Genomic DNA, 43,551 nt, shown 5'->3' with positions numbered 1-43,551 from the left:
GTAATTGTCGCTCGACGGTTGCTCCTCGCAACAGCAAATGGTAGCCAGAATTCACCAACCGGCGCGGCCACCTATCGGCCATCAAAATTGACGCCGACCGGACACCGTAATCGTCGCGCTACATCCAGGGCAGTTATTGACCTCCTCAATAAGATTCGAACTGACATCCAGCAAGAACCTGCTGGCGCAAACCTGCCCGGTGCAGCTGCTTATGTCAGCATGGTCGGCGTTGATCCTGACGCGGACCTGTCATCCGTGGCTGTGCAGAGAGCGCAAGATGCCTTCGGCTGGAGCGTGGAAGGCGAGGTAAAGGTGCTTTTCCTCACGCACCGTCTAATCGCGCGCAAAGCAGGCTATGCCGAACTCTGGGCTGCTTACAACAGCCGAGGTGGATTCACCCAAGATAGGTTTCAGAGCGGCGAAGACCCGATTGCGGCATTCTTTGTGAATAAGGTCGAGCCAGTTATTCAAGCATGGCGAGAAGGGAAGGTTGGAAGAACGCTCGGCTACCTAAATGATCGCGCTATTCCGATAGCAGGTGCAGCTGAAAAAGCTCGCGTGAAGGCAGCGCTAGATACCTTGATCACGCTCATTGACGGCGGGGCAACAATTGAATCTGTGGTCAAGCACCTTCAAGAGGCACAACTGGTCACGATTTACGAGGATCTTGAAATCGCGATCAATGGGCCGATTCCTCCCTCTGAGCCTGGTACGCCGGAAGCGGAGCACAAAGCATTCATGACGAAGCTTTTGGCAGTGCCATATGCAGAAGTCAGTCGCTATCGCGCTGTCCTTGAAAACAGTCTCCCATTCTCAACGAAGCACGGCGTTAAGGGGGACGAGTTTCAGAACGTGGTGGTCGTTCTCGATGATGCTGGCGCAAACTGGAATCAGTATTCTTTTGGAAAGCTGCTTGCGGGAACCGACACCAGTGAAAGCCGCCAAAAGCGCACTCGGAACCTGTTTTACGTTTGTTGCTCCAGAGCCAAAGACAAACTGATCGTCGCCGACTTGGGGGCAGGATCGCAGGCAAAGATAGAGGCGCTTTTTGGGGCCAGTGCGGTAGCAATCTAATCAACGTCGGCGAGTGATTGTGCCGGATGATTTAAGGGACGAATTTCGTTCAGCGCTTTATTGTTTGAACATGGCCATTTGATCGCCATCTGCCGTTTTCAAAGTGCCATTGCATTCATCATAGTCCCCTTAGAGATAGAATTCAGGCGCCAATCGGGCTATAAAATCATCCGGAAAGCGCCGCTCTATGCCCCGCGTTCCAAGACAAGAACCAACATTGAATCCACATACCGGAGCGCGAAAATGGAAGCACACCCTACACGGCATTCCGTGGGTGTGGTTGGCGGGCAAGCTGTTGAGATTGCTGTGTAAACATTGTGCTACGGGCTGTCTGGCGTTGTAATACAAGGCGATGCGGCGGGAGATAACCAAGCCAGATCAAGGGGTTGTCTGTATTACAATGTAAGACGCGGTCGGGCAGGCTGTCCCTTGGCTGCGACTGTCCGATTCCCACCAGAACCAGCCATCAGCCCGGCTGGTTCTTGCCGATGAAGTGGCTCATCGGGTTGGGGCCCCGGAAGGTGGCGCGATCCGGGTTCATCGCTTCATAGACCACGGCGTTTTCCAGCACGCGCTGCACATAGTTGCGCGTTTCCGACAGCGGGATGCGTTCCAGCCAATCGACCCATTCAACGCTGCCGGTGCGCGGATCGCCATTGGCGCGCAGCCACTTGTTCACGTTGCCCGCGCCGGCGTTGTAGGCGGCGATCGCCAGCGGCCATGATCCGCCATAGTAAGCGAGCAGGCGCTGGATATAGCCGCCGCCCAGCTGCAGGTTGTAGCCCGCATCGTCGAGCAGGGCCTGGCTGGAATAGGACAGCCCCAGCTTGCCCGCCTGTTCGTTGGCGGTGCCGGGCATCAGCTGCATCAGCCCGCGCGCACCGGCGTGGCTGATCGCGTTCTGGGCGAACTGGCTTTCCTGCCGGGTGATGGCGTGGATCATCGTCCAGGCGTGGTCATAGCCCTGCGGCACGGGGATGGTGGGGAAGGCGATGTGCTGGAAATCGAGGTAGCCGCGCGCCGCCGCCGCCTGCCCGACGATGACGCCGAGATCACGCCGGCCCAGCGTGCGGGCAAGTTCGGCCACCAGCATGTGCTGGCCCTCGCTCTGCTGCTGTTCGCTGATTTCCTTGAAGAAGCGCACCGTGGTCCGCCAGTCGCCCTCGCGCGCCACTTCGCGCACCGCCGCCGTGATCGCGGCCGAGGTGAAGCGGGCGCGCTCGTCGGGCGTGGGCTGCGCGGTGGAATCGGCGGCGAAGCGCGGCACCGGGCGGCCGAGCCGTTCGAGCGCGAGCAGGCCATAGAACTGGTCGGCATAGCGGGCGGCGGCTTCGTAATACTTGGCTGCTTCCTGCGGGCGGCCGGCGCGAGTCATGGCGAGGCCCGCCCAGTAATAGCCCTTGGCCTTGGTGCCGGGCGTGCGCGCCGCCGCGCCATAGCGCCAGAACAGCGGCGCGGCGTCGCTGCCGTTGCCCAGGCTCCACAGCGCCTTGGTGCCGCCGAGCCACATCAGCGAGGTGTAATCGTCGCGCAGGTCGTAATCGAGCTGGCTGATGTCTTCCAGCGGGTCGAAGGCGTCATCGATCCCTGCCGCGATGCGCACGGCGGAGCGGGGATCACCCGCGCCAGCCGCGCCGCGCGCGTTGAGCAGCAGTTCTTCCACCCACTTGCCCCGGTCGAGCGGCTTGCGCGCAAGGATCGGGCGGTTGGCGAGCAGGCCCTGCGCCGCCGCGCCCTGGCCCGATTTGCGCAAGGAGCGCGCGCGCTGGAACACGAAGCCGGGGTCGCTGTTGAGCGTCTGGCCCGGGATGCCGGCCGCGGCGGCATAGGGATCGAGCCCCTGCAGCGTGGCAAGTCGGGCAGCGTCGATGCCCTTGCGCGCGGGGGAAACCCACGGCAGCTCGCGCTGGGCCTGCGCGGTGGCGCCCGCCCACAGCAGCGCGTCCATGCGCGCGTCGTGATCGTCGAGCGTGAAGGTGGAGCCCCAGTTGCCAAGGATCGCCGCCTCGGCCGCATCGCTCATCGGCCCGCCGCGCCATGCGGCCTTCGCCACGGCGGCGGCTTCGGGCCGGCCCATCGCCTGCAGCGCCAGCGCATACTGCGCGCGGCCGGGATTGGTCAGCGGCGGGGCGCGGTCGAAATAGGCGACGAGCTGGCGCGAATCCGCCGAATCACGTTCCAGCGCGCCTTCGGCATAGCGGCGCAGCTTCTGCTCGTCGGGGAAACCCGGATAGGACACGACGAAGCCGGCATAGTCCGAAAAGCCGAAGCGGTTGGAGCTGGTCAGCAGCTTCCACCGGTCGATCGCCTGCGCCACCGGCCCGGATCCTTGCGCCACCAGCTGCGATCGCGCGCGGTCCCACGCGGTGGCGTCCACATCGGCATCGCTGGCGTGGCAGGCCGCCGGAATGCCCAATGCGGGCAGGGCCAGCGCCACGGGAGCCAGTTTCCGGGCAAACTTTCGTGCAGGCGAGGTGATGTCCATGCTGGACATTGTGGGCAACCGCTCCTTATCAGGCGCTGAACGCGGGGGCGGGCGCGGCTGCCCAATCCCCCATATGCCCACTGTGCCGCAACTTGAGGAACAAAGTCCATGTTTTCCGGCTCGATCCCGGCTCTCGTGACTCCTTTTCGCGATGGAGCGTTTGACGAGAAAGCCTTTCGCAAGCTGGTGGACTGGCAGATCGAGAACGGATCGAGCGCGCTGGTGCCCTGCGGCACCACGGGCGAGAACTCCACGCTGTCGAACGCGGAGCACCACCGCGTGATCGAGGTCTGCGTGGAACAGGCGGCGGGCCGGGTGCCGGTGATCGCCGGCTGCGGCAGCAACGACACCATGAATGCGCTGCTCCACATGAACTTTTCCAAGAAGTGCGGAGCGCAGGCCGCGCTTTGCGTGGCGCCATACTACAACCGGCCCAGCCAGGCCGGCATCATCGCGCACTTCAGCTATCTGGCCGAGCATAACGACCTGCCGATCGTGCTCTACAACGTGCCCGGTCGCACGGTGACCGATATCCTGCCCGAAACGGTGTGCGAACTGGCGCGCCGCTATCCAGACCGGATCGTCGCGATCAAGGACGCCAGCGGCGACCTTTCGCGCGTGACCGACCACCGGATGGGCATCGGCAAGCATTTCTGCCAGCTTTCCGGCGATGACGAGCTGGCGCTGCCGGCCAACGCGGCGGGTGCGGTCGGCTGCATCTCGGTGACGGCCAACGTCGCGCCCCGGCTCTGCGCCGATTTCCAGCAGGCCTGTGCCGACAACGACCTGGTCCGTGCGCGCGAGCTGAATGACCTGCTCTATCCGCTGCACTACGCCATGTTCGAAGACGCTTCGCCCGGGCCGCTGAAGTACGCGCTGACGCGGGTGCATCCGTGGCTGACCGAGGAACTGCGCCTGCCGCTGGTGCCGTGCAACGATGCGGCCCGTGCTGCGGTGGATGCCGCGCTGGTCCACGCCGGGCTGGTCTGATCCTGCGGCGGGCCGCCTTGGCTCGCGCGGGCGGAAAGGCCCTGCGGATGGTGTGGCTGGCCGCCGCACTCGTCCTCGCCTTCGTTCTCGGCATCCTGTTCGTTGAACTGACGCCCTTGGGCGTGGCGCTGCCGCATGATTACAACGGTGCCTCGCTGCTGATGATGCGGCTGCAGACCTATGCCTTCGCGCTATCGGGCGTGACCGGGGTGGGTACGCTGCTGACCGCCGTGGCCGCCGCGCGCTTTGCCAACCACGCCGCCCGCGAATCCCGCCGCAGCGCCGATATCGCGCGCGAAGCGATGATTTCCAGCGAGCGCGCTTGGATTCATGTCGACCTGACGCTGGACGACAGGCTGGTGTGGGACGACAGCGGCAACGTGCAGGTGAAAGTGCGGATCAAGGTAAGCAATATCGGCAATTCGCCCGCGATCAACGTGCACACCGCAGTGCGCGTGGTGCCGGACTGCGACGATACGCGCCCATGGCTTGACCGGATTGCGCGCAAGGCGCGCGTGGCGGACCAGTCACGCAGCCGCATGGTGCTGCCGCATGACAGCTTTGAACGGCAGCAGGTGGCGCGCGCGCTGGCTGCGGACTTCAAGGGGATCAACGGCTTTCCACGTCTGCGCCCGGCCATCGTCGGCTGCGTGACCTATCAGCTGGCGCAGGACATGAGCCTGCACCAGACGGCATTCTGCTACACGCTTTCGCGCATCGATACCGCAGGGAAACCGGGTTCGCGGATCTATGCCGGCAAGACGCTGGACGTGGAGAAGGCGCATCTTGACTGGGGCATCGGCGGTTTTGCCGACTGAGCGGACGGCCAGAAGGCGCGACCATTAAATCGCTGTGACATACGTATGATTTGGCTGGCTGTGAACTAACGTTGGATATAGCCCAAACCCACTTGGCCGGTTCCGGTCAGGAGGAGTGGGGACTCTTTCTTCGATGGCCATCATCGTGACGCCAGCCATGCGTCAGATTGAACAGCAGTGGGCGGTTTGCCCGGTGTGCAGCAAGCATACGGCGGGCAAGTGGGCCCGCGACGCCGAAGGCCGCCCGGAACGCCGCGCGCGTTCGCACAAGGGGGCGGACGGGCAGCCGTGCCCCGGCAACGACATGCCCGCCATCCTCGCCTGACTGTCTGAGGATCAGGTCATCGACCAGCCGTGGCTGGCGGTCAGCGACTGGCCGGTCAGCGCGTTGGTGGGGAATGCGGCGAAGAACAGGGCCAGTTCGGCAATGTCTTCCACGCTGGTGAATTCGCCGTCCACGGTCTGGCCCAGCATCACCTTCTTCACCACTTCATCTTCGCTGATGCCCAGTTCCTTGGCCTGTTCCGGGATCTGCTTGTCCACCAGCGGGGTGCGCACGAAGCCGGGGCAGATCACGTTGGAACGCACGCCCTTGGGCCCGCCTTCCTTGGCGATCACGCGCGCCAGCCCCATCAGGCCGTGCTTGGCGGTGACATAGGCGCTCTTCAGCGGGCTCGCCTCCTTGGAATGGACCGACCCCATCAGGATGATCGAACCCGCGCCCTTGGCATACATGTGCGGCAGCACCGCCTTTGTGGTGAGGAACGCACCGTCGAGGTGGATCGCCAGCATCTTCTTCCAGTCGGCATAGGCGAACTGTTCCACCGGGTTCACGATCTGGATGCCGGCGTTGGAAACCAGAACGTCAACCGTCCCCCATGCCTCGACCACTGCGGCCACGCCGGCGTTGACCTGCTCCTCGCTGGTCACGTCCATCGCCACGGCCATGGCTGCGCCCGGGTGATCGGCATTGATGGCATCAGCGGCTGCCTGCGCGGCCTCCAGCTTCAAGTCGGCAATCGCTACCTTGCCGCCGGCTTGGGCATAGCGTCTGGCGATGCCGAGGCCGATGCCGCTGGCCGCGCCGGTGACGATCGAGACCTTGTTGTCGAGATTCATGGGGAAGGCTCCGTGTGCAAGATGGGGTTCAGGCGAGATCGAGCGTGACAACGCCCGAGGCGGGAATGCGGCGCCGCTTCCAGCGCGGACTGGCCAGCGAGCGGGTGACATCGCCCTGTCCGCTGCGCCAATGGTCCTGCACCGTGCTGCGCGAGAACTCGTAATCCTTGCCGTGCGATTCGTAGTCTTCGGGCCGGTTGATCAGGTGCATGATGGTGACCGGCCCTTCGCAGGCATGCGCGGTCAGCAGGGCAAGGTCGGGATCGTCCTCGAACCCGGCTGGCAGGCGCGCGGCAAGGCGCTTGGCGGCGGCCTGCAATCCCTCGATCCGCTTCTGCATGTCCGTATTCAGCCGGGTACGGCTGGAAAAGCGGATGTCCTTCTCGCGCTCGGCCGCTTCGGCCAGGCTGCGTGGCATCGTTCCGCGCGCGCTGAACAGGTCCACCTGAAACACCAGCAGCGGCTTTGCGCCTGTCTCTCCGGCGCGCTCGTCCAGCACCCATTGCAGCGGCGTGTTGGAAACGAGGCCGCCATCCCAATAGGGTTCCCCATCCACCAGCACGGGCGGAAAGCCGGGCGGCAGCGCGCCGCTCGCCATCACATGCTCGGGCCCGATCCAGCGGTCGCGGTTGTCGAAATACACGAAGTTGCCGGTCAGCACGTTCACCGCGCCCACGCTGAAGCGCATCGGTCCGGTGTTGAGCAGGTTCCAGTCCACCAGTTCCAGCAGCGATTCGCGCAAGGGGGCCGTGTCATAGAGGCTGATCGATTCCGGCGATCCGGGCAGCGCGGCCCATGGCGGGCACAGGCGCGGGGTGAAGAAGCCGGGAATGCCGGTCATCGCCACGGTCGCCGCGCTCGCCTCGTTGAACAGGCGGCGGCCCCAGCCGTCGGCAAAGGGGGAGGGCAGGGGGATGCGCGATGAGGCGCGGTTCCAGAACGTGCGCAGCGCCTCCACCCGGCGTTCGGGCGGATTGCCCGCGATCAGCGCAGCGTTGATCGCGCCGATGGATATGCCCGCCACCCATTGCGGCTGATGGTGCGCCGCGGCAAGCGCTTCATAGACGCCGGCCTGATACGCGCCCAGCGCGCCGCCGCCCTGCAGCACCAGCACGCAGCATTCCTCAGCTCCGTCGGCCATGGCCATGCCCTCCAGCGAATCCGGGTTTGTTGTGCACTGCAACGTGTAAAGCGCAAGCGGCGTTTGGGTTGAACTTCGTCCATATCGCGCCCGTCGCGGCCAAGCCTTCCATTTCCGTGCCCGCGCGCCTACATGGCGGCAACCATGGCCCGTCCGACCCCAGCAGCCTTCGACAAGAAGAAGATCGTCGCAGAGAACCGCCGCGCGCGCTTCGAATACTTTATCGAAGACGTCTATGAAGCGGGCATCGCACTCACCGGCACCGAAGTGAAATCGCTGCGCTTCGGCGAAGGCTCGATTGCCGAGAGCTATGCCGAAGTGAAGGACGGCGAGGTCTGGCTGGTCAATTCCAACGTGCCCGAATTCAGCCACGGCAACCGCTTCAACCACGTGCCCAAGCGCCCGCGCAAGCTGCTGCTGAAAGAGCGGGAGATCGCCCGCTTCCACGGCGCGGTGGAGCGCAAGGGCATGACTCTGGTGCCGCTGTCGATCTACTTCAACGGGCGCGGCCGCGCGAAGGTGGAACTGGCGCTGGCCAAGGGCAAGAACAACGCCGACAAGCGCGCGACGATGAAGGAGCGCGACTGGAAGCGCGACAAGGCGCGGATCATGCGTGAACACGGCAAGGACAGCTGACCCCCAGCGCAAACTGCAGGCGGGCTCTTCACCCGCCTGAAAGCATGGCCGGTCTAGATCGGGCCAATCGTCCCATGGCGGGACGCACGGGAACCGGGTAGGACGGGGCGGGTCATGTACAGCAGAATCGCCAGATGGGCGCAGGCGAACATGCCGACGCGCGAACAGATGGAGCAGAACCGCTTCGCCCGGCCGCTTGCCGCGCGTGCGGAACTGTGGCGGTTCACCAGGCGTTCGGTGCCGCGCGGCGTGGCCGTGGGCCTGTTCATCGGCATCTTCGCGATGATCCCCGGCGTGCAGATCGTGGGCGCGGCGCTGATGTGCGTGCCTTTTCGCGGCAACATCCCCATCGCCGCGCTGATGACCTTTGTCTCCATCCCGCCGACTACGCTCTTCGTATTCCTTCCCGGTGCCATCTGGGTGGGCAACCAGTTCGGCTTTCACGCGGATATCTCCACCGTCTCGCAGCTGATGCAGAGCGGGGCGGGGGTGAAGGAATGGCTGGCCTGGCTGGGCACGGATGCCGCGCCATCGCTGCTGCTGGGGCTGGGGGTGATCGGGCTTGCCTCGGCCCTGCTCGGCTATGCCGTATCGGCCGTGGGCTGGCGCTGGTGGACCGCGCACAAGCGCCGCACCCGCCTGCTGCAGGCGGCGGCGCGGGATTTCCCGGAATCGTGAGTTTGCCAGCATGAAGGACGCCGCCACCGGCCTCGACCCCCTGGCCGCCGAAGCTGTGGCCCAGCCCGCCCCGGTGCGCGAGGTGCTGCTGATCGCGCTGGCGGTGCTGGCCAGCGCCGGCGCGCTCTGGCTGGTCACCGGGCAGCCGGTGATTGCCGCCGCCTTCGCCGGGGGCGTGATCGTGGTGGCGTTGCTGGTGCGGCTCGGCTTCGCCCTGCGGCCGGAGCCGGAACTTCCCGAGTTCGCCTCGCCCGACTGGTCGGTCACCCACGCGGCGATCGAAAGCGATGCGCAGGCGGTGGCGATCACTGACCGGGCCGGTCGGCTGGTCTGCGCCAACAGCCGCTTCACCGAAGTATTCGGCTCCTCCCCCCCGCCGCGGCTGGCGCTGGACAAGCCCGGCTCGGATGCCGCGGAAGAGTCCGCGCGCAAGGCATGGCGCGATGGCGCGGCGCAGGTGGAACGTGTGCTCGCCACCAGTGGCGGCGAATGGACCCTGTCGGTGCAGCGCATTGGACGGGGCGAGGATCACCTCGTCTGGCGCCTTGCCGCGCTGATGCGGCAGGATATCGTGGCTGAAGTGGTCGGGCACCTTGCCGGCAAGCTGGGCCGGGCGCTGGGCCGCGAAGGCATCCCTTCCGCCGTGGTTGCGCCCGATGGCCAGGTGCTTGGCGCCAACCGCACTTTCGCCCTGCGCGCCGCAGGCGACGAGAACGCGCCCATCGCCGGCACCGATTTCGTCGATTACTTCCGTTCCGACGAGCATGACCGCATCCATTTCGCCCGCGAAGGATCGCGCGGCGCAGCGGTGCGGCTGGTCCACGTGCCCGTTGCCGATCCGGACAAGCAGGGTTCCACCGATCCGGGGCAGACCGCCTCGCTGTTCCTGCTGGTGGAGGCCGAAAGCGGCGTGGGCGATGCGCGCGCGGGCCTGCCGCAGATCGAGGCGCTGCTTTCACGCCTGCCGCTGGGCCTTGCCATGTGCGATCGCGACGGGCGCTTCCTTTTCGCCAACCCCGCCTTCCTGCGCGCGGCGGGGCATGACGATCCCAACGTGCCACCGCCCTATCCCAGCGACCTGGTGATCCGCGAGGACAAGGGCGCGCTGGCCGATGCGGTGCGTCGCTATGCCCAGGGCGCGCCCACTGCGGGCGACGTGGCCGTGCGCCTGCGCAGCGCGCCAGAGGAGCCGGTCTCGCTCAGTCTGGCCGGGGTGCGCGGGCTGGGCGAGGGGGCAGTGCTGCTCAGCCTCAAGGATTCGTCCGAGGAAACCCGTCTGAAGCGGGAAATCGCGCAGGCGACCAAGATGCAGGCCGTGGGCCAGCTGGCCGGCGGCGTGGCGCACGATTTCAACAACGTGCTGACCGCGATCATCGGCTACTGCGACCTTATGCTGATGCGCCACACGCCGGGCGACAGTGATTATGACGACATCCAGCAGATCAAGGCCAACTCCAACCGCGCCGCAAGCCTGACGCGCCAGCTGCTCGCTTTCTCGCGCCAGCAGACGCTGCGGCCCGAAGTGCTGCAGCTGCCCGATGTGGTGGCCGAGGTTTCCACCCTGCTCAAGCGCCTGATCGGCGAGAAGATCACGCTGGAGGTGACCCACGACCGCGATCTTGGCGCGGTGCGGGCAGACCCGGTGCAGCTGGAGCAGGTCTTGCTGAACCTGGCCGTCAACGCGCGCGACGCGATGAGCGGCAATGGCGGCCCGATTGCGGCCAAGGGCGCCGCGGGTATCCTGCGCCTGATCACCCGGCGCGTGACCGCCGCCGACGTGCGCGCGATGAAGAGCGAAATCCTGCCCATTGGCGATTACACCGCGCTGATCGTGGAAGACACCGGCCACGGCATCAAGCCGAACCAGATCGGCAAGATCTTCGAGCCGTTCTTCACCACGAAGGAAAAGGGCAAGGGCACCGGCCTCGGCCTTTCCACCGTCTATGGCATCGTCAAGCAATCGGGCGGCTTCATCTTTGCCGAAAGCGAAGTGGGCAAGGGCACGCGCTTCACCATCTACCTGCCGGTCCATATCCCCGATCCGGCAGACGCGGCAGAGGCGCAGGCGGCCAAGCCCAAGAAGCAGCCCGCGCGCGAATGGACCGGCGGTGGCCGCGTGCTTCTGGTGGAGGACGAGGATACCGTGCGCGCCGTGGCCGAACGCGCGCTGGCGCGGCAGGGCTATGAAGTGACCACCGCCGCCGATGGCGAGGACGGGCTCGAGGCGCTCAGCCGCGTGCTCGGCGCGGGCGGAGACTTCGACCTCGTGGTCAGCGACGTCGTCATGCCCAGCATGGACGGCCCCTCGATGGCGCGCGAGATCCGCCGGCTGAAGCCCGATCTGCCGGTGCTGTTCATGTCCGGCTATGCCGAGGAACAGCTGCGCCGCGACATCGACATCCCCAACATGCACTTCCTCGCCAAGCCGTTCAGCGTGGCGCAGATCGTGACCGCTGTGGAAGACGTGCTGCGCGGGCGTTGATGCGGCTTCAGGCCGCCGCTTCCACCAATCCCCGCGCAATCTGCGGCAGGTCCAGCACGGTGCAGGCCTCGCCGCTGACCAGCCTGATCGTCCGGTCCGGCAGGCCACGGGCGCTGGTCTGGCGTTCGGCGCCTTCGCCCGGCCGCGGGCCCAGTTGCTGGATCGCGGCGCGGTCCACCGAGCAGAGACGATCGACGCGAAAGCCGGTGCGCCGCACATCGGGCCATTGCCCCTCGCGCGCCACCACCACGAAGCTGCCTTCACCGCTGGACGCGCGGCCCAGCATCCGCCCCAGGTTCACCAGCGGCACTGCCTGGCCGCGGTGGGGAAACAGGCCCTCCACCCCTGAGCCTGCGGCCGGGGTGGGGATCAGGTCGTGCTGCGCAGGCAGGATTTCCTCCACTTGCGACAAGGCAACGGCGAATGGCGCCTCGTCGACCATGAAGACAAGGTAGGGCAGGCGCTCGCCCGCCGCGGTCGCACGCGTGGCCGCCTGCGCGGACGCTGCCGATGCACTGCCGGTTTGCGGCCTCTGGCGGATTCCGGCCAGCATCGCCATGCGCGCATCGTTCACCAGCGCCTGCGCGTCGATCAGCAGCAGGGACCCTTCCGGCCGCGTGATCAGCCCGCGCGTCAACCCGGCGCCAGTCATCCCCGGCAGCCCGTGCGAGCGTACATCCCTGGCAGGCAGGCGGACGATGTCGTCCACCGAATCGATCAGCAGCGCGACCAGCCCGGGCTTTCCATCCGCGCCCGCGGCGCCCTCCACGCGCACCACGATGGCCGCGCCGGCCCGGCGTGCTTCACCCGTCCCGCCCTGATCCAGCAGGGCCAGCGTATCCACCACCGGAATCTCCGCACCCTTGTAGGGCAGCATGGCAATCCACAGCGGGTCCTGCGAAGGGGCAGGCAGCAGTTCCTGCCATGGCACGCTGGCGTCCACGCATGCAGCCGCCAAGGCGCAGCGCAGGTTACCCACCCGGAACATCAGCGTCGGATCGCTTTCGCCGACCGCCCGGTCGCGCGCGCCGGTGCGGTCTTCGGTCAGCGGCAGGTCGGGCAATGCGGCCAACGCCGCCACATCCAGCACCACGCCGCGCCCGGCGGGCAGGTGAAAGCTAGCCCGTAGCAGTCTTCCATCGCTGTCACTGGTGGCGAACAGCGGCGATTGCGCGTCCGCCGGCAGGGCACAGACGCCGTCGATCGCTTCGGCCAGCACGCCGATCACATGGTCACCGTGGCGCAGGATCAGCACGATCTGGGCCTTGTCGTCCGTCCGCGTGGCGCCCAGCGCCTCGCTCAGGTCCAGCACCGGGATCAGCTGCCCGCGCAGGTCCAGCGCGCCCGCTATGTCGGTGCGCAGTCTGGGGAACGGTTCAAGCGCTTCGGGGCAGGGCACCACCTCGCGAATCGCGTCCGACCGGATGGCCACGGACAGACCCGCAATGCGGATCAGGCCGTGCAGGTCACGCGTGGTGGCGGAATGGGGCATCAGGCCGCCTTGGCGGCGGAAACCAGCTCGTTCACCAGCTGCACCACTTCGCCAGACACGGTTTCCTGCGCAGCGGCCATCGTCGTGATCGCCTCGATCGCGTCGCTGGTCTGGTGGACCGAGCTAACGATGTGGGTGAAGGCCTCCCGCGCCAGGCGCGAACGGCTGGTGCCATCGGTCACCCGCGCGTTCGATTCCTCGATCAGGCGCGAAATGTCGCGCGCGGCGGTGGAACTGCGCTCGGCCAGCTTGCGCACTTCGCCCGCCACAACCGAAAAGCCGACGCCGTGTTCGCCCGCGCGCGCCGCCTCGATCTCGGCGTTGAAGGCCAGCAGGTTGGTCTGTCCGGCGATCTCGCTGATGATCCGCACGATCTCGGCAATGGAAGCGGCCGATTTCTGGATCAGCTCGATCGATTCGATCGCCGCGCCCAGCGTGTCCTGTCCCTGCTCCGCGTTGACCTTGGTCTGTATCGAAAGACTGCGCGCCCGGTCGGTCGATCCGGTGATCTCGCGGATGGAGCCATGCAGCCGGTCCGCCAGGGCCGACATGTGGGTCGAGCGTTGGTTGATCGCGGTTTCCAGCATGACCTGTTCGGTCACGTCGAAGGCATACTTCACGATGCGGCATGGTTCGCCGCGCAGGTTCATGATCGGGTTATAGGTGGCCTGGATCCAGATATCGCGGTCATACTTGCCCACGCGGTGGAACAGGCCGGAATGGAATTCGCCATTGTTCAGCTTCAGCCAGAAATCGCGGTAGTCCTGGCTGCGGATGTAATCGGGTGAACAGAACATCGAATGGTGCTGACCCGCAATCTCGCGCATCGAATATCCCACGGTGCGCAGGAAGTTTTCGTTGGCGCTGATCACCTTGCCGTCCAGGTCGAACTCGATCACGGCCAGGCTGCGGCCGATGGCGGCGACCTTGGCCTCGAATTCGGCGGTGCGCACCTTGTCCTCGGTCACGTCCACGGCGAATTTCACCACTTTCACCGGCTTGCCGCTGGCGTCGAAGATCGGGTTGTAGGTCGCGCGGATCCAAAGTTCGCGACCATCGCGGGTCACCCGCTTGTACTCGCCGCTGTCAAACTCGCCACGGGCCAGCTTTTCCCAGAACGCGCGATAGGTTTCGGTCTGGGTCTGCGCCGGATCGCAGAACATGCGATGGTGGCGACCGCAGATCTCGTCCAGCGTATAGCCCAGAAGCGACAGGAAATTGTCGTTGGCGTTCAGCACATTGCCCGCCAGGTCGAATTCGATCATTGCTTGCGCGCGGTCGATCGCGCGCACCTTGCCCTCGAACTCGGCGTCCATGCGGCGCTGTTCGGTGATGTCATGGGCAAACTGTACGATCCGGCGCGGCTTGCCGTTCAGGTCCAGGATCGGGCCATAGGAGGCGCGCACCCAGATATCCCGCCCATCCCGGCTGCGGCGACGGAAAATGCCCGATACGAACTCGCCCGCGATCAGGCGCTCCCAGAATGCGGAATGCTCATCGCTGGCGGCAAAGGCGGCATCGCACAGGTCCCGGTGGTGCAGGCTCTTCAGCGAATCCGCATCATAGCCCTTCATGTTCAGGAACAGCGAGTTGGCGGCCACCGCCCGGCCGGCCAGATCGAATTCGATCACCGCCTGTGCCCGTTCGATCGCCTCGATCTTGCCCGATGCGGCCAGCGCTTCCAGCCGCTGGTCGGTCACGTCCATCGCCACTTTCACGATGCGCGCCGGCTGGCCCTGGTCGTCCATCACGGGCATATAGCTGGCCTGCAGCCACACCTCGCGCCCGTCCTTGCGCACGCGGCAGAATTCACCCTGCTGGTATGCGCCTTCGCCCAGCCGCTCCCAGAACTGGCGATAGGCGGGCGATGCGGCATAGCGGGGGGCGCAGAATATCGAATGGTGCTTGCCAACGATCTCCGCCTCGTCGTCAAATCCCATGACCTTCAGGAACGGCGTGTTGGCGCGCAGGATCGTGCCGGAAAGGTCGAACTCGATGACTGCAAAGGCATGTTCGATGGCCCGCAGTGTCTGCGTTGCCGAAACTTCACCGCACGCGCCAAGGGGTGCAGCCGCGCCTGCGTCTATCTTTTCCTGCCTCATGCGATTCCCGCTCGCCCAAACCTTCGATCCGGCAACCGTTTACCAAGGTTGTCCTTGCCACATGAAACCACGCAGTCCCCGGATTTCTACGTACATCGCAGATGGCACCGGTGATTCGCGGCTCATCTGCGTGGGCCACGGGCGGGCGGGAGGCGGGGCGCTGAATGCCCCACCGGGGAAAGCAGCATGCGTATCCGCAAAAATGCTTACTCTCCTGGCGTAAAATCACTTACAAGCTAAGTGGTTGTCGCAATTTGCTTCCATTGTGGCGGAAAATTTATGTTCCCCACTTGTTCCAAAAGAACAGAATGGGTACATAGTCCTTGTTGACGGTTCAGGTGAGCCATCTCTAGCAAGGGGAAGCAAGGCCATGGCGGCGCAGCTAAAGCTCATTCAGGAAGGCAAAGACAAGGACATGGACCGTCAGAAGGCGCTCGACGCAGCGCTCGCGCAGATTGACCGTGCGTTCGGCAAGGGCTCGGTGATGAAGCTGGGCTCCAAGGAAACGATGCAGGTCGAAGCGATTTCCACCGGCTCGCTGGGGCTCGACATCGCGCTCGGCGTGGGTGGCCTTCCGCGCGGCCGCGTGATCGAAGTCTATGGGCCGGAAAGCTCGGGCAAGACCACGCTGGCGCTCCACGTCATTGCCGAGGCGCAGAAGAACGGCGGCACCGCCGCTTTCGTCGACGCCGAACACGCGCTCGATCCCGTCTATGCGCGCAAGCTGGGCGTCAACATCGACGAACTCATCGTCTCGCAGCCCGATACCGGTGAACAGGCGCTCGAGATCACCGACACGCTGGTGCGCTCCAACGCCATCGACGTGCTGGTGGTGGACTCGGTCGCCGCGCTGGTGCCGCGTGCGGAAATCGAAGGCGAGATGGGCGACAGCCACGTCGGCCTCCAGGCCCGCCTGATGTCGCAGTCGCTGCGCAAGCTGACCGGCTCGATCAGCCGCTCGCGCTGCATGGTGATCTTCATCAACCAGCTGCGCATGAAGATCGGCGTGATGTACGGCAACCCGGAAACCACCACGGGCGGCAACGCGCTGAAGTTCTACGCCTCGGTCCGCCTCGACATCCGCCGCACCGGCCAGATCAAGGACCGGGACGAGATCGTCGGCAACGCCACCCGCGTGAAGGTCGTCAAGAACAAGGTCGCCCCGCCGTTCAAGCAGGTGGAATTCGACATCATGTATGGCGAAGGCATCTCCAAGATCGGCGAGATCCTCGACCTCGGCGTCAAGGCCGGGCTCGTGGAGAAATCGGGCGCATGGTTCAGCTATGACTCGATCCGCATCGGGCAGGGGCGTGAAAACGCCAAGACCTATCTCAAGCAGAACAAGGAAGTTTGCGACCGGCTGGAAGCTGCGATCCGCAGCCGGACCGAGCAGGTCGCCGAAGGGCTGATGGTGGGTCCGGACGCGGACGACGACATCTGATCCTTCAGGCGGCGGGGCCTCCATCCCCCCGCTCCCGCCGCCGGACCAAAAGACTGGCGCGTTCCCCGGCCGGAACGCGCCGGTTTCTTTTTGCCTGCGGCGGGGGGGCAGATCGTCTGCGCAGATGGGCCGTCAGCGTGCCTTCAATCGTTCTCGGTCGACTTCAGCCCCCTCTCAGTCGTCCCCAGCCGCTTTCAACCCCCTGTCATTTGCCCCGCCAAAGGGCCATTTCCACGCCACGCTTGCCCGCCGCCCCCCGCAGGCGTAGCCTCCATCCATGACGGGAGCGATGGACTGGCAGGGGACGGTGGGCCGCAACTGGGCGGCCGAAGCGGCGCGCACCGACCGCAGCTTTTCCGCGCTGACCCCGCACCTGCTTGAGCTGATCGACCATGCCGCCGGCGATTCGGCGGCCCGCATCGTCGACATCGGCTGCGGCGCCGGGCAGGTGACCGCAGCCGTTGCCGCCATCTGCCCGCGCGCGAAAGTGACCGGGGTAGACATCTCGCCCGAACTGGTCCGCACCGCGCAGTCCCGTTGCGCCGCGATGCCCAATGTGCGCGTGGAACTGGCCGATGCGGCGGAATGGCGCCACACCGGTGGGCCGGTCGATCTCTATGTCTCCCGCCACGGCGTGATGTTCTTCGATGATCCGCCCGCCGCATTCCGCAACCTGGCTGCAGGCGCGGCGCAGGGGGGGCGCATCGCCTTTTCCTGTTTCCGCAATCCGGCTGAAAACCTGTGGGCGTCGGAAATCGCGCGGCTGCTGCCGCCGTCGCCACCCAGCACCGCACCCTATCCGCCCGGCCCCTTCGCCTTTGCCGATCCCGACCATGTCTGCCACTGCATGGCGGGGTGGAAGGACCACGCGTTCACCCCGGTCAACTTCGCCTATATCGCCGGTGCGGGCGAGGACCCGGTGGCCGACGCGATGGATTTCTTCGCGCGAATCGGCCCCGCCGCCGCGGCCATCCGCGAACTGCCTGCCACGGCCCGTTCCGCCTTCGTCAAAGCGCTGGAAGCGCTGGTTCGGGACCACCATGTTGGCGGGCTGGTGAGCTTTCCCGCCGCCGCATGGCTGATAACCGCCACAGTCGATCACTCTCAACGTTGAAACGTGCTTGTTCCGCGCCGAACGCTCGCCTAATCCGCCGGGCATGACCTCGACGAACGAAATCCGCCGCTCCTTCCTCGACTACTTCGGCTCGCAGGGCCACGAGATCGTGCAGTCGGCGCCGCTGGTGCCCTACAACGATCCAACCCTGATGTTCACCAACGCGGGGATGGTGCCGTTCAAGAACGTGTTCACGGGCCTTGAGACCCGCAACACGCCGCGCGCCACGTCCTCGCAGAAGTGCGTGCGGGCGGGCGGCAAGCACAACGACCTGGACAACGTGGGCTATACCGCGCGGCACCACACGTTCTTCGAGATGCTGGGCAATTTCAGCTTTGGCGACTACTTCAAGGAACAGGCGATCACCCATGCGTGGACGCTGCTGACCAAGGAGTGGGGGCTGCCCAAGGACAAGCTGCTCGCCACCGTCTACCACACCGACGACGAGGCGTTCGAGCTGTGGAAGAAGATCGCGGGCCTGCCCGAAGATCGCATCATCCGCATCCCCACCAAGGACAACTTCTGGGCGATGGGTGATGATGGCCCCTGCGGCCCGTGCAGCGAAATCTTCTATGACCACGGCCCCGACATCTGGGGCGGCCCTCCGGGATCGGCGGAAGAGGACGGTGACCGCTTCATTGAAATCTGGAACCTGGTGTTCATGCAGTTCGAACAGACTGCGGGCGAGATCACCGGCAACCTGCCCAAGCCGAGCATCGACACGGGCATGGGGCTGGAACGCATCGCCGCGGTGCTTCAGGGCGAGCACGACAATTATGACACCGACACGTTCAAGGCGCTGATCGCCGCGAGCGAGAGCCTGACCGGGGTGAAGGCGCAAGGCGAGCAGACCGCCAGCCATCGCGTGATCGCCGATCACCTGCGCTCCACCAGCTTCCTGCTGGCCGATGGCGTGCTGCCCAGCAACGAAGGGCGCGGTTACGTGCTGCGCCGGATCATGCGCCGCGCCATGCGCCATGCGCACCTGTTGGGCGCGAAGGACCCGCTGATGCACCGGCTGGTGGGCGCGCTGGTGACCGAGATGGGCCAGGCCTATCCCGAGCTGGGCCGCGCGCAGCCGCTGATCGAGGAAACCCTGCTGCGCGAGGAAGTGCAGTTCCGCCGCACGCTGTCCAACGGGCTGAAGCTGCTGGACGAGGCGACAGGCGGGCTGGGCGAGGGCGACAAGCTGCCCGGCGAGACCGCGTTCCGCCTCTATGACACCTACGGCTTCCCCTATGACCTGACCGAGGACGCGCTGCGCGCCCGGGGCATCGCGGTGGACCGTGAAGGGTTTGAGGCGGCAATGGCGCAGCAGAAGGCCGCCGCACGCGCCGCGTGGAAGGGCAGCGGCCAGACCGCCGACAGCGAGGTGTGGTTCGACATCGCCGAGCGCGAAGGCGCGACCGAGTTTACCGGATATACCGCCACCACCGGCGAAGGCGTGATCGTGGCGCTGGTGAAGGACGGCAAGGAAGTGACCGAAGCCCATGCGGGCGACGCGGTGACCGTGCTGACCAACCAGACCCCGTTCTATGGCGAGAGCGGCGGGCAGATGGGCGATACCGGCACCATCAGCACCACCGAAGGCCTGAAGATCACGGTGGGTGACACCGCCAAGCCGCTGGGCCGTCTGCACGCGCACGTCGGCACGGTGGACGCGGGCAGCGTGAAGGTGGGCGATGCGGTGCAGCTGGCGGTGGACGTGGCCCGCCGCGACGCCACCCGTGCCAACCATTCGGCCACGCACCTGCTGCACGCGGCGTTGCGCCACCGGCTGGGCAAGCATGTGACGCAGAAGGGTTCGATGGTTTCGGCAGAGCGCCTGCGCTTCGACTTTTCGCAGCCGACCGCGTTGTCGCCGGAAGACATCGCCGCGATCGAGGCCGAGGTGAATGCCGAGATTCGCGCCAACGAGGCGGTGACCACCCGCCTTATGAGCCCGGAAGAGGCGATCGAGGCCGGGGCCATGGCGCTGTTCGGCGAAAAGTATGGCGACGAAGTGCGCGTGCTCAGCATGGGCCGAGTGAGCGATACGCATTATTCGGTGGAGCTGTGCGGCGGCACCCACGTGCGCGCGCTGGGCGATATCGGCGTGTTCCGCATCGTGAGCGAAAGCGCGGTTTCCAGCGGGGTTCGCCGCATCGAGGCGCTGACCGGCGAGGGCGCGCGCCACTGGCTGGTGGACCGTGAGGACAAGCTGAAGGGCGCGGCCAGCCTGCTGCGCACCACGCCCGACGAGGTGGAGGCGCGCGTCGCGGCGCTGCTCGACGAGCGGCGCAAGCTGGAGCGCGAACTGGCCGAAGCGAAGAAGGCACTGGCGCTTGGTGGCGGCGGTTCGGCGGCTGCAGCAGCCGATGAAGAGATCGGCGGCGTGAAGTTCAGCGGGCAAGTGCTCGACGGGCTGGACCCCAAGGAACTGCGCGGGCTGCTGGATCAGGCCAAGCAGCGGCTGGGATCGGGCGTGGCGGTGATCGTGGCGGTGAACGATGGCAAGGCCAGCATTGCCGCTGCCGTGACCGAAGACCTTGCCGGCAAGGTGAGCGCCGTGGACCTTGTGCGCGCCGGCGTGGAAGCGCTGGGCGGCAAGGGCGGCGGCGGCCGCCCGGACATGGCGCAGGGCGGCGGGCCTGACGGCAGCAAGGCTGCAGACGCGATCGCGGCGGCGAAGGGAGTGCTGGCGGGGTAGGTTCTCGCCAATATCAAAGAGCATTCCCACACCTGTCCGTGTCGGGCCCCTCGGCTCCGCTCGGGATAAACTTTCGGCCTGCGAGGCCGGAGGTAGATACTCGTGCGACCGGTGTCTCGACTTCGCTCGACACGAACGGATGGGTTGGTGCGTTACTGCCGCCTGCCACTGGCGCCGCGCGTTTCCGGTTCACTCCCGCGTGGCAGGTCCTTTTCGCCCATCGTGCGGTCGGTCAGTTGCTGGCCCTTGATCGCGCCCTTGTCCGGCTGGTCGCCCTGCGTGGCGGGGTTTAGAGCCTGATGACATGGGTTTGACCCGCCTTGACGGAGCCGATTTTGGCTCAGCGCAAGGAGGGAGGAGCAGTGCGATGCAGTCCATCGTGCGCGACGACCGATGCGGCGATGGGCCAAAAGCGGCCCGCCCCTTCGGGGTTGCCCGAGGAGGCCCGCTGGACAGCGTTGCGTCGCTTCCAGGGGCAACCAGCCCCTGCTTCGCGCCGCGCCTTGCCAGCGGGCCTCCTTGCGAAATCAAGGGGGATCAAACCCATGTCATCAGGCTCTAGGTCTGGCTGATTGCCTTTTGGCTGGGTCATTTCCGTTCTCCTTCAGCGGGATAACGGATGCCGGGCGAGGTGGTTGCCGCCGATCAGGTCTGCCGTTCACGCAGGCGGGACGACTTGAGCCGGGGGAGGCTGTCGAGCTCGCCTTCCTCCATGATCTGCTTGCGGAATTCGTCGCGCTTTTCATGGATCGAGGCGATGACCGGGCCCATCGGCACGCCGAGATCGACCAGCACCGCTTCCGACAGCTGCAGCGAGCTTTCCAGCGTTTCGGGCACGGCATGGCTGGCCCCGGCGCGGTAGAGTTCGGCGGCGTGTTCGGCATCGCGTGCGCGGACGATGATCGGCACGTCGGGGCGTTCGGCGCGCAGGCGGCGGACGATGCGCGAGGCGAGCACGGGTTCGTCCATCGTGAGGATCAGGGCGCGGGCGTGATCGAGATCGAGCCGTTCGAAGGCCGAACTGCTTTCGATGTTGCCGAACAGCACCGGCATGCCCGCCTCTCGCCCGGCACGCACCATTGCGGGATCGGAATCGATGGCGACGAAGGGCGTGCCGTGGACCTTGAGCATATCGCCCACCAGCCGCCCGACGCGGCCGAAGCCGAGGATCACGGCGCGATCGCCCTCTGGCGGCTCGATATCGGCATCGGCGGCGCGGCCTTCGGCCTTGCCCAGGCGGCGGCCCGACATCTCGCCCAGCTTGGCCAGCAGCGGCGTGATGGTGAGGCCGATGGCGGTGACGATCTGCCAGAACTGCGCGGTATCGGCATCGATCAGCCTCGCCTGCGCCGCCGTGGCGAGCACGATCAGCGTGGTTTCCGAAGGGCTGGCCATGAGGATGCCGGTCTGCAGCGCGGTGGACCGTTCCTTGCCCATCAGGCGCAGCGAGAGGCCGGTGACGATCGCCTTGAGCAGCACCACGCCGGTGACCGCGATGGCCAGCGAACCGGCGTTCTGCCACACCAGCCGCAGGTCTATGCCCATGCCGATGGTGATCAGAAACACGCCGAGCGCGAGGCCCTTGAACGGCTTGGTGATCGCCTCGACCTCGGTGTGATATTCGGTCTCGGCAATCAGCAGCCCGGCCAGCAGCGCGCCCATGATGGGGGACAGGCCCACCCCGCCGGTGGCGAGCGCGGCGACGATCACCACCAGCAGACTGGCGGCGAGGAACAGTTCCGGGCTTTTGGTCTGCGCGGCCTGGGCGAAGAGGCGGGGCAGCAGCAGCTTGCCCGCCACCAGCAGCGCGACGACGACCGCTCCGCCTTCCAGCAGCGTGCTGAGCAGGCTGGGCCCGCCCTCTGCCGAAGCCGGGCCCAGGGCGCCGAGCAGGAAGATGATGGGGACGAGGGCAATGTCTTCGAACAGCAGCATCGACAGCGCGGCCCGGCCGACCGGCCCCTGCGTGCCGGATATGGGCAGGACCAGCGCGGTTGAGGACAGGGCAAGGGCAAGGCCGAGGCCCAGCGCACCCGCGGTGCTTTCACCCGTGGCAAGGAGCGCGCCGGCGAGCAGCGCGGCGGAGACCGCAAGTTCCATCGCGCCCAGGCCGAATACCAGCCGGCGCATCTGCCACAGCCGGTTGAACGAAAGCTCCAGCCCGATTTCGAACAGCAGCAGGATGATGCCGAATTCCGCAAAGGGTTCGATCGCGTGGGGATCGGATATGGTGATGTGATAGAGCCACGGCACCTGCGGCACCATGGCGCCAAGGCCATAGGGGCCGACGGCGAGGCCGACGAGGATGAAGCCGATGATCGGCGTGATGCGCAGCCGGGCGAACGCCGGGATGACGATGCCTGCCGCGCCAAGAATGACGAGTGCATCGCTGAGCGCGGCGGTGGGTACAAGTGTTCCGGCCATGGCAGGACTCTAACCCCCTCAATGGCTTGGGGGCAACCCGTGGGCGGGATCAGGTGTCGGTCGTGGTGACGATTACCCGGTCGAAGCGCAGCGCGGCGGCATCGTCAGGCGTGATCCAGAAGCGGTGGATCGCTTCGCCGAAGTGGTGGCCGATGGCGGGATCGCTGCCCAGCTCGAGCAGCAGGATATGGCTGCGCGCGAGGCCCTGTTCGGCGGCGGGGGCGGTGGAAGGCAGGCCGAGCATGCGGGCGGGGGCCTGCACGTGGTACCCTTCATCGGTGCGGGTGACGAGCAGGTGGCGGTGGATCACGCGCAGCAGGATTTCCACGGGCACGCGCGTGGCCGCTTCCGGGTGGGCGTGCAGGGTGGTTTCAACCGCTGCCTCCAGCACGGCGGGCGCCACTTCGAGTGAGAACGGCACCTGCGCGGCGAACCACTGCCAGAAGACCTGCCGCTCCTGCGTGCCGACAAGCGCGAAGGCGGGGTTGCGCATGGCATGGTCGAACCAGGCCAGCGCTTCCTCGCGCACGTGGATGAGGCGTTCGGCATGGGCGGACTGGGCCGCTGCGGGTTCAAGGCTGGCGGAAAGGTGGCTCGTCTCGCGATCGATCTCGCGAACCAGCAGGGCCGTGGCGATCTGGACCGAAAGCCAGTCCTGCGGGAATCCGTCCCACGGGCAGGCCATCCCGTCAAAGTCCTGCGGACCAAAGGGATCGGCGGGATGATCCTCACCCTGCAGGGCGACGAGCGCGTCGATCGGGGGCCTGCCATCTTCGTCGAGCGGGGTTGCGACAGGATCGAACGGCCATTGCGGCAGGATCGGCGTGCCCTGTTCATCGCTCAGGGCCCAGGGCCAGAACCGGCTGCCACCTTCGCCATAGGCTGCGGCAAGATCGTCAGGCGGGGCGAGTTCCTGCAGCGGCCCGGTTGATGGCGGATCATAGGCGACATGGCAGGCCGGTGGCGTGCGGCCATCCAGTTCCATGAAGAACAGCAGCGTGCCCCGCGCGGGCAGGTTGCCAAGCGAGACGTCGTAGGGGACCTGCGCGCAATCGACCTGCAGCAGGAAGTGCAGCGGCTGCCCTTCGGCATTGCGCGGCCAGGGGAAGGCCCGGCCCACTTGCGGCATGCCGCCATAGAAGCTGCGGCTGCCGGCCCCGGCCAGCGGCGGAAAGTGCTGACGCAAGACGATGGCGCGCGCTTGCCGGATGGGCTGCCTGGCCGCTTCGGGCGCGGTGTCCTGCGGCTGTTCCTCCGTGGGGGCAGGGGCGATGGGCTCTTCCCCCTCGAGCGCGGAGACGGAGAAGGTGCGCTTGCGGCCGCCGGACTGGCGCGCCTGCTTCTGCAGCGCCTTGTCCGCCTTCGCATCGCGCTGGCGGCGCTGCACCCGCGGGCTGCGCTTGCGCAGCAGGTACACGATCAGGCCGATCAGGCAGACCATGCTGGCAAGGAAGATCGCCGCGAGGACGATGAGGCCCGGATCCATTCCGCCTTCGGTCAACACGTGCTGCGCTCCTCCTGTGCCAAGCTGTTGCCGCACAGCGCGCGCCTGTCAAATCCCGGCCATGTCTTCGCGCATGAAATCCCCATGAAAAAGGCCCCGGGGTTGCCGGGGCCTGTTCCAATCAGCGGGGGTGAAGTCCGGGCGATCAGGCCCAGTTCTTCATTTCCGTCTCGAGGTTCTGGACGATCGCCTCGAAGAACTTCTCGGTGGTCATCCATGCCTGGTCCGGCCCGATCAGCAGCGCGAGGTCCTTGGTCATCTTGCCGCTTTCCACGGTCTCGATGCACACGCGCTCCAGCGTTTCGGCAAACTTCACCACGTCCGGCGTTTCGTCGAACTTGCCGCGGTAGATCAGGCCGCGGGTCCACGCGAAGATCGAGGCGATCGGGTTGGTGGAGGTCTGCTTGCCCTGCTGGTGCTGGCGATAGTGGCGGGTCACGGTGCCGTGCGCGGCCTCAGCCTCGATGGTCTTGCCATCGGGCGACATGAGGACCGAAGTCATCAGGCCGAGCGAGCCAAAGCCCTGCGCCACGGTGTCGGACTGCACGTCACCGTCATAGTTCTTGCACGCCCACACGAACTTGCCCGACCACTTGAGCGCCGAAGCGACCATGTCGTCGATCAGGCGGTGTTCGTAGACGATGCCGGCGGCGGCGAACTTTTCCTTGAAGCCTTCGCTGTCGAACACTTCCTGGAACAGGTCCTTGAAGCGGCCGTCATAGGCCTTGAGGATGGTGTTCTTGGTGGAGAGATACACCGGCCAGCCCAGCGACAGGCCATAGTTGAACGAGGCGCGGGCGAAATCGCGGATCGAATCGTCCAGGTTGTACATCGCCATGGCGACGCCGCCCGAAGGATACTTGAACACTTCGCGGTCGATCACTTCGCCGTTGTCGCCTTCCCACACCAGGCGCAGCTTGCCGGGGCCGGGGACGACGAAATCGGTGGCGCGGTACTGGTCACCAAAGGCGTGGCGGCCGACGACGATCGGGTCGGTCCAGCCGGGGACCAGGCGCGGCACGTTCTGGATCACGATGGGTTCGCGGAAGACGACGCCGCCCAGGATGTTGCGGATCGTGCCGTTGGGGCTCTTCCACATCGACTTGAGGTTGAATTCCTCGACGCGCGCTTCGTCGGGGGTGATCGTGGCGCACTTCACGCCCACGCCGTACTGCTTGATCGCATTGGCGGAATCGATGGTGATCTGGTCGTCCGTCTCGTCGCGCTTCTGCACCGAGAGGTCATAGTACTTCAGATCGATGTCGAGGTAGGGCAGGATCAGGCGTTCGCGAATCCACTCCCAGATGATCCGGGTCATTTCGTCGCCGTCGAGTTCGACGACCGGGTTCTTCACCTTGATCTTCGCCATGTCCGTCCTGTCTGTTTCCTGGGAGGAGAATCGCGGTTCCCTTAGCAGGTGCGTGCCCACGTGCAAGAACCGGCGCAAAGAGGAAGCTCTCTCTGCACATTCTCGATGGTTGGTGCTGCCACTGCAGGGGTGGACAGCGATGGGCAACCGGCACTAGGCTTAACCGATCAATTAAGAATCCGAGGAGGATGCACGATGAGCGAAGTCCTGACCGAAGTGGACGGCAATGTCCTGATCGTCACGATCAACCGGCCTGATGCCAAGAACGCCATGAACAAGGCTGCGGCTGAGGGCATCGCCGCGGCGATGGACCGGCTGGATGCCGAGGCCGATCTGCGCGTGGCGATCCTCACCGGCGCTGGCGGCACGTTCTGTTCGGGCATGGATCTGAAGGGCTTCCTGCGCGGCGAATCGCCATCGCTGCCGGGGCGCGGCTTTGGCGGGCTTTCCGAGTGGACGCCCAAGAAGCCGATCATCGCCGCGGTCGACGGCTATGCCCTGGCCGGTGGCATGGAACTGGCGCTGTCGTGTGATCTGATCGTGGCCCATGCCGGATCCAAGTTCGGCATTCCCGAAGCCAAGCGCGGCCTGGCCGCCGCCGCCGGTGGCCTGATCAAGCTGCCGCGCCAGATTCCGCCGCGCATCGCCATGGAACTGGCGCTGACGGGCGATTTCATCAGCGCGCAACGTGCCTACGAGCTGGGCTTCATCAACCAGATCAGCGAAGGTCCTTCGATCGATGCGGCCAAGGCGCTGGCCGCGCGCATTGCCGAGAATGGCCCGCTGGCCCTGATCGCGTCCAAGGGCATCATCCGCGATTCGCACGAATGGACCGAGGCGGAGATGTGGGACCGGCAGCAGGCGTATATCACCCCGGTCTTCAGCAGCCAGGACGCGCGCGAAGGTGCGGCCGCCTTTGCCGAAAAGCGTAAGCCCAACTGGCAGGGCAGGTAACCGCAAGTGCGCGGCGTTCCGAGGGAGAGACCGGAACGCCGCGCATCGTCTGCAGCGCGCCTCAGCCGCGCGCGACGGGCAGGGCCTTGGGGCTGCGGAAGTTTGAACTGGAAACCCAGTCCAGCCGGTCGGTGGTCCGCGTGAAGTCGGGCACCACGGCAAGCAGCTCCTCATAGGCAATCTGCGTTGCCAGCCGGCCGATGGCCGAACCCAGGCAGGCATGGACCCCGCCGCCGAAGCCAAGATGGCGCTTTGGCCGCCGGGCCAGATCATAAACGTCCGGGTTCTCGAACATCCGCTCGTCGCGGTTGGCCGATCCATAGGCCAGGATCACGGCGTCCCCCGCCTTCATCACCTGCCCGTGCAGTTCCACATCGCACGTCAACGTGCGCTTGAAGCGCTGGGCGGACGTATTGAAACGCAGCGATTCCTCGATGGCGTCGGTGATCAGCGATCGGTCGCCGGCTATCTTGCGCCGCACGTCGGGCAGTTCTGCCATGTTCAGTCCGAACATCGCCATGAAGCCAGACAGGCTTTCGATCCCCGCCATGATCAGCGTGGTGACGGTCAGCTGCACTTCCAGGTCCAGCAGCTTCTCGCCGTCGATCTCCGCGGTGATGAAGTTGGATAGCAGGTCGTCGCCGGGGTTCTTCTTGCGCTCCTGCACAAGGTTCTGTGCATAGTCGGCCATCCAGCGGAACGCGGCGAGATGCTCCTCGCCCTTCTTGCGTGTGACCGGATCGGTCTGCACCATCAGCACCGCATTGCGCCGCACAAGATCGGCGTTCTCTTCGGGCAGTGCGAAAAGGTGGAACAGCAGGTCCACCGTTACCCTGGCGCCATAATCGTTGACGAGGTCGAACTCGCGCCTGCCGTCCAGCGCGGCAAGATGCGCGCGGCATGATGCGCGGGCGGGCTCGACGATGTGGTCCAGCGCGCGCTTGGTCACCGCCGACTGGATCAGCGCGCGCAGCCGGTCATGCCGTGGCGGATCGCTGCTGCCCAGCGTGGAACCGGCGCGACCGGGAAACTCGTCGACCAGGTTGCCCTTTGCCGAGCTGTAGGTGCGCCAGTCCTGCAGCGCGCCCAGGATGTCGTGATAGCGCGAAAGCACCCACTTGCCCGCTTCCTCTGACCAGAAGCAGGGATACTCGTCGCGCAGCGTGCGATAGGCCGGGAACGGATCGGCATCCATCGCAGGCGAATAGGGGTCATAGCGGAAGGCGGCACTGGCCGGTGCTTCGGCAATCATGGTGCGGGTTCCTCTCTCCAAGGGGTGAGGCAATCATGCGCGTGGCTGTGGCCCCGCGCCACGCAGCTTCCGTGCATTATCTTGCACTTTTGATGCAATCAGCCATGCTCCAGTCATGGCAAAAGGTGTTGGCAATCCCCCTGCGATAACCCGTTTCGCGCTCTATGGTGAAGGCGATGCAGCGGTTTCGCCAGAGTTCGTCCATGTCGAGCGGATATTCGAACGCTCCAGCCGCAACGACTGGACAATCGAACCACATGCCCACCCCGGCCTGCTGCAGTGCCTGTTGCTGCAATCGGGCGGCGTTGTCCTGGCTGATGAGGCTGGGCGCCGGCGCGAGCGCGGGCCAGGCGTCTTCGTGGCGCCGCCTGGCACGGTCCACGCCTTCCGCTTCACGCGCGGGGCCGAAGGCTGGGTCCTGTCGATCGCAGCGGACCTGCTGGACGATCCGCGCATGGCGGGGTTCTGTGGCCGCCTGAACCTGCCACAGGATGCGGCGGCATGGATCGGACTTCAGGCCGGTGCGCGCCCTGCCGAGCGGCTGGGCTGGCTGCTGGCCGATCTCGACGGGCGATTGGCCGAAGGCGAAGCGGGGGGTGGCGTGGTGCTGGGGCAAGTTCTGCTCGCACTGGCCATTGTTGCGGACGCGGCCGATTCCAGCGTGAACCCCGTTCCTCCCGACCCGCGCGGACGCCTCGCCACCCGCTTCCGGGCGCTCGTGGATGTCCACTATCGCGAACACTGGCGCGTGGAGGATTATGCTGCCGCACTCGGCACCACCCGGGCCACGCTGGGGCGCGCCTGCCGCAACCGCTTCGGGCGCGCGCCCGCCGAAATCGCCCATGATCGCCTGTTGAAAGAGGCACAGCGGCTGCTGGCTTTCAGCGGCGGCTCAGTCGCCGAAATTGCCGACGCTCTCGGCTTTGCCGATCCTGCCTACTTCGCGCGCTTCTTCAAGACGCGCAGCGGCATGACCGCCACGGCATTCCGCGAATCGCGGGGTCGCGCGGGCTGAAGGGCGGGCATCGTGGTCGCCACCTATCTTGTAATCTGCTGCAACGCGGTAAAGAGAGGCGTGGGGAGCAAAGAATGGAAATTCAGCAAGCGTTTCGAGTGCTCGGTTGCTTTGTGCTGGTGGTGACCATGGTCATGGTCGCCGTCTGGTTCGGCACGCTGAGTTGAGCTTTTTGTCGGTCCAATGCCTGCGATAAAGGCATTGGACCTTTTTCTGGCGCTCGCTTCGAAACGATGGGGATGGCGGCAAGGCGGCTTACGCATCCATTTGATCACGACTGCTGGCCCCAACAGCGCGCATCCAACAAAAAACCCCGCCAAAAGGCGGGGTTTTTGGTGCGATGGTGGGCGTAGCAAGGATTGAACTTGCGACCCCTACGATGTCAACATAGTGCTCTACCACTGAGCTATACGCCCGGCACCATCGGCATTCCCGCCACCGTTCCGCGGCGAGAGGCAGCCCCTTAGCCTCGCATGATTGGGCTGGCAAGGGGGTATCACCAGCCGATTGTCACACCAGCGGCTGTCCGCTTCCGGCCAGGGGGTGATCCTCGAACAGGCGCTCCACTTCCAGCACCAGATCGCGCAGGTGGAACGGCTTTGACAGCACCCGCGCCTGCGGTGCCTCGCGATTGGCCTTCAGCGTCACCGCCGCAAATCCGGTGATGAACATCACCTTGGTGGCGGGGCTGATCTCGGCACAGCGCTGCGCCAGTTCGATCCCGTCCATCTCCGGCATCACGATGTCCGACAGCAGCAGGTCGAAGTGCTGCGATTCGAGCAGTGGCACCGCCTCGGTGCCACGGTCCACGGCCACCACTTCGTATCCGTTGTTCTCCAGCGCGCGGGCCAGGTAGGTGCGCATGGCTTCTTCGTCTTCGGCCAGCAGGATGCGGATCATGGGGTACCTTCGTCTTTCAAGTGGTCGCGATCTGGGCTCGTTCTTGCCGGGTGCGGTATCCGCGTCCGGAGCGCCGTCCATACACCCGTGGCGGTTAAGATTCTGCCGCAAAGATGACCGTAACGATCTTTGACAGCCGGCCATTTCGTGGGCAGCGTAACCCCATGCGCAAGGCGGGTGACCGGGTTGGCGATTCGCCGACCGCACAGGACGGGACGACCGATTCGGCAGCCGAGCATACGCTGGTTACCGAAGGCGGTGCCATTCCCGGCCATCCCGGCATGCCGGCCTATACTCTGCGGAGGGTGGAGCCGTCCTCGATCCCGCTCGTCCTGGCGGTGCCCCATGCGGGCCGTGCCTATGCCCACACCCTGCTTGAGCGGATGCGCCACCCCGCTTTCGCCGCGCCCAGGCTGGAAGACCGCTATGTTGACCTGATCGGCGCCGAAGTGGCCCGCCGCACCGGCGCGGCGCTGCTGGTGGCCAATGCCCCGCGCGCGATGATCGACCTGAACCGGGCGACGGACGATGTCGATTGGGAGATGGTCGGCCCCGCGCCTGACGCTTCCTCGGCGCGGCGCACCCCGGTGCGGGCTGCGGGGCTGGCCAGCCGCTCGCGCAGCGGCCTCGGCCTGATTCCCCGCCGCCTGCCGGGCCTTGGCGAGCTGTGGAATCGCCGGCTCGATCATCACGAGGTCGAGGAGCGGATCGCCGGGGTCCATGAACCCTATCACGCCGCCTTGGCGGAAACGCTTGCCACGGTGCGCGACCGGTGGGGCGCGGCGCTGCTGATAGACCTGCATTCGATGCCCCCGCTCGCGCCGCCCCATCCGGGCCTGCCGGCGCCGCAGTTCGTGGTGGGCGATCGCTTCGGCGCGGCCTGCGATGGTGCGCTGGTGGCGGCGGCATTCTCGTTCTTCGCCACGCGCGGGCGGCCCGCCGCGCACAACCGGCCCTATGCCGGCGGCTATGTGCTGGAACGGCATGCGCGCCGATCGGCCGGCGTCCATTGCCTGCAGCTGGAGATAGACCGTCAGTGCTATCTCGATTCGCGCATGGCAGAGCCGGGCGAGGGCTTCGGCGCCACCGTCTCGCTGGTGACCGAGCTGGTCAGCGCCCTTGCGGCAGATGTCGCCGGCATGGGCCGCGAACAGCGCCACTGGCGCTCCGCCGCGGAATAATCACGCAGCGGCATCCACGAAAAAACCACCTGGAGACATGCTCCAGGTGGCCAAGGTTCAGGGAGGAGGTGCACGAAGTGCACCAGTTACGACGGGCCATGAGGGGAGCGCCGCCGCAACATCATCAATTTAGGGATGGCGTTGCATCCGTGCAACAAGAATCGCGTTAATTCCAAAAAACGTTTGGTTCATTGCAAATTCAGCTTGCGCGCATGGAAAAGGCCGGAATTGCGCGGTCCTGCGCAATTCCGGCCTTGTGTCCCCGCCAAACTGGCGTCGATTGGTTCAGGCGATCGGCTGCAGCGCGGGCGCCTTGCCCTGTTCCATCTGGCGGCCGAAGATCTGGCTGATCAGCTCCAGCGAGAAGATGTGCGCATAGAGCAGCGGCAGCAGCCCGCTCTGCGCCCAGCCGCGCAGCACGTCGCCGCGCATGTCCCGCAGCTTTTCCTGGTTGATCATCTGGAAGCCGCGATAGACGAAGGGCTCGCCACCGTTGTTCGGCTGGATCGAAACTTCGCCTTCCATCAGAAGGTCATGCTTGCGGATTTCGTCGAGGAAGGCCTGCGTGCGCTGGCCAGCCTGTTCGAACTGTTCGCAGAACGCCAGCGCGGCCTTGGTCGCGTCCGAAGGCTGGTCGCCATCGAACAGCGGTTCACCATCGGTGAAATCGCCGATCAGGCCGCACGAAGGGTCGAAGCACAGCGAAAGCTCGTCGGTATCGGGCTGCAGCTTTGCCAGCATGAAGGGATAGCGGCGCGCATAGGCGGGCAGGTACACGCCCTGTGTAACCGTGCCATCGGCGTCGACGAACACGTTCACGCCTTCGTTCAGGCCCATCAGCGCCAGCGGCACCGGGTTGTCGCCCGAAGCGAAGATGATCGGGAAGTGGCGGCCGGCCTGCGGAAATTCCTCCACGGTCAGCGGCACTGCGTGCACACCCGCCAGCCAGCTGGCCTTGTCGGCCCCGCGCGCGCGCCAGTTGGCGTGGTCGCGCGTGTTGAGCGGCATCAGGTCGTTGTAGAACAGGGGCAGGGAAGGCGCCACGCTGGCCATCGAATCACTCTCCGTCGAAACTGGACGCCGTTGCGCATCGGGCTTCGGCGGGAATGCGCCGTTTAGGGGAGGGTGGCAGGGGGCGCAAGGCCACCTGCAACACCGTTGTCACACTCCGGCGCGGAAAACCGAGTCCCCGTCAGACAAGTTTGCCGGGATTGAGCAGGCCCTGCGGATCGAGCGCCTGCTTCACCGCGCGCAGCATGCCCATCGCCACCGGATCGCCCAGCCGGGCCAGTTCGTCGCGCTTCAGCTGGCCAATGCCATGTTCGGCGGAAATCGAACCGCCCCAATCGGTTACCAGGTCATGCACCATGCGGCTGATCGTCTTGCCTTCGCCCGCCTGCCACGCCGGTCCGTCCGCCGTTGCGGCGGGCGCCAGCACGTGGAAGTGGATGTTGCCATCGCCCAGGTGGCCAAAGCCGACCGCCGTCGTGCCGGGAAACGCCGCCTCGATCGTGGGCACGGCATGGGCCACGAACTCCGGCATTTTTTCTACCGCTACGCTGATGTCATGCTGCACGGCCGGGCCCAGCGCGCGTTCGGCCGGCGCGATGGATTCGCGCAAGAGCCAGAACGCCTCGGCCTGCGCCTCGCTCGCGGCAATGGTGGCGTCCTCCACCAGGCCCTGCTCGAACGCGCTCACCAGCAGCGCCTCAGCCATGGCGGGCAGGGCCTCGGCCCCGGCGGCATCCGCCACCAGCTCGATCAGCACGTGCCAGGCATGGTCACCCTGCAAAGGGGCCCGCGCATCGGGCAGGTGCGAAAGCACTGCCTGCAGCGAATGGCGCGGCATCACCTCGAATCCTTCCAGCGCGCCGCCCGCCACGCCTTCCGCATGCAGCAGCAGGGCGCGCGCCGTCTCCAGCGAATCGACCCCGGCCCACAGCACCGCGCGCGCCGCAACTGCGGGCTCCAGCTTCAGCGTGGCCGCAGTTACGATGCCGATCGTGCCTTCGGACCCGATCAGCAGCTGCTTCAGGTCAAAGCCCCGGTTGTCCTTCTTCAGCGGCACCAGCTGGTTGAACACCGATCCATCGGCCAGCACCGCCTCAAGCCCCAGCACCAGTGCGCGCATCGATCCGTGGCGCAGCACCTGCGTGCCGCCGGCGTTGGTGGAAATCAGCCCGCCCACCGTGGCAGACCCTTTGCCCCCCAGCGACAGCGGAAAGCGCATTCCCTCGCGCTCCGCCGCTTCGTGCAGCACCTGCAGGATCACGCCAGCCTCGCAGGTTGCGGTGCGGGTCTGCACGTCCACCTTGCGGATCGCCGCCATGCGCCGCAGCGAAAGCACCACGGCATTGCCCACCTCGTCGGGCGTGGCGCCCCCGCTCATCCCGCTGTTGCCACCCTGCGGCACGATCGGCACGCCATGCGCGGCGCACAGCTTCACCAGCGCGGCCACTTCGGCCGTATCCGCCGGCGATGCCAGCGCGAGTGCCCGCCCGGTAAAGCGGCCGCGCCAATCGGTCAGCCACGGGGCCATCTCGGCAGGATCGGTGGTCAGCCCCTTGGGGCCAAGCAGGTCGGCGGCGGCAGTCAGGAACTGGGCGGTTTCAGTCATGATCTGCGGCTAGGATTTGCGCCTTCTTCGGGCAATGCATTTTTTCGCTCCCGATTTCATGCGGCCGGGTTAAGCAGGTGTTCAACCGGTTGCGCTATCGCGGAATCAGGACCGGATGCCGGCCTGCAACCCGGCAGGCGGCTGGGGCACCTGAGGGACTTGAGAGACCGATTCCTGCGGCGATGAACAGCCTTTCCCTTCTTGTCGCAACGCTTGCGCTGGCTTTGCCGGTGGCGCCGCATCCGGCTGCCTCCGGTCCGCAGCCCGCTGCCGTTTCGCCTGAAGGGGCACCGTGGCGCGCTGCCGCCGTGGATCCCGAAGGGCCGCAGTCCGCGCCCCGCATTCTCGAAGGCACCGTCCTGGGCGAATTCGTCGATGGCCTGCCTGATGACACGGTGCAGCAGGTGCGAATCGAACAGCGCCTGATCATCCGCATCACCCCGCGCGCGCCGGGACGCGACGAATTCGTCTCCACTCCGCCGGTTCCGCTGCGGATGCGCGAACGCAAGATGGCAAAGTGCGTGCCGCTGGCCGCCATTGCCGGGGTGCGGCCGATGTCCAGCACGCGGCTGATGCTGTTCCTGCGCGATCGGCGGATGGTGGGGGCGGATCTGGGCAAATCCTGCAACGCCCGCGATTTCTACATGGGTTTCTATGTCAGCCAGACGCCCGATGGCCAGCTTTGCGTGGGGCGGGACCAGATCCATTCGCGGTCCGGTTCAACCTGCGGGATCGACCGGGTGCGAGAACTGATCCCCGACGATTGACGCGGCATGCGGTTGAACCGCATCGGCTGCCGCTTTTCTTGACTTTCGCGCGTTTATCGGCAAAGCGCGCGACTGAGAACAAACGGTGCGCGCAAAGCGCCCCGTGCGGCTGCGCAAAACATTTCGCGCCGCCAGATTTATCGGATCCACCCTGCATGAAGTTTGCCGATCTCGGCCTTTCCGAAGACCTTCTGAAGTCGGTCACCGACGCCGGTTACGACACGCCCACGCCCATCCAGGCGCAGGCCATCCCCGCCGTGCTGATGATGAAGGACCTGATCGGCATCGCCCAGACCGGCACGGGCAAGACCGCGGGCTTCGTGCTGCCGATGATCGACATCCTCGCGCATGGCCGCCGCCGGGCGCTGATGCCGCGTTCGCTGATCCTCGAACCCACGCGTGAACTGGCCGCGCAGGTTGCTGAAAACTTTGAAAAGTACGGAAAGAACCATGATCTCAAGATGGCGCTGCTGATCGGCGGCGTGCAGATGGGGGATCAGGTAAAGGCGCTGCAGGATGGCGTCGACGTGCTGATCGCCACGCCGGGCCGCCTGATGGACCTGTTCGAACGGGGCAAGATACTGCTCACCGGCTGCGACCTGCTGGTGATCGACGAAGCCGACCGCATGCTCGACATGGGCTTCATCCCCGATATCGAGACGATCTGTTCGAAGCTGCCGGCCCAGCGCCAGACGCTGCTGTTTTCGGCCACGATGCCGCCGCCAATCAAGAAGCTGGCGGACAAGTTCCTTTCGAACCCCAAGTATATCGAAGTCGCGCGGCCTGCTTCGAACAACACCAGCATCGCGCAGTTCAAGGTGCCCGTGGCCAGCCGCGCCAAGCGCGAAGTGCTGCGCCACCTGCTGCGGACGGACAACGTGTCCACCGCGATCATCTTCGCCAACCGCAAGACGACCGTGCGTGAACTGGCCAAGAGCCTGCAGCGCCACGGCTTTTCCGCGGGCGAGATCCATGGAGACATGGACCAGTCCGCCCGCAATGCGGAACTGCAGAAGTTCAAGGACGGGGTGATCTCCATCCTCTGCGCCTCCGACGTCGCCGCCCGCGGCATCGACGTGAAGGGCGTCAGCCACGTCTTCAACTTCGACACGCCGTGGCACCCGGATGATTATGTCCACCGCATCGGCCGCACCGGTCGCGGTGGCGCCACCGGCCGCGCCTTCACGCTGGTCAGCCCCGAAGATGCCGAGGCGATCGACAACGTCGAAAAGCTGACCAAGGGCAAGATCCCCGAAATGAAGGTCGAGCTGGAAGGCCGCGAAGTCCGCGCCCCCCGGGAAGACCGCGCCCCCCGGGAAGACCGCGCCCCACGGGAAGACCGCGAAGACCGCAAGCCGCGCAATCGCCGCGATCGCGAAGAGCGTCCTGCCCGCGAAGAACGCCCTGCTCGCGACGAACGTCCCGCCCGCGAAGAACGTCCCGCCCGCGAAGAACGCCCGGTCCGCGAAGAGCGCGCCCGTCCGGAACCGCGCAGGGCCGAACCGCGCCAGGAGCGCTACGATGACCGCCGTCATCAGCCGTCCGAACCGCCCAGCAAGCCCGGCGAATGGAACGGCCCGATCCCCGGCTTCCTGGGCGTCTCGGCGCTCTGAAATAGTTCCCTGGCGGCAGGTTCTTGTCTCTTCCAATGCAATGCGTCGCGCCTTAGGTTCGCCTTGGGGAGACCTTTTGCGTGACAGTATACCAAGGGACTGACGGCTTCGATTACATGGTCGGCACCGATGGCAGCGACAGCTTCCGTCCGCTGCTCGGCATTGGTGACGAAGTCTATGGGCGGGGCGGCTTCGATACGCTGCTCGTCGATTACAGCAACATTGCCGGCCCGCACTATGCCTCGGCCCGGCTGGGCTTCGAAAGCGGCACGCTTGGCGGAACGTTCGAAACCTTCGTCACGCCCAACCGGTTGCATGTTGCCGAGGTAGAGCGCTTGGTGGCGAAGTTTGGCGCGGCCGATGATGCCTTCACCTATTCTGCTACGGAACTGCCGTGGGGCACCGAACTGACTGTCAACGCCGGGGCTGGGCAGGACCAGTTGGCGCTCGATATGGCGCAGGTGGCGGGCATGCGGCTCGTCGTGGGCGCGACCGGGGTCGCAGCGACGAATTTCGGTGCACGGTTCCTTGGATTCGAACGCTTTGTCGTCAAGACCGGGGCGGGCGCCAACACGATCACCACCGCTGCAGGGGCGGACAGCGTCTCGGTCGGCCTGGGCGAAAGCCGAATTTCCACCGGCGCGGGCGATGACGTGATCCGCAGCGTTGGCGGTGCTGATCGGATCGATGCAGGCGAGGGCGAGGATACCTGGCGGTTGGACCTCACTGCGTCGGCAAGCGCGGCCAGCCTCGCCAAGAACGGGCTGACCGGCGTCGCGTCTGCCGGAACGGCGGGCAAGGCCATCGGTCTGGAATGGCTGCTGGCAAAGCTGGGTGCGGGCAATGACCGCATCGTCCTGACCGATGATCGCGCAACGACGGTCGAGGCCGGTGGCGGCGATGACAGCTTCATTGTCACCCGCGCCAATGGCGTGAAGCTGGAAGGCGGCGCGGGATACGACACGCTGCGCCTCGATTTCCGGGGTGTGAGCGAGGCGGTGGATGGCGAACTGGGGATCGCTGCGGCAGGCGATATCGTCGGGACCTTCGGCGCCTATGCCACGTCATTCGGCGGAAAGTATTTTTTCGATACCTATCACGCACGCGCGGGCTTCGGTGGAATCGAAAGGCTCGACGCCATCCTTGGTAGCGGCAATGATTCCGTCGTCCTTTCGGCGGGCGGACTGGGCGCAGGCAACCGGCTGACGCTCAACGGCGGCGAGGGTGAGGATACGGTCAGGCTCGGCCTCGGCGTTGACGCAGCGGTGGCCATGACGGTGGACAGCGCCGGTGCGATCAGGGTTGGCGGACTGACGCTGGCGGGGTTCGAGCACTTCGAGATTTTCGGAACCGACGGAAATGACCGCATTTTCGGCGGATCGGGCGACGACCTGCTCAACGGCGGACGCGGCAGCGATTCGTTGACCGGAGGCTTGGGAAGTGACCGTTTCCACCTCGATGTCTACGGTACTGCGGGGGAGCGTGACGTCATCCGTGATTTTCAGGCGGGGCAGGATCGCATCGTGCTGGATCTCGATGGTTTCGCGGCGCTTTCGGGCGAAGCGGGGCAGCAGATCGCCGCTGCAGAGTTCATCACCGGCCCCCGCGCCCTGACGGCCGATCAGCATGTGATCTACGATCAGGCGAGTGGCAGGCTGTGGTACGACGAGGACGGATCGGGCGGCGCGGCGCAGGTTCTGGTGGCCATCCTGATCGGCGCGCCGGCGCTTTCCGCGGGCGATTTTCTGCTCGGCTAGACGGCCTCTCAAGGCGTCTCAGTCGATCTCAACCCCTTCTCAGTCGTTTTCAGCCCCCTCTCAACCGGGCTTGACGAAGCTGTCGATCACCCGCTTGCGGCCGGCCGTTTCGAAGTCGATTTCCAGCTTGTTGCCGTCCTGCGCGGCGACCGTGCCATATCCGAACTTGTCGTGAAAAACGCGCGCGCCCAGGCCCAGATCACTGCGCGGCTTGGCGGCGAAGCTGGCGGCGCTGCGGGTGGGTTCGGCAATGCGGCGGGGCGCGGGGTTGAAGGTCTGCGCGGCGGCGCGCTGCCAGCCGGGGCCGCGCGTGGCGGCGCGCCCGGCATTGGCCTGCGCCACGTGGGCAAACGGATCCTCGCGCTCGCTCCAGTTGGCCCGCCACAGCGAAGCGCCGCCTGAAAGCGTGGTTTCCTCCTCCACATGGTCCTGCGGCAGCTCACCGATGAAGCGGCTGGGGATCGAGCTGGTCCACTGGCCATAGATGCGGCGGTTGGCGGCGTGCAGGATGGTGCAGCGCTTCTTCGCACGGGTGATCGCCACATAGGCGAGGCGGCGCTCTTCCTCGAGACTGGCGAGCCCGCCTTCGTCCAGCGCGCGCTGGCTGGGAAACACCCCTTCTTCCCAGCCGGGCAGGAACACCTGGTCGAACTCCAGCCCCTTGGCCGCGTGAATCGTCATCACGGTGACCTTCTCGTCATCCGGTGCGGCATCGTTGTCCATCACAAGACTGACGTGTTCGAGGAAATCCCCAAGCGTCTCATACTCTTCCATCGCGCGGGCGAGCTCCGACAGGTTCTCCAGCCGCCCGTTGGCCTCGGCGCTCTTTTCCGCCTGCAGCGCGGTGGTATAGCCGCTTTCGTCAAGGATCGTGCGCGCCAGTTCCGCCGGCACCAGCGTGCCCGCCGCATCGCGCCAGCGGGCGAAATCGCGCATCAGCGCCAGCAGCGTGCCCCGCGCCCGCGCCGGCAGTTCGTCGGTATCGCAGATATCCAGCGCCGCACGCAGCAGCGGGATGGACTGCGCCCGGGCGAAGCGGTGCAGCTTCTCCAGCGTCTTGTCACCCAGCCCCCGCTTGGGCGTGTTGTAGATGCGTTCGAAGGCGAGATCGTCGGACGGTGAGGCGATCAGCCGCAGATAGGCCAGCGCATCGCGGATTTCGGCGCGTTCATAGAAGCGGAAGCCGCCCACGATCTTGTAGGCCATGCCGATCTGGATGAAGCGGTCCTCGAACTCGCGCGTCTGGAAAGAGGCGCGCACGAGGATCGCCACCTGGTTCAGCGAACAGCCTTCGCGCTCCAGCCGCTCGATCTCGTCGCCGACGCGGCGCGCTTCCTCGGGGCCGTCCCACACGCCGATCACGCGCACCTTGTCGCCGCTGTCGCGCTCGGTCCACAGCGTCTTGCCCAGCCGCTCGCTGTTCTCCGCAATCAGGCCCGACGCCGCGCCGAGAATGTGCGGGGTTGAGCGGTAGTTCTGTTCGAGCCGGATCACCTTCGCGCCCGGAAAATCCTTTTCGAAGCGCAGGATGTTGGCCACTTCCGCGCCACGCCAGGAATAGATCGACTGATCATCGTCGCCCACCACGCAGATGTTCCGGCGTGCCTGCGCGATCAGCCGCAGCCACAGGTACTGCACGGCGTTGGTGTCCTGGTATTCGTCCACCATCACGTACTTGAAGCGCTGCTGGTACATCTCGAGGATGTCGCGCTCGCGCCGGAAGATGTTGAGCATGTGGAGCAGCAGATCGCCGAAATCGCAGGCGTTCAGATCCTTCAGCCGGTTCTGGTACAGCGCATAGAACCGCTGCCCGCGCCCGTTGGCATAGGCTTCGTTTTCCACCGCATCGAGGTCCGCCGGGTTCAGCCCGCGGTTCTTCCACCGGTCGATCAGCCCGGCCAGCTGCCGCGCCGGCCAGCGCTTTTCGTCCAGCCCTTCGGCCACGATCAGCTGCTTCAGCACGCGCAGCTGGTCATCGGTGTCGATGATGGTGAACGTGCTCTGCAGGCCGACCAGTTCGGCATGGCGGCGCAGCATCTTCGCCGCGATGGAATGGAACGTGCCCAGCCACGGCATGCCTTCCACCGCGGGGCCGATCAGGTGGCCCACGCGTTCGCGCATCTCGCGCGCGGCCTTGTTGGTGAAGGTCACGCACAGGATCTCGCTGGGCCATGCCAGCCGGTTGCGCAGCAGATAGGCCATGCGCGCAGTGAGCGCGGCGGTCTTGCCGGTGCCGGCGCCCGCCAGCATCAGCACGGGGCCATCGGTGGTGACCACGGCTTCGCGCTGCGGGTCGTTGAGGCCGTCAAGCCAGCTTGAATCGGGTTGGAGCATGCTGTTCACCCGGAACAAGTAGGGAACTCGGCGGCGTGGCGCAACCGGTGAGGGTTTTCCTCATCCGGGATGGAACCCTGACAAATGTGGAATGGTTAAAGCGGCGTGGAAGTAGAAGTGAAGTAATAATCGCCCGTTAATCTGTCGTTAATAGTAACCGATCTGGATAATTGCGACATTTCCAAATAAGATGTTGCGAGGAAATTTCACCGCTCACCTGCGGCAGGCCAGCGTGTGACTGCGTGTCCCGCTTCCACTGGTCCAGTTGACTGAACGATTCATCGCGTCTGGCGGAACCTGTTTTTGGCTTGTCTGTACTATGGATAAGTTGATCTATTCAGACAGGAGACCACATGCGTACTTTTCTGTGCGTGAGCGCGCTTGCGCTTGCCACGGCCGGTATCCCGGCCGCGATCAATGCCCAGACGACGACCGGTTCCACTGCGACCACGGCAGCCACCACGGCTGGCACCGCATTCAGCATGAGTGCCGACCAGCAATCGCAGTATGGCGGCTGGCCGGCTGACCAGCGCTCCAAATACGATGCCTGGCCTTCGACCTACCAGGAATATTTCTGGACGCTCGATGCCGATCAGCAGAAGGGCTGGTGGGCGCTGAGCGACGAGCAGCGTGCGCAGATCTATGGAATGACGCCTGATCAGCGCGCGCAGGTGTGGCCGACGATCGTGGCGCAGCTGCAGGGGCGGGCGGTGCCCGCCACGCCTGCGCAGCCCAGCCCGGGCACCGGCACGGCGGCAACGCCCGCCACGCCGGCAACCCCACCCAGCGGCGCGCAGACCGGGGCGCCTGATGCTGCCGGCAATTCCGCGATGAACGAGCCCGCCACCGGTGGCGCCAATGCCGGTGGCATGGCCGCTGCCGATGCTGGCGCAGCGGGAACGGTTGATGCCGCTGCCGCCGCGCCGGGCACGCAATATGCCGCAACCACCACGACATCCGCCGTGCCGCCCGCGCCCGCCGCCGATATGAACAAGAAGTATCCGGTCTGCTCGAAGAAAGTGACCGACAACTGCCGGAATCCGGGGGGCCGCTGATCGCCTGGGTATCCCTCGGGTCGCGGGGAAGGGCGTCCGTTGCGCAAGCAGCGGGCGTCCTTCTTCATTTGGGGCATCGCGTGCTGACAGATGGTTGCGTCTGGCCACTGCGCGGCTAATGCGCCCATTGAAGGTGAGCGTCGGCTCGCCGGGGGGAGCAAGCCGCCGATGCAGCGCCATCCGATCCGTCAGAACGCCCGCGTGCTCACCGCCAGCCTTGTCGGCACGGCGGTGGAGTTCTATGATTTCTACATCTACGCCACCGCCGCCGCGCTGGTGATCGGGCCGCTGTTCTTCCCCCGGGAATCGCAATCGGCGCAGACGCTGCTGGCGTTCATGACCTTTGGCCTCGCCTTCTTCGCGCGGCCGGTGGGGGCGATTGCGTTCGGCCATTTCGGTGACCGGGTGGGGCGCAAGTCCACGCTGGTCGCCTCGCTGATGCTGATGGGCGGCTCAACCGTGCTGATCGCCTTCCTGCCGACTTATGCCATGGCCGGCTGGATCGCGCCGGCGCTGCTGTGCCTGCTGCGCTTCGGGCAGGGGTTCGGGCTGGGCGGAGAATGGGGCGGGGCGTCGCTGCTGGCGGTGGAGAACGCTCCGCCGGGGTGGGAGGCGCGCTTCGGCTCTGCCCCGCAGCTGGGCGCGCCGGTGGGTTTCCTCTTTGCCAACGGCCTGTTCCTGCTGCTCAGCCACTGGCTGTCAGATGCCGATTTCGCCGCGTGGGGCTGGCGCATCCCGTTCCTGGCCAGCGCGGTGCTGGTGGCGCTGGGCCTGTGGATCCGCCTGAAGATCGGTGAGACGCCGGCTTTCCGCGAGGCGATGGAACATGCCCCGCCGCCCTCCGTGCCGATCGGCCAGCTGATGCGCCATCATGCCGGAGCCGTCATCGCCGGCACCGCGGGCGTGGTCGCCTGCTTCGCCATCTTCTACCTCGCCACCACCTCCTCGCTCAATTTCGCGACGACGCAGCTCGGCTATTCCAAACAGGATTTCCTGGCGGTGCAGCTGGGCGCCAACACGTTCCTGGCCGTCGGCATCGTGCTGGCGGGCTGGTGGGCGGACAAGGCGGGCGCGGTGAAGGTGCTGGGCACTGGCGCGGCGCTGACGGTGCTCGTCGGGCTCGGCTTCGGCTCCGGCCTCGGTTCGGGATCGCTGCCTGTGGTCTTTGCCACGCTGTCGCTGTCGCTGCTGGTGATGGGGCTGGTCTATGGGCCGCTCGGGGGCTGGTTGCCCACGCTCTACCCCGTCCCAGTCCGTTACAGCGGCATCTCTGTCGCGTTCAATGCAGGCGGAATCATCGGCGGCGCACTCGCCCCGTTCGCGGCCAGCTGGTTTGCCGGGGTGGGCGGCACGCCGGCGCTGGGCCTGTTCCTGACGATTGCCGGGGCGCTCACCTTCTTCGGTGTGCGGTTCGCGCCTAGGCTTTCTTCATCAAGGTGATCAGCGCCTTGCCGACCTTTCTTTCGGCATCGACCGAACAGCTGCGCACGTTGGGCACCTCGTTCGCGGCGGTTTCAAGGCTGATCCACGTGTTCTCGCTGATCCAGCCCAGCCGCACCAGCCGATCGATCGCCACCGCGCCCGCCCCGGTGCCATAGGGCGGATCGAGGAACAGGATATCCAGCGGCTCCTTCGTCGGGCCGAGCGTGAGGACCGAGGCGGCCTTCACATCGCATTGCGGTTGTGCGCGCAGGGCGCTGATATTGCTGCGGATTGCACGGATCGCCGCCGCGTCCTGCTCCACAAACGTGGCGTGCGCCGCCCCGCGTGACAGCGCCTCGAGCCCCAGTGCGCCCGAGCCCGCAAACAGGTCGGCCACGCGCAGCCCTTCGAAGCTGCCGATGCGGCTGACCAGCATGGAAAACAGTGTCTCTCGCGTCCGGTCGGCGGTCGGCCGGGTGGCGTCGCCTTCGGGCGCGGAGAGTTTGCGCCCGCGCCATTCGCCCGCAATGATCCGCAGCATCAGCCACGCCCTCGCGGCTTGCGCGGTCCGCCGGGCCTTGCCCCACCCGGCCTGCCACCCGTGGGCCTGCCACCCGTGGGCCGATCACCAGCGGGCCTCCCACCGGTTGGCCGCTCGCCAGCGGATTTTGGCCCACGCGGATTGCCGGGTTTGGTGCGGAACGAAGACTTGTGCTCGATGCGCTCCTCGTCACGCGGCTTGCGTGGGGCCGGGCGGCGAGAGCGTTCCGGGCGCTCGTCTGCGGCAACCGGGGCGGAACGCGCGGAAACGGGGCGCGCCGGGGCAGGGGCAGGGCGCGGGGCTGCGGGCTTTGGCGCATAGGCCTTGCCCACCACGGCGGTCTGTTCGTGCTTCACGGTGCCGGTCTTCAACGCCTTGCGAAAACGTTCGACGATCGCCTGCGGAATTTCCTCCACCGCGCCGCGCGGCAGGTCACCCAGGTCGAACGGGCCATAGCGGGTGCGCAGCAGGCGTGAAACTTCCAGCCCGATGTGTTCCAGCACGCGCCGTACTTCCCGGTTCTTGCCTTCGGTCAGCGTCAGCTCGATCCACTTGTTGTGCCCGGCGCTGCGCTCAAGGTTGGCG

33 protein-coding genes and 1 tRNA gene (1 of these 34 only partly in view) are annotated in these 43,551 nt (G+C 66.0%); 18 read left to right on the top strand and 16 right to left on the bottom strand.

Annotated features, from left to right (window positions below):
* Positions 1-1,074, top strand: a 1,074-nt coding sequence (locus POM99_RS09720; RefSeq protein WP_277277212.1) for a hypothetical protein, incomplete at its 5' end; no start/stop codon positions are given.
* Positions 1,075-1,540: 466 nt separating this feature from the next.
* Here POM99_RS09720 and POM99_RS09715 read toward each other — a convergent pair.
* Positions 1,541-3,568, bottom strand: a complete 2,028-nt coding sequence (locus POM99_RS09715) for a lytic transglycosylase domain-containing protein (protein ID WP_277277211.1) — start codon at positions 3,566-3,568, stop codon at positions 1,541-1,543.
* Positions 3,569-3,667: 99 nt separating this feature from the next.
* Here POM99_RS09715 and dapA point away from each other — a divergent pair, with 99 nt between their 5' ends.
* From dapA to POM99_RS09700, 3 genes are all read left to right on the top strand, one after another.
* Positions 3,668-4,549 (top strand): 4-hydroxy-tetrahydrodipicolinate synthase, encoded by an 882-nt coding sequence (dapA, locus tag POM99_RS09710; RefSeq protein WP_277277210.1) that lies wholly within the window; start codon positions 3,668-3,670, stop codon positions 4,547-4,549.
* Between the two features lie 17 nt (positions 4,550-4,566).
* On the top strand, positions 4,567-5,367 hold the full coding sequence (locus POM99_RS09705) for a hypothetical protein (protein WP_277277208.1): 801 nt from the start codon (positions 4,567-4,569) through the stop codon (positions 5,365-5,367).
* Positions 5,368-5,500: 133 nt separating this feature from the next.
* On the top strand, positions 5,501-5,692 hold the full coding sequence (locus tag POM99_RS09700) for a hypothetical protein (protein WP_277277206.1): 192 nt from the start codon (positions 5,501-5,503) through the stop codon (positions 5,690-5,692).
* Positions 5,693-5,703: 11 nt separating this feature from the next.
* On the opposite strand, the gene POM99_RS09695 is transcribed toward POM99_RS09700, so the two are convergent.
* Positions 5,704-6,486 carry a 3-hydroxybutyrate dehydrogenase gene (locus tag POM99_RS09695; RefSeq protein WP_277277203.1) on the bottom strand — a complete coding sequence of 261 codons (783 nt, stop codon included), beginning with the start codon at positions 6,484-6,486 and terminating at the stop codon, positions 5,704-5,706.
* A 28-nt stretch (positions 6,487-6,514) separates the two neighbouring features.
* Positions 6,515-7,627 carry a patatin-like phospholipase family protein gene (locus tag POM99_RS09690; RefSeq protein ID WP_277277201.1) on the bottom strand — a complete coding sequence of 371 codons (1,113 nt, stop codon included), beginning with the start codon at positions 7,625-7,627 and terminating at the stop codon, positions 6,515-6,517.
* 144 nt (positions 7,628-7,771) lie between these two features.
* Between POM99_RS09690 and smpB the strand changes: the two genes are divergently transcribed.
* The 3 genes from smpB to POM99_RS09675 all read left to right on the top strand — a co-directional run bounded on the left by smpB (position 7,772) and on the right by POM99_RS09675 (position 11,423).
* Positions 7,772-8,263 (top strand): SsrA-binding protein SmpB, encoded by a 492-nt coding sequence (gene smpB, locus POM99_RS09685; protein WP_277277199.1) that lies wholly within the window; start codon positions 7,772-7,774, stop codon positions 8,261-8,263.
* Between the two features lie 114 nt (positions 8,264-8,377).
* The gene (locus POM99_RS09680; protein ID WP_277277197.1) at positions 8,378-8,941 is read left to right on the top strand and encodes a DUF2062 domain-containing protein; all 564 of its coding nucleotides are present in this window, start codon (positions 8,378-8,380) and stop codon (positions 8,939-8,941) included.
* 10 nt (positions 8,942-8,951) lie between these two features.
* A complete protein-coding gene (locus POM99_RS09675) occupies positions 8,952-11,423 on the top strand; it encodes a hybrid sensor histidine kinase/response regulator (RefSeq protein WP_277277196.1) in 2,472 nt (823 codons plus the stop codon).
* A 7-nt stretch (positions 11,424-11,430) separates the two neighbouring features.
* On the opposite strand, the gene POM99_RS09670 is transcribed toward POM99_RS09675, so the two are convergent.
* Positions 11,431-12,915, bottom strand: coding sequence for a chemotaxis protein CheW (locus POM99_RS09670; protein ID WP_277277194.1), 1,485 nt, complete (start codon positions 12,913-12,915; stop codon positions 11,431-11,433).
* Entirely contained in the window at positions 12,915-15,017 is a 2,103-nt protein-coding gene (locus POM99_RS09665; RefSeq protein WP_277277192.1) for a methyl-accepting chemotaxis protein, read from the bottom strand. Before POM99_RS09665 ends, POM99_RS09670 begins: the two co-directional genes overlap by 1 nt.
* A 370-nt stretch (positions 15,018-15,387) precedes the next feature.
* Between POM99_RS09665 and recA the strand changes: the two genes are divergently transcribed.
* From recA to alaS, 3 genes are all read left to right on the top strand, one after another.
* Positions 15,388-16,458 (top strand): recombinase RecA, encoded by a 1,071-nt coding sequence (recA, locus tag POM99_RS09660; protein ID WP_277277190.1) that lies wholly within the window; start codon positions 15,388-15,390, stop codon positions 16,456-16,458.
* Positions 16,459-16,735: 277 nt separating this feature from the next.
* Positions 16,736-17,572: a class I SAM-dependent methyltransferase gene (locus POM99_RS09655; protein ID WP_277277188.1), complete on the top strand. Its 837-nt coding sequence runs from the start codon at positions 16,736-16,738 to the stop codon at positions 17,570-17,572.
* A gap of 43 nt (positions 17,573-17,615) precedes the next feature.
* Positions 17,616-20,261 carry an alanine--tRNA ligase gene (gene alaS / locus POM99_RS09650; protein ID WP_277277187.1) on the top strand — a complete coding sequence of 882 codons (2,646 nt, stop codon included), beginning with the start codon at positions 17,616-17,618 and terminating at the stop codon, positions 20,259-20,261.
* A 645-nt stretch (positions 20,262-20,906) separates the two neighbouring features.
* On the opposite strand, the gene POM99_RS09645 is transcribed toward alaS, so the two are convergent.
* The 3 genes from POM99_RS09645 to POM99_RS09635 all read right to left on the bottom strand — a co-directional run bounded on the left by POM99_RS09645 (position 20,907) and on the right by POM99_RS09635 (position 25,558).
* Complete coding sequence (locus tag POM99_RS09645; RefSeq protein ID WP_277277184.1) at positions 20,907-22,685, bottom strand: cation:proton antiporter domain-containing protein; 1,779 nt, start codon at positions 22,683-22,685, stop codon at positions 20,907-20,909.
* Positions 22,686-22,734: 49 nt separating this feature from the next.
* Positions 22,735-24,189, bottom strand: coding sequence for a DUF1963 domain-containing protein (locus POM99_RS09640; RefSeq protein WP_277277182.1), 1,455 nt, complete (start codon positions 24,187-24,189; stop codon positions 22,735-22,737).
* 145 nt (positions 24,190-24,334) lie between these two features.
* A complete protein-coding gene (locus tag POM99_RS09635; RefSeq protein ID WP_277277180.1) occupies positions 24,335-25,558 on the bottom strand; it encodes an NADP-dependent isocitrate dehydrogenase in 1,224 nt (407 codons plus the stop codon).
* A 195-nt stretch (positions 25,559-25,753) separates the two neighbouring features.
* Between POM99_RS09635 and POM99_RS09630 the strand changes: the two genes are divergently transcribed.
* Positions 25,754-26,512: a crotonase/enoyl-CoA hydratase family protein gene (locus POM99_RS09630; RefSeq protein ID WP_277277178.1), complete on the top strand. Its 759-nt coding sequence runs from the start codon at positions 25,754-25,756 to the stop codon at positions 26,510-26,512.
* A gap of 61 nt (positions 26,513-26,573) precedes the next feature.
* On the opposite strand, the gene POM99_RS09625 is transcribed toward POM99_RS09630, so the two are convergent.
* Complete coding sequence (locus POM99_RS09625) at positions 26,574-27,764, bottom strand: cytochrome P450 (RefSeq protein WP_277277176.1); 1,191 nt, start codon at positions 27,762-27,764, stop codon at positions 26,574-26,576.
* A 115-nt stretch (positions 27,765-27,879) separates the two neighbouring features.
* Here POM99_RS09625 and POM99_RS09620 point away from each other — a divergent pair, with 115 nt between their 5' ends.
* Positions 27,880-28,779, top strand: a complete 900-nt coding sequence (locus POM99_RS09620) for a helix-turn-helix domain-containing protein (protein ID WP_277277174.1) — start codon at positions 27,880-27,882, stop codon at positions 28,777-28,779.
* 341 nt (positions 28,780-29,120) lie between these two features.
* Here the strand turns inward: POM99_RS09620 and POM99_RS09615 are convergent.
* Positions 29,121-29,195: transfer RNA gene (locus POM99_RS09615), tRNA-Val, on the bottom strand.
* A 94-nt stretch (positions 29,196-29,289) separates the two neighbouring features.
* Complete coding sequence (cpdR, locus tag POM99_RS09610) at positions 29,290-29,679, bottom strand: cell cycle two-component system response regulator CpdR (protein WP_277277172.1); 390 nt, start codon at positions 29,677-29,679, stop codon at positions 29,290-29,292.
* A 164-nt stretch (positions 29,680-29,843) separates the two neighbouring features.
* On the opposite strand from cpdR, the gene POM99_RS09605 reads away from it, so the two are divergent.
* Positions 29,844-30,860 carry an N-formylglutamate amidohydrolase gene (locus tag POM99_RS09605; RefSeq protein WP_313792126.1) on the top strand — a complete coding sequence of 339 codons (1,017 nt, stop codon included), beginning with the start codon at positions 29,844-29,846 and terminating at the stop codon, positions 30,858-30,860.
* Between the two features lie 285 nt (positions 30,861-31,145).
* Here POM99_RS09605 and POM99_RS09600 read toward each other — a convergent pair whose 3' ends face one another.
* Together POM99_RS09600 and POM99_RS09595 are read right to left on the bottom strand one after the other, a co-directional pair.
* Positions 31,146-31,913: a SapC family protein gene (locus tag POM99_RS09600; RefSeq protein WP_277277170.1), complete on the bottom strand. Its 768-nt coding sequence runs from the start codon at positions 31,911-31,913 to the stop codon at positions 31,146-31,148.
* A 139-nt stretch (positions 31,914-32,052) separates the two neighbouring features.
* Positions 32,053-33,477 carry an FAD-binding oxidoreductase gene (locus POM99_RS09595; RefSeq protein ID WP_277277168.1) on the bottom strand — a complete coding sequence of 475 codons (1,425 nt, stop codon included), beginning with the start codon at positions 33,475-33,477 and terminating at the stop codon, positions 32,053-32,055.
* 182 nt (positions 33,478-33,659) lie between these two features.
* Here POM99_RS09595 and POM99_RS09590 point away from each other — a divergent pair, with 182 nt between their 5' ends.
* The 3 genes from POM99_RS09590 (at position 33,660) to POM99_RS09580 (ending at position 37,614) form a co-directional block, all read left to right on the top strand.
* Entirely contained in the window at positions 33,660-34,244 is a 585-nt protein-coding gene (locus POM99_RS09590) for a hypothetical protein (protein WP_277277166.1), read from the top strand.
* A 155-nt stretch (positions 34,245-34,399) separates the two neighbouring features.
* Entirely contained in the window at positions 34,400-35,857 is a 1,458-nt protein-coding gene (locus POM99_RS09585; RefSeq protein WP_277277165.1) for a DEAD/DEAH box helicase, read from the top strand.
* An 80-nt stretch (positions 35,858-35,937) separates the two neighbouring features.
* The gene (locus POM99_RS09580; protein ID WP_277277163.1) at positions 35,938-37,614 is read left to right on the top strand and encodes a calcium-binding protein; all 1,677 of its coding nucleotides are present in this window, start codon (positions 35,938-35,940) and stop codon (positions 37,612-37,614) included.
* Positions 37,615-37,674: 60 nt separating this feature from the next.
* Here POM99_RS09580 and POM99_RS09575 read toward each other — a convergent pair whose 3' ends face one another.
* Complete coding sequence (locus tag POM99_RS09575; protein WP_277277229.1) at positions 37,675-39,948, bottom strand: ATP-dependent helicase; 2,274 nt, start codon at positions 39,946-39,948, stop codon at positions 37,675-37,677.
* Between the two features lie 353 nt (positions 39,949-40,301).
* Between POM99_RS09575 and POM99_RS09570 the strand changes: the two genes are divergently transcribed.
* Both POM99_RS09570 and POM99_RS09565 read left to right on the top strand, forming a co-directional pair.
* Entirely contained in the window at positions 40,302-41,003 is a 702-nt protein-coding gene (locus POM99_RS09570; RefSeq protein WP_277277161.1) for a hypothetical protein, read from the top strand.
* 168 nt (positions 41,004-41,171) lie between these two features.
* The gene (locus POM99_RS09565) at positions 41,172-42,443 is read left to right on the top strand and encodes an MFS transporter (protein WP_277277159.1); all 1,272 of its coding nucleotides are present in this window, start codon (positions 41,172-41,174) and stop codon (positions 42,441-42,443) included.
* Here POM99_RS09565 and rsmD read toward each other — a convergent pair.
* Both rsmD and POM99_RS09555 read right to left on the bottom strand, forming a co-directional pair.
* Positions 42,421-42,966 carry a 16S rRNA (guanine(966)-N(2))-methyltransferase RsmD gene (rsmD, locus tag POM99_RS09560; protein WP_277277157.1) on the bottom strand — a complete coding sequence of 182 codons (546 nt, stop codon included), beginning with the start codon at positions 42,964-42,966 and terminating at the stop codon, positions 42,421-42,423. The two genes, POM99_RS09565 and rsmD, sit on opposite strands and share 23 nt — an antisense overlap.
* A protein-coding gene (locus tag POM99_RS09555; RefSeq protein WP_313792125.1) for a pseudouridine synthase crosses the window boundary here: on the bottom strand, positions 42,966-43,551 show its 3' end. The gene runs 617 nt beyond the window's last position; only the last 586 of its 1,203 coding nucleotides appear in the window; the start codon falls outside the window, past its right edge; it ends in the stop codon at positions 42,966-42,968. The genes rsmD and POM99_RS09555 overlap by 1 nt, the downstream gene beginning before the upstream one ends.

This window comes from Novosphingobium cyanobacteriorum (assembly GCF_029436685.1).
Lineage (GTDB): Bacteria > Pseudomonadota > Alphaproteobacteria > Sphingomonadales > Sphingomonadaceae > Novosphingobium > Novosphingobium cyanobacteriorum.
The sequence above is the reverse complement of the archived record's forward strand: the minus strand, read 5'-3'. Positions and strand labels throughout refer to the sequence as shown.

Excerpts from the sequence above, each read along its gene's own strand:
- POM99_RS09630 (WP_277277178.1), top strand. The coding sequence starts at position 25,754 with ATGAGCGAAGTCCTGACCGAAGTGGACGGCAATGTCCTGATCGTCACG.
- smpB (WP_277277199.1), top strand. The coding sequence starts at position 7,772 with ATGGCCCGTCCGACCCCAGCAGCCTTCGACAAGAAGAAGATCGTCGCA.
- POM99_RS09635 (WP_277277180.1), bottom strand. The coding sequence starts at position 25,558 with ATGGCGAAGATCAAGGTGAAGAACCCGGTCGTCGAACTCGACGGCGAC.
- POM99_RS09715 (WP_277277211.1), bottom strand. The coding sequence starts at position 3,568 with ATGTCCAGCATGGACATCACCTCGCCTGCACGAAAGTTTGCCCGGAAA.
- POM99_RS09605 (WP_313792126.1), top strand. The coding sequence starts at position 29,844 with ATGCGCAAGGCGGGTGACCGGGTTGGCGATTCGCCGACCGCACAGGAC.
- rsmD (WP_277277157.1), bottom strand. The coding sequence starts at position 42,966 with ATGCTGCGGATCATTGCGGGCGAATGGCGCGGGCGCAAACTCTCCGCG.
- POM99_RS09590 (WP_277277166.1), top strand. The coding sequence starts at position 33,660 with ATGAACAGCCTTTCCCTTCTTGTCGCAACGCTTGCGCTGGCTTTGCCG.
- POM99_RS09655 (WP_277277188.1), top strand. The coding sequence starts at position 16,736 with ATGACGGGAGCGATGGACTGGCAGGGGACGGTGGGCCGCAACTGGGCG.
- POM99_RS09565 (WP_277277159.1), top strand. The coding sequence starts at position 41,172 with ATGCAGCGCCATCCGATCCGTCAGAACGCCCGCGTGCTCACCGCCAGC.
- POM99_RS09575 (WP_277277229.1), bottom strand. The coding sequence starts at position 39,948 with ATGCTCCAACCCGATTCAAGCTGGCTTGACGGCCTCAACGACCCGCAG.
- dapA (WP_277277210.1), top strand. The coding sequence starts at position 3,668 with ATGTTTTCCGGCTCGATCCCGGCTCTCGTGACTCCTTTTCGCGATGGA.
- POM99_RS09620 (WP_277277174.1), top strand. The coding sequence starts at position 27,880 with ATGGCAAAAGGTGTTGGCAATCCCCCTGCGATAACCCGTTTCGCGCTC.
- POM99_RS09690 (WP_277277201.1), bottom strand. The coding sequence starts at position 7,627 with ATGGCCGACGGAGCTGAGGAATGCTGCGTGCTGGTGCTGCAGGGCGGC.
- POM99_RS09570 (WP_277277161.1), top strand. The coding sequence starts at position 40,302 with ATGCGTACTTTTCTGTGCGTGAGCGCGCTTGCGCTTGCCACGGCCGGT.
- POM99_RS09670 (WP_277277194.1), bottom strand. The coding sequence starts at position 12,915 with ATGCCCCATTCCGCCACCACGCGTGACCTGCACGGCCTGATCCGCATT.
- POM99_RS09645 (WP_277277184.1), bottom strand. The coding sequence starts at position 22,685 with ATGGCCGGAACACTTGTACCCACCGCCGCGCTCAGCGATGCACTCGTC.
- POM99_RS09585 (WP_277277165.1), top strand. The coding sequence starts at position 34,400 with ATGAAGTTTGCCGATCTCGGCCTTTCCGAAGACCTTCTGAAGTCGGTC.
- POM99_RS09595 (WP_277277168.1), bottom strand. The coding sequence starts at position 33,477 with ATGACTGAAACCGCCCAGTTCCTGACTGCCGCCGCCGACCTGCTTGGC.
- POM99_RS09700 (WP_277277206.1), top strand. The coding sequence starts at position 5,501 with ATGGCCATCATCGTGACGCCAGCCATGCGTCAGATTGAACAGCAGTGG.
- POM99_RS09680 (WP_277277197.1), top strand. The coding sequence starts at position 8,378 with ATGTACAGCAGAATCGCCAGATGGGCGCAGGCGAACATGCCGACGCGC.
- POM99_RS09625 (WP_277277176.1), bottom strand. The coding sequence starts at position 27,764 with ATGATTGCCGAAGCACCGGCCAGTGCCGCCTTCCGCTATGACCCCTAT.
- POM99_RS09675 (WP_277277196.1), top strand. The coding sequence starts at position 8,952 with ATGAAGGACGCCGCCACCGGCCTCGACCCCCTGGCCGCCGAAGCTGTG.
- cpdR (WP_277277172.1), bottom strand. The coding sequence starts at position 29,679 with ATGATCCGCATCCTGCTGGCCGAAGACGAAGAAGCCATGCGCACCTAC.
- recA (WP_277277190.1), top strand. The coding sequence starts at position 15,388 with ATGGCGGCGCAGCTAAAGCTCATTCAGGAAGGCAAAGACAAGGACATG.
- POM99_RS09695 (WP_277277203.1), bottom strand. The coding sequence starts at position 6,486 with ATGAATCTCGACAACAAGGTCTCGATCGTCACCGGCGCGGCCAGCGGC.
- POM99_RS09665 (WP_277277192.1), bottom strand. The coding sequence starts at position 15,017 with ATGAGGCAGGAAAAGATAGACGCAGGCGCGGCTGCACCCCTTGGCGCG.
- alaS (WP_277277187.1), top strand. The coding sequence starts at position 17,616 with ATGACCTCGACGAACGAAATCCGCCGCTCCTTCCTCGACTACTTCGGC.
- POM99_RS09600 (WP_277277170.1), bottom strand. The coding sequence starts at position 31,913 with ATGGCCAGCGTGGCGCCTTCCCTGCCCCTGTTCTACAACGACCTGATG.